The sequence below is a fragment of the Priestia sp. MDV22-iso46 genome, assembly GCF_058629175.1.
Genome location: NZ_JBZVWT010000005.1, coordinates 58298 through 115968, shown reverse-complemented (window position 1 = coordinate 115968; position 57671 = coordinate 58298). Strand labels below are relative to the sequence as shown.

52 protein-coding genes, 2 pseudogenes and 1 other annotated feature (2 of these 55 running past the window's edge) are annotated in these 57671 nt (G+C 32.0%); of the genes and pseudogenes, 21 read left to right on the top strand and 33 right to left on the bottom strand.

The features are described from left to right. Both AC4NPH_RS23250 and AC4NPH_RS23245 read left to right on the top strand, forming a co-directional pair. Positions 1–95 carry the end of an ABC transporter permease gene (locus tag AC4NPH_RS23250; RefSeq protein ID WP_491938997.1) on the top strand. The gene continues 2521 nt to the left of window position 1, outside the view, so 95 of the gene's 2616 nt are visible here — the last part of the coding sequence; its start codon lies off the left edge, out of view; its stop codon occupies positions 93–95. 500 nt (positions 96–595) lie between these two features. Further along, positions 596–757 carry a hypothetical protein gene (locus tag AC4NPH_RS23245; protein WP_171843214.1) on the top strand — a complete coding sequence of 54 codons (162 nt, stop codon included), beginning with the start codon at positions 596–598 and terminating at the stop codon, positions 755–757. A gap of 70 nt (positions 758–827) precedes the next feature. Here AC4NPH_RS23245 and AC4NPH_RS23240 read toward each other — a convergent pair whose 3' ends face one another. After that, complete coding sequence (locus AC4NPH_RS23240) at positions 828–1139, bottom strand: hypothetical protein (RefSeq protein ID WP_491938996.1); 312 nt, start codon at positions 1137–1139, stop codon at positions 828–830. 191 nt (positions 1140–1330) lie between these two features. Between AC4NPH_RS23240 and AC4NPH_RS23235 the strand changes: the two genes are divergently transcribed. Together AC4NPH_RS23235 and AC4NPH_RS23230 are read left to right on the top strand one after the other, a co-directional pair. After that, positions 1331–1996, top strand: a complete 666-nt coding sequence (locus AC4NPH_RS23235) for a DUF2711 family protein (RefSeq protein ID WP_279773959.1) — start codon at positions 1331–1333, stop codon at positions 1994–1996. Positions 1997–2106: 110 nt separating this feature from the next. After that, positions 2107–3240, top strand: coding sequence for an aminotransferase class V-fold PLP-dependent enzyme (locus AC4NPH_RS23230; protein ID WP_197227354.1), 1134 nt, complete (start codon positions 2107–2109; stop codon positions 3238–3240). Between the two features lie 125 nt (positions 3241–3365). Here AC4NPH_RS23230 and AC4NPH_RS23225 read toward each other — a convergent pair whose 3' ends face one another. Continuing rightward, entirely contained in the window at positions 3366–4367 is a 1002-nt protein-coding gene (locus AC4NPH_RS23225) for a tryptophan--tRNA ligase (protein WP_491938995.1), read from the bottom strand. Between the two features lie 50 nt (positions 4368–4417). Then, positions 4418–4657, bottom strand: a binding site (T-box leader). Positions 4658–4911: 254 nt separating this feature from the next. On the opposite strand from AC4NPH_RS23225, the gene AC4NPH_RS23220 reads away from it, so the two are divergent. From AC4NPH_RS23220 to AC4NPH_RS23205, 4 genes are all read left to right on the top strand, one after another. After that, positions 4912–5379, top strand: a complete 468-nt coding sequence (locus AC4NPH_RS23220) for a hypothetical protein (protein WP_289524805.1) — start codon at positions 4912–4914, stop codon at positions 5377–5379. A 192-nt stretch (positions 5380–5571) separates the two neighbouring features. Further along, a complete protein-coding gene (locus AC4NPH_RS23215) occupies positions 5572–6009 on the top strand; it encodes a GNAT family N-acetyltransferase (RefSeq protein ID WP_098548171.1) in 438 nt (145 codons plus the stop codon). 356 nt (positions 6010–6365) lie between these two features. After that, on the top strand, positions 6366–6851 hold the full coding sequence (locus AC4NPH_RS23210; protein ID WP_491938994.1) for a YrvL family regulatory protein: 486 nt from the start codon (positions 6366–6368) through the stop codon (positions 6849–6851). Positions 6852–7002: 151 nt separating this feature from the next. Then, positions 7003–7179: a hypothetical protein gene (locus AC4NPH_RS23205; RefSeq protein ID WP_491938993.1), complete on the top strand. Its 177-nt coding sequence runs from the start codon at positions 7003–7005 to the stop codon at positions 7177–7179. Between the two features lie 93 nt (positions 7180–7272). Here the strand turns inward: AC4NPH_RS23205 and AC4NPH_RS23200 are convergent, their stop codons facing one another. Beyond that, positions 7273–7545, bottom strand: coding sequence for a hypothetical protein (locus AC4NPH_RS23200; RefSeq protein WP_116327358.1), 273 nt, complete (start codon positions 7543–7545; stop codon positions 7273–7275). Positions 7546–7871: 326 nt separating this feature from the next. On the opposite strand from AC4NPH_RS23200, the gene AC4NPH_RS23195 reads away from it, so the two are divergent. Continuing rightward, positions 7872–8390: a hypothetical protein gene (locus AC4NPH_RS23195; protein WP_098449914.1), complete on the top strand. Its 519-nt coding sequence runs from the start codon at positions 7872–7874 to the stop codon at positions 8388–8390. A gap of 213 nt (positions 8391–8603) precedes the next feature. Here AC4NPH_RS23195 and AC4NPH_RS23190 read toward each other — a convergent pair whose 3' ends face one another. The 4 genes from AC4NPH_RS23190 to AC4NPH_RS23175 form a co-directional block, all read right to left on the bottom strand. Beyond that, positions 8604–8828 carry a non-oxidative hydroxyarylic acid decarboxylases subunit D gene (locus tag AC4NPH_RS23190; RefSeq protein ID WP_060745084.1) on the bottom strand — a complete coding sequence of 75 codons (225 nt, stop codon included), beginning with the start codon at positions 8826–8828 and terminating at the stop codon, positions 8604–8606. Continuing rightward, positions 8828–10255 (bottom strand): non-oxidative hydroxyarylic acid decarboxylases subunit C, encoded by a 1428-nt coding sequence (locus tag AC4NPH_RS23185; RefSeq protein WP_098812507.1) that lies wholly within the window; start codon positions 10253–10255, stop codon positions 8828–8830. The genes AC4NPH_RS23190 and AC4NPH_RS23185 overlap by 1 nt, the downstream gene beginning before the upstream one ends. 277 nt (positions 10256–10532) lie before the next feature. After that, positions 10533–10889 (bottom strand): hypothetical protein, encoded by a 357-nt coding sequence (locus AC4NPH_RS23180; protein ID WP_257205784.1) that lies wholly within the window; start codon positions 10887–10889, stop codon positions 10533–10535. Between the two features lie 172 nt (positions 10890–11061). Beyond that, on the bottom strand, positions 11062–11643 hold the full coding sequence (locus AC4NPH_RS23175) for a non-oxidative hydroxyarylic acid decarboxylases subunit B (protein ID WP_057274898.1): 582 nt from the start codon (positions 11641–11643) through the stop codon (positions 11062–11064). A gap of 140 nt (positions 11644–11783) precedes the next feature. Between AC4NPH_RS23175 and AC4NPH_RS23170 the strand changes: the two genes are divergently transcribed. The 3 genes and pseudogenes from AC4NPH_RS23170 to AC4NPH_RS23160 form a co-directional block, all read left to right on the top strand. Next, on the top strand, positions 11784–12659 hold the full coding sequence (locus tag AC4NPH_RS23170) for a LysR family transcriptional regulator (RefSeq protein WP_098597833.1): 876 nt from the start codon (positions 11784–11786) through the stop codon (positions 12657–12659). A gap of 326 nt (positions 12660–12985) precedes the next feature. Beyond that, positions 12986–14449, top strand: coding sequence for an aldehyde dehydrogenase family protein (locus AC4NPH_RS23165; RefSeq protein ID WP_491938992.1), 1464 nt, complete (start codon positions 12986–12988; stop codon positions 14447–14449). Positions 14450–14518: 69 nt separating this feature from the next. Then, positions 14519–14764, top strand: a pseudogene (locus AC4NPH_RS23160) (alcohol dehydrogenase catalytic domain-containing protein); the annotation flags it as partial. A 136-nt stretch (positions 14765–14900) separates the two neighbouring features. Here the strand turns inward: AC4NPH_RS23160 and AC4NPH_RS23155 are convergent. From AC4NPH_RS23155 to tkt, 8 genes and pseudogenes are all read right to left on the bottom strand, one after another. Next, positions 14901–16388, bottom strand: a complete 1488-nt coding sequence (locus tag AC4NPH_RS23155) for a glycoside hydrolase family 1 protein (protein WP_098597835.1) — start codon at positions 16386–16388, stop codon at positions 14901–14903. 3 nt (positions 16389–16391) lie between these two features. Continuing rightward, positions 16392–17249 (bottom strand): BglG family transcription antiterminator LicT, encoded by an 858-nt coding sequence (gene licT, locus AC4NPH_RS23150; protein WP_098597836.1) that lies wholly within the window; start codon positions 17247–17249, stop codon positions 16392–16394. A 38-nt stretch (positions 17250–17287) separates the two neighbouring features. Beyond that, positions 17288–19171 carry a beta-glucoside-specific PTS transporter subunit IIABC gene (locus AC4NPH_RS23145; RefSeq protein ID WP_491938991.1) on the bottom strand — a complete coding sequence of 628 codons (1884 nt, stop codon included), beginning with the start codon at positions 19169–19171 and terminating at the stop codon, positions 17288–17290. A gap of 793 nt (positions 19172–19964) precedes the next feature. Further along, on the bottom strand, positions 19965–20633 hold the full coding sequence (fsa, locus tag AC4NPH_RS23140; RefSeq protein ID WP_491938990.1) for a fructose-6-phosphate aldolase: 669 nt from the start codon (positions 20631–20633) through the stop codon (positions 19965–19967). A gap of 283 nt (positions 20634–20916) precedes the next feature. Further along, positions 20917–22098, bottom strand: a complete 1182-nt coding sequence (deoB, locus tag AC4NPH_RS23135) for a phosphopentomutase (protein ID WP_491938989.1) — start codon at positions 22096–22098, stop codon at positions 20917–20919. Between the two features lie 91 nt (positions 22099–22189). Next, positions 22190–22651, bottom strand: coding sequence for a ribose 5-phosphate isomerase B (gene rpiB / locus AC4NPH_RS23130; protein ID WP_491938988.1), 462 nt, complete (start codon positions 22649–22651; stop codon positions 22190–22192). A gap of 11 nt (positions 22652–22662) precedes the next feature. Further along, positions 22663–24093: pseudogene (pyk, locus tag AC4NPH_RS23125) on the bottom strand (pyruvate kinase); the annotation flags it as partial. A gap of 285 nt (positions 24094–24378) precedes the next feature. Further along, the gene (gene tkt, locus AC4NPH_RS23120) at positions 24379–26382 is read right to left on the bottom strand and encodes a transketolase (RefSeq protein ID WP_491938987.1); all 2004 of its coding nucleotides are present in this window, start codon (positions 26380–26382) and stop codon (positions 24379–24381) included. A gap of 502 nt (positions 26383–26884) precedes the next feature. On the opposite strand from tkt, the gene AC4NPH_RS23115 reads away from it, so the two are divergent. Then, positions 26885–27613 carry a GntR family transcriptional regulator gene (locus AC4NPH_RS23115; RefSeq protein ID WP_491938986.1) on the top strand — a complete coding sequence of 243 codons (729 nt, stop codon included), beginning with the start codon at positions 26885–26887 and terminating at the stop codon, positions 27611–27613. Between the two features lie 288 nt (positions 27614–27901). Here the strand turns inward: AC4NPH_RS23115 and AC4NPH_RS23110 are convergent, their stop codons facing one another. Beyond that, entirely contained in the window at positions 27902–28660 is a 759-nt protein-coding gene (locus AC4NPH_RS23110) for a TrmB family transcriptional regulator (protein ID WP_491938985.1), read from the bottom strand. Positions 28661–29163: 503 nt separating this feature from the next. Between AC4NPH_RS23110 and AC4NPH_RS23105 the strand changes: the two genes are divergently transcribed. From AC4NPH_RS23105 to AC4NPH_RS23095, 3 genes are all read left to right on the top strand, one after another. Then, the gene (locus AC4NPH_RS23105) at positions 29164–30474 is read left to right on the top strand and encodes an amidohydrolase family protein (RefSeq protein ID WP_491938984.1); all 1311 of its coding nucleotides are present in this window, start codon (positions 29164–29166) and stop codon (positions 30472–30474) included. A gap of 160 nt (positions 30475–30634) precedes the next feature. Next, positions 30635–31453: a purine-nucleoside phosphorylase gene (locus tag AC4NPH_RS23100; RefSeq protein ID WP_491938983.1), complete on the top strand. Its 819-nt coding sequence runs from the start codon at positions 30635–30637 to the stop codon at positions 31451–31453. 165 nt (positions 31454–31618) lie between these two features. After that, positions 31619–32905, top strand: coding sequence for an NCS2 family permease (locus AC4NPH_RS23095; protein ID WP_491938982.1), 1287 nt, complete (start codon positions 31619–31621; stop codon positions 32903–32905). A 581-nt stretch (positions 32906–33486) separates the two neighbouring features. On the opposite strand, the gene AC4NPH_RS23090 is transcribed toward AC4NPH_RS23095, so the two are convergent. The 5 genes from AC4NPH_RS23090 to AC4NPH_RS23070 form a co-directional block, all read right to left on the bottom strand. Beyond that, complete coding sequence (locus tag AC4NPH_RS23090) at positions 33487–34566, bottom strand: Ger(x)C family spore germination protein (protein WP_491938981.1); 1080 nt, start codon at positions 34564–34566, stop codon at positions 33487–33489. Next, positions 34563–35657, bottom strand: coding sequence for a GerAB/ArcD/ProY family transporter (locus AC4NPH_RS23085; RefSeq protein ID WP_491938980.1), 1095 nt, complete (start codon positions 35655–35657; stop codon positions 34563–34565). Before AC4NPH_RS23085 ends, AC4NPH_RS23090 begins: the two co-directional genes overlap by 4 nt. Positions 35658–35678: 21 nt before the next feature. Next, entirely contained in the window at positions 35679–37184 is a 1506-nt protein-coding gene (locus tag AC4NPH_RS23080) for a spore germination protein (RefSeq protein ID WP_491938979.1), read from the bottom strand. Positions 37185–37456: 272 nt separating this feature from the next. Beyond that, positions 37457–38287 carry a 5'-nucleotidase, lipoprotein e(P4) family gene (locus tag AC4NPH_RS23075; RefSeq protein ID WP_491938978.1) on the bottom strand — a complete coding sequence of 277 codons (831 nt, stop codon included), beginning with the start codon at positions 38285–38287 and terminating at the stop codon, positions 37457–37459. A 334-nt stretch (positions 38288–38621) separates the two neighbouring features. Further along, positions 38622–38777 (bottom strand): hypothetical protein, encoded by a 156-nt coding sequence (locus tag AC4NPH_RS23070; protein ID WP_491938977.1) that lies wholly within the window; start codon positions 38775–38777, stop codon positions 38622–38624. Positions 38778–39205: 428 nt separating this feature from the next. On the opposite strand from AC4NPH_RS23070, the gene AC4NPH_RS23065 reads away from it, so the two are divergent. Both AC4NPH_RS23065 and AC4NPH_RS23060 read left to right on the top strand, forming a co-directional pair. Further along, positions 39206–40678: a DUF2252 family protein gene (locus AC4NPH_RS23065; protein WP_491938976.1), complete on the top strand. Its 1473-nt coding sequence runs from the start codon at positions 39206–39208 to the stop codon at positions 40676–40678. Between the two features lie 418 nt (positions 40679–41096). After that, on the top strand, positions 41097–42278 hold the full coding sequence (locus tag AC4NPH_RS23060; protein ID WP_491938975.1) for a NupC/NupG family nucleoside CNT transporter: 1182 nt from the start codon (positions 41097–41099) through the stop codon (positions 42276–42278). A gap of 198 nt (positions 42279–42476) precedes the next feature. On the opposite strand, the gene AC4NPH_RS23055 is transcribed toward AC4NPH_RS23060, so the two are convergent. Further along, the gene (locus tag AC4NPH_RS23055; RefSeq protein ID WP_491938974.1) at positions 42477–42674 is read right to left on the bottom strand and encodes an IDEAL domain-containing protein; all 198 of its coding nucleotides are present in this window, start codon (positions 42672–42674) and stop codon (positions 42477–42479) included. Positions 42675–43538: 864 nt separating this feature from the next. Here AC4NPH_RS23055 and AC4NPH_RS23050 point away from each other — a divergent pair. Then, positions 43539–43757, top strand: a complete 219-nt coding sequence (locus AC4NPH_RS23050) for a hypothetical protein (RefSeq protein ID WP_491938973.1) — start codon at positions 43539–43541, stop codon at positions 43755–43757. A 186-nt stretch (positions 43758–43943) separates the two neighbouring features. Here the strand turns inward: AC4NPH_RS23050 and AC4NPH_RS23045 are convergent, their stop codons facing one another. Both AC4NPH_RS23045 and AC4NPH_RS23040 read right to left on the bottom strand, forming a co-directional pair. Then, complete coding sequence (locus AC4NPH_RS23045) at positions 43944–44402, bottom strand: hypothetical protein (protein WP_180896536.1); 459 nt, start codon at positions 44400–44402, stop codon at positions 43944–43946. Positions 44403–44479: 77 nt separating this feature from the next. Continuing rightward, on the bottom strand, positions 44480–45256 hold the full coding sequence (locus tag AC4NPH_RS23040; protein WP_180896537.1) for a DUF6602 domain-containing protein: 777 nt from the start codon (positions 45254–45256) through the stop codon (positions 44480–44482). 337 nt (positions 45257–45593) lie between these two features. On the opposite strand from AC4NPH_RS23040, the gene AC4NPH_RS23035 reads away from it, so the two are divergent. Further along, entirely contained in the window at positions 45594–45773 is a 180-nt protein-coding gene (locus AC4NPH_RS23035) for a hypothetical protein (protein WP_491938972.1), read from the top strand. Positions 45774–46008: 235 nt separating this feature from the next. Then, on the top strand, positions 46009–46155 hold the full coding sequence (locus tag AC4NPH_RS23030) for a hypothetical protein (protein ID WP_180896538.1): 147 nt from the start codon (positions 46009–46011) through the stop codon (positions 46153–46155). A gap of 280 nt (positions 46156–46435) precedes the next feature. Here AC4NPH_RS23030 and AC4NPH_RS23025 read toward each other — a convergent pair whose 3' ends face one another. The 9 genes from AC4NPH_RS23025 to dndB form a co-directional block, all read right to left on the bottom strand. Beyond that, positions 46436–46891 (bottom strand): hypothetical protein, encoded by a 456-nt coding sequence (locus AC4NPH_RS23025; RefSeq protein WP_491938971.1) that lies wholly within the window; start codon positions 46889–46891, stop codon positions 46436–46438. A gap of 12 nt (positions 46892–46903) precedes the next feature. After that, the gene (locus AC4NPH_RS23020) at positions 46904–48835 is read right to left on the bottom strand and encodes a hypothetical protein (protein WP_491938970.1); all 1932 of its coding nucleotides are present in this window, start codon (positions 48833–48835) and stop codon (positions 46904–46906) included. Positions 48836–48839: 4 nt separating this feature from the next. Beyond that, positions 48840–49010: a hypothetical protein gene (locus AC4NPH_RS23015; RefSeq protein ID WP_180896541.1), complete on the bottom strand. Its 171-nt coding sequence runs from the start codon at positions 49008–49010 to the stop codon at positions 48840–48842. Between the two features lie 5 nt (positions 49011–49015). Next, positions 49016–50890, bottom strand: a complete 1875-nt coding sequence (locus AC4NPH_RS23010; protein ID WP_491938969.1) for a DEAD/DEAH box helicase family protein — start codon at positions 50888–50890, stop codon at positions 49016–49018. A gap of 1074 nt (positions 50891–51964) precedes the next feature. Continuing rightward, complete coding sequence (locus AC4NPH_RS23005; RefSeq protein ID WP_491939022.1) at positions 51965–53083, bottom strand: cysteine desulfurase family protein; 1119 nt, start codon at positions 53081–53083, stop codon at positions 51965–51967. 9 nt (positions 53084–53092) lie between these two features. After that, positions 53093–53464 (bottom strand): DNA sulfur modification protein DndE, encoded by a 372-nt coding sequence (dndE, locus tag AC4NPH_RS23000; RefSeq protein WP_491938968.1) that lies wholly within the window; start codon positions 53462–53464, stop codon positions 53093–53095. Continuing rightward, entirely contained in the window at positions 53461–55446 is a 1986-nt protein-coding gene (dndD, locus tag AC4NPH_RS22995) for a DNA sulfur modification protein DndD (protein ID WP_491938967.1), read from the bottom strand. The genes dndE and dndD overlap by 4 nt, the downstream gene beginning before the upstream one ends. Positions 55447–55468: 22 nt before the next feature. After that, positions 55469–57061, bottom strand: coding sequence for a DNA phosphorothioation system sulfurtransferase DndC (gene dndC / locus AC4NPH_RS22990; protein ID WP_491938966.1), 1593 nt, complete (start codon positions 57059–57061; stop codon positions 55469–55471). A gap of 2 nt (positions 57062–57063) precedes the next feature. Then, positions 57064–57671 carry the 3' portion of a DNA sulfur modification protein DndB gene (gene dndB, locus AC4NPH_RS22985; RefSeq protein ID WP_491938965.1) on the bottom strand. 490 nt of this gene lie beyond the right edge of the window, so the window shows 608 of its 1098 coding nt (coding positions 491–1098); the start codon falls outside the window, past its right edge; its stop codon occupies positions 57064–57066.

Genomic DNA, 57671 nt, shown 5'->3' with positions numbered 1-57671 from the left:
GTTTGATTACTACTCCTATACCAGGATTAGTTGCAACCTTAATTCCAGCAATGTACTTATCGAAAAGAGATATCCTTAAGGAATTATCTGATTAATAATATAAACCAGTTATAATTAGCTGGTTTGTGTCTTATTAGATTTAATAATAGATGTGGGCTTTATATGATTTCACTACTTGCCTTTGAAGTCATCGAAAGGATGCTGTGAAAAATAAAAGTAAAAAGCTATCTCATGGAATGAGATAGTTTTTTCAGTAAGTGGTGATTAACTTACTAATCGACTTGTAAATTATAAATAATTTGGATAATAAAGTAAAGTATTTTTATTCTATTGCATATGTATAAAACGTGCACTTTTTATACATCAAATCCTTATCCACTTATCCAGGGAAACCCCGTTATATCAACGATGTATAAAAAGCTGCATAAAGGAGAAACAAGGCTCCATCGAGAACCCTTTTCCCAATAGGGGTTCTCTTTTTGATGTGTACCGGAAAGAGTGTTTATGTAAACTAGCAATGAATATTGTATTCATTCACTTTTCTATCTTTCTAATGTGATAAAATGTAATTATAAGGAAAAAAGGAGATGAGGAAATGGAATTTATTATGACTTTATTCGTTTTTCTTTTTCTGCTTGCGATTAGTTCAACCTTAAATATACTTTTGAAAATGACAGATAAAAAAGACTGGATCATCTCTTTGCTATTGAGCACTGTTTTATCAATTACAATAGTTGCAGTTTTAGGGGCAACATAAAGATAAGAAGCCTTGGGAACTACTTGTTCCCAAGGCTTCTTATCTTTATGTTTATATATATTTATTAGATTTAACTAACTTCTACTTCCATGTAACGTATGCCAAAAAAGGTGTAATATGTAACGCGATAATTTTCAATTGATTTTTCCTCTACTGTGTTCCACTGATGTCCATTCGATTTAGCTTGGTAGCTCTGCACCATAAATTTGTCCAGTGGTCTAAGTGACCATTTTCGGAAATCTCCTTCAAGTTGTTCTACCTTTTTTTCTTCTTTTAGCGAACTCAAACCCTCTGCTTCATTACTTATTATTCGTGGTATACCAATAGCCAAAATAGTAGTAATTCCAATGATAATGCTCCAATTTAACAAGCGTTTTTTCATCTTGGATATTTCTCCCTTTTTATTTCATTATATTATATCTGTTGATATACCACTAATACATTATTCTAATTAAACTCGTAATCGTTCGTTGTTAGATTTCTTCCTATAAAATTGATTATGTTGACTAGAAATTACTGTTCTCTGTATATAAAATGTACGTAACTAAGTATATTCAAAGGAGATGTCTCGTTTTGTTGGATTATATATGGATCGATGGAGATTTACCTATTTTGTCCCAATTACCTAACGACTTTAATTCTGCTGCTATTCTATTCCACCCTTTTATTCAAATGCCCTTTGGTTGGGATAAATCAAAGAGAGAAAATCCTTATCAGCATATATATCCTAGTGATGAGGAAATGCTTAAACTTGGAGAACCAATATCATGGAAAGAAGTAATGGCCAAATGTAATTTAAAATCCTACAAGGAACTATTCAAAGCGTTGCAACACCTTACTGGTGTGTCTAGTGATGAATATAAAAAATTAGCTCCTTATGTTAATTCTAATCCAGATTTTTATTACCCCGAAGAAGATCGTACATCGTTGTTTATACTAAATAGTTTAGTAGAGATCCTCTGTTCAAAAGGGGCAAATACTTTATATTTTTCTGAACCTATTCACGACACAAACGGTTCATTTAAAGTCAATGATATGTCATCTTTAGAAATAGCTAACTTATCTCCTAACGAGTCAATTATCACAGATGAAAATATGGATTTTGCATTTATGGGGATCTATGATTCGTTTATAACATTGCTTTTAGCTAAAGATACAAATATTGAGGATACAATTAAGTCTCTAAACCTTGAAGCTTTAATATGTGATAAAGAAACACACCTTAATTCGTTTATTTAATAGGTACCGATAAGGGGTTTTGTGTTAACTAACTTTGTATATGGTATTCATTCACTTTTTTATCTTTCTAATATGTTAAAATGTAATTTTAAGGAAAAAGGAGGAGAGAGATGAACAACTCTTTTAGTTCGTATCGTTCGTTGTTTCCCGTTTTATCAGAGTATGTACATGTAGCTAGTTGCTCTCAAGGCGCCATTGCTCAGCCTGTTTCACAAGCAATTGAAGACTATCACAATGAGTTATTATCATTAGGTACTAACTGGAAACAAGCTACATTGAAACTGGAAGCGACCAGAGAAAAATTCGCTGAACTTATAAACGCTGAACCCGATGAAATTGCCATCTTACCTTCTGTTTCTGATGCTCTTTCGGCCGTAGCGACTAGTCTATCCTACCATCCTAGTAAAAATGAAATTATCGTAACGGATATGGATTTCCCTACTGTCGGCCATGTCTGGTATGCGCAAGAAAAGTATGGAGCTACTGTATCGCTCATGCGCTCATTGGATGGGGGTATCCCTTTAAAACAATATGAAAAAGACGTCACAGAGCGTACATTACTTACGTGTATGAGCCATGCTTCTTACGAGAACGGAATTGTGCAAAACCTTAAAGGCATTGCCGATATTGTTCATAAGAAAGGATCTCTTCTATTTGTGGATGCGTCTCAATCAGCAGGTCATATCCCAATTGATGTGAAAGAGATGAATATCGACATGCTCGCTACTGTCACACGCAAATACATGTTGGGGATACCAGGTGTAGCGTTTCTTTATATGAAGAAAGAGCTCGCTGAACAAGTAAAGCCTAGACATACAGGTTGGTTTGGCCAAGAAAGTGAGACAAAATTTGATATCTTTCACTCTACCTATGCTGCTGGCTCTCGTCGTTTTGAAACAGGCACACCTTCTTTTATTAGTGTGTATGCTGCACACGCGGCACTTAAGTTGTTGCTTGATGTTGGAGTCTCTCCTATTCATTTCTATTTGAAAGAGCTATCTAGGTTTGCAAAAGAGTTTGGAGTGCAGAATGGCTTACAGATTAACCTCCCATTCGATACGGAAATCACTTCAGGTATTACTTCTTTTCACATGGCTAATGCTTCTGAAATTGAGCAGAGGTTAAAAGAAAAAAACATTCTCGTTTCTGCCAGAAACAATGTCATACGAATAGCTCCTCATTTTTACAACACAAAAGAAGAAGTAGCCTACGCCATCACGGAATTAAGTAAGTTTGCAAAATAAGTAAAGTATCTAAGCAGATAGTTTTCATTTCCGATAACTTACATTATGTGAACTAAGATTGTATGTAGTATACAGAAATTCTCACTGTATTAAATCATATAATTAATACAGTGAGAGTTTTTTGTTTAGAATGTAAGACCAATACGCTGCTTAATAATCTGTAAATTTTCTTGAGCCTTCTTTCTCGCTCTCTCTCCTCCCACATCTAAAATTTCCTGTAAAAGTTTTGGTTGATTTATATAATTATGATATTCTGCACGAGGACCTTCTAATTCTCTATTTAGAGTATTAAATACTTGTTGTTTGACTTCTCCCCATCCTATTCCTTCCTCATATCGTCGTTTTAAATATAAGATTTCACTTTCTTCAGCAAATTCTTTATATAAAATAAATAAAGATGATTGTTTTGAATCTTTTGGTTCAGTTGGGAGAGAAGAATCTGTTTTCATTTTAAAGATTAATTTTTTTAACTTCTCAGGGCTTTCGAATAAAGGAATAACATTTCCATAACTTTTACTCATCTTCCTCCCATCTAGTCCAGGTATAGTAGCTGTTTCTTCTGTTACTACATATTGAGGAAGTGTGAAAGTTTCTGAATATGTATGATTAAAGCTAGATGCCATATCACGTGCAATTTCTACATGTTGTATTTGATCTTTTCCGACTGGAACAAAATCTGACTGAAACATCAGAATATCAGCAGCCATTAAAATAGGATATGTATATAATCCCATGTTCACACCGGCATCTATATCTAATCCTTCTTCTGTGTTTTTGTCTATTTTTGCTTTGTATGCATGAGCCCTATTCATTAGACCTTTAGGAGTTATGGAAGATAAAATCCAATTGAGCTCTGTAATTTCTGGAACGTCTGATTGGCGATAAAATATAACTTTCTCAGGATTTAAACCAAGAGCTAACCATGTAGCTGCTATCTCATAAGTATATGACCTTAATTGTTTAGCATTTTGAACTGTATTTAAAGCATGATAATCAGCAATAAAGTACATGCTCTGATAATTGGGGTTTTTCGCCATTTCTAAAGCCGGTTTAATAGCACCAATGTAGTTCCCAAGATGGGGATGACCTGTAGGTTTAATTCCGGTTAATACAATAGGCTTATTCATATAATCTCCTCCAAATTTATACTAGAAATAAAAAAGGGGTTTCTCATCCATAAAAGGACGAGAAACCCCGTGGTACCACCTTATTTAGTTACATCTGTAACTCACTTATACACATTCAAGCTAAAATGAATATGCTTCCTTGATAACAGAAGGAAATCTGTCGAATCCTAATCTTTATGTTTCAGTTCGAAGCTCCAAAGTCCATTCCATATCCTCACATACTAATTTTCACCAACCATTAGCTCTCTATAATGCTCTAGATATGTACTCCTCTTTTTCATTGCCTTTTTATATTACTATTATTTTACCTCAATTTGGTAAAAAAGCAATTATTTTAGATAAGACAGAAGTGAGAATCTTGATCTTAGAGACTTAAAAATAGAATTACATGGTATGTTTTTAACTTAAATATTGAATATCTTCCTATAATAACGATTATGGAAACTTGTTTTGTATATGATATTCATGCTGTAAAAGGACATTTATGGTATTTATGTTAAAATGACAATTGGTTTGTAAGAAAATATAAGTTAAGAGGGAGTATATGAATAAATTTAAATTATTATCTATTTGTCTTGTTTTAATAGGCATTAGTTCCTTGTCTTATTATATATTTGGTCAAGAACATAGATACGCTAAACGATATGCATATCATTTTTTCGATTATCCGTTACCCCAAAAAACAAAGGTAATTGAAAAAGATTTTAATCATGGAGTTTTATACGGTGGAGGACCTTGGGGAAGTGGGGGGCGTCCAACTGTTGCTGCATACATGAAGCTATCATCTGAACTAAGCCAAAAAGAAATATTCAATTATTATCATAAGAATCGATTTGAGCTATACTTTGACGGCGATGAGACAATTGAAAAGAGCAGTAAAGGGAAGATATGGTATGAAGGTGAAAACGCAACAGGAGAAAACCTGAGTAACAAAAGAAATAAAGAAACTCCCATTCAATTCATTGTTCAAAGTAGAAAAGAATTTAGCTATCCATTTTTTATAAGCTTTTAATCAAAGAATTAGATCTATATCAAGATCTAAAGAGTTAAAAGGAAAAACGATTGCCGATAATTTTGATTATGGTAACTAGAAAGTGACAGTATAAATTATATTAAATCTGACCCTACCCTAGGTATCAGCAATACTTTAAGCTATATATATGTACTTAAAAAATTATAGTTTAGGTAATGAGGGGGATAACCTATGATAGCTTCAACAGAAAAAATTATAGAGTTAATTGACCATGATCAATATTTAGAAGCATTCCCGATATTAAAGCAATTACGTACAGATTTAACAGAAGAAGGTTATTTAGAACTTCTAAAACAGATGAAACAAAATGGATACAAGCTTTTTGCTCTATATAATGAAAACAGAATTGTGGCATTAACGGGAGTGGGCTTACAAGTAAACTTTTATAATAAAAAATATGTCTTTGTATATGATCTAGTAACAGGTGAAGAACACCGTTCCAAAGGTTATGGTTATAAACTATTAAGCCATATAGAAAAATGGGCTAAGGCAAATGGAGCTGAATTTGTTGCCCTAGAGTCAGGAATTCAACGAACCAATGCACACAGATTTTATGAGGAAAAACTTGATTATAATAAATGGTGCTATTCTTTCCGTAAACCGATATGAGACACATTCTTATAAATAGCTACCTGGATAAATAAAGAATTGGTTACAGATAGGCCATATTTCTATATGGCTTATTTGTTTTTCAATATTATTGAGTACCGATAATTGGTTTTATGGTAACTAAGGGTGTATGTACATATTAATTATATCGTTTAAAGAGATTCATTTACTAAAAACCATTTTTGTATATAATTGGATAAAAGGAGGTTTTTTATGACTTATAATAATAATAAATTAAAACTAGTAGGGGCTACTTTATTTGGAGCTGGAATTGGAGCCATCTTAGGAATCCTAGCCTATACGCACAATTGGCTAGGATAAATACATTAAAGAAAAATTAACAGCAAGGGGTGTGAATGTTTACCTTGAAAGCAAAGAAAACTGGACCCTCTCACAATATATCTAATTTTTTTGCTAAATCATTTACTGTTATTTTTATAACTTTAATTATTATTATTGCTATTTCATTAATGCTAGGAGCATTTGTGTTTGGATTCATTGGTTTATTTAAAATATTTGGGGTACAATACGATTCATTTCTATCTCTATTAATATTCCTCTTACTATTTTTTATTATTGGATTTATAGTTGATTTATTATCAATATTTCTTATTAATACATTTTCTCAACAAATTAGAAATTCTAAAAGAAAATTCCTGGTGAGACTGGTCATTGATTGTAGCTTTTCTTGGTTTGCTATACATACTGCTGATGAATTAATTAGAAGCATTAATATTCCATCTATAACTGAGCTTATAGCTGTGTTTCTCCTCTTTTTGTTAGAAGTAGTAATGGATATAAATAGCAAAGAAGAACGTAATAAGAGCTCACTGGCTCCTTGAAGTCTTTGAGGTTCTGGTGCAAAGACTACTTCAACCTAAAAAAACACCTTTCATAAATATAGTTATAAGGAAAAAAGGTAATGTATAGTATGTTTTATATTTCATAACACTGGCTCCAATTGTTTGTTCCATATTCAAGGGAGGAATGTTAATGAAAAATATATCGAAACATCATGATGTCCAACGAAAATACAGAGAAAAGATACAAAACAAACAAGAATTAAACGCATATTCCAGAGGTTGGTTCTTGTTCATTTTATTTGCTGTACTTCTCATTGTATGGAGTTATTTTTTTGGCGGAACGTTTATGCCTTATCGAACGATGTAGGAAAATGAACGTTAATATTTTTATAGCATTATAAATTAAATTTATAAAAAGCAGAACATCACATTTGATGTTCTGCTTTTTATGCCTTAGTAATCATATCTTCAACTTTTTATTTAAGAGCAGTAAGAACTTTGCTTGTGCTTTCTCATTACGGATTATTCTTTTAACACGAAAATTACTTTGTAAGTAAGCTCTGACTTCTCTATTTCCAATAAGTAGTAAATAGTATTGGTTATTCTCGTAAATCTTTTTAAACCATTCTTGCTGTCTTAGTAACGTAATATTACTGTCAATTTTCCTTGTATCTAAAACATCCGTGCTGAATCCTAATCCACCTGAAAGGAGATCAGATATAAAGTCCATCATCAATACATCTCACCTTATTTTATACTTATAATCTATTATAACTTTATTTAGCTATTATTTATATTTTATCAGGATTCCTATAACGCTGATTATGTTAACTAATTTTGTATACGATATGTATTCTAAAACAGAGAAAATCACCAAGAATCATGCTTTTTCTACAACTACTCTTCTTCAAATCAAAATCATAAAAGTAATAGAATGAATTATTGGTAGAATACTTTACAAACAGTACCTGCAATTGCAAAAATAGAAAATAAAAGGCTTATTTGCTAAGAATAACGGCTAATAAAAGAGGGTTTTAATGGAGAAGGGAAAGATAAAGTATGAAATATAAAATGAAATCTGGAGATACAACTTTTATCGGTATCGCCAATGCAGATACATATATGTCATTTGTAGATGAGGATTGGTCGCTTAACCAACTACTAAAACATTTTGGAGAAGAAACAAAGAATGCGAATATTATGGTATTTCAAATGTCTGTAAATGGAATAGAACATTCTTGGAAAGTTAAGGTTACTGTAAACCAAGAGAACAAAGTAAAGGGTAGTTATCGACAAGCACAAGGCTATATACGTGTAACCAATAAAGAATTGTATTTAGTGGATTATGACTGTTTAACAATGGCTGCTCAATTTAATCATAGAAAGGTTCCTGACCAAAATTGTTCAAATTATCGTATTTCGATTCAAAATGGAATATACCAAGTAAACGTTTATCAATTTTACAATGTTGATAGTAACTCACGTACTGGGAGTAGGTTGAAAGATATGTTAATTGAATTTCATGAGGTAAAGGATATCTCATCATCAATGGATACTGTATATTGGTGTAATTTCTAACAGAGTGTAATTAGTATGTAAAGTCCTTTTTTAGGACTTTTTATCATGCTTCTACCGAGAACGTGTTTTATGTAAACTTAACTATAATAAATTAGGATTAATAAAAATAAAAAATCTTAAAAGGCATATCCATTAATACGCATGCCTTTTAGACTCTCCGATAGACTGAAAAAGATCCCTATTTAATTTGTGAATAGGGATCTTTTTCAATGATTATTTTTTTAACTCAGGAATTGGAGGAATTTGATCCAATTCTTTGAATTCAGCAGGATTTAGCTTAAAACGTTTATCATATTTTTCTGGGTCAGTTATATTAGGACCTTCTGTATTTCTCCATGACAAGGTGCAAGTCTCACAAATATATACTTCCCAAGCGTCATCCACTGGAGCTTTTGTTAAGAGATTTACTTTTTCAGATTCACATCTAGGACATTTCATTATTTATTTCCTCCTTCTTTAACTAAATCGCGAAGAATTTTTGACCATTCCTCTGCTTTTTCTGGAACAGCTAGTAATTCGGTATCTCGAGCAAAGTCAGGTGCAACTGGAGTTGTAGCATCAATAATTAATTTTGTATGCATACCAGCAGGCTCAGAAGACGGATCTAGTGGCATACCAGGTGCATATGGAACTTTGAAAACATCTTTATCTGGACGAACTCGTGTTGTTAAAGCCCACATAACTTGTTCTAAGTTAAATGGATCAACAAATTCGTCTACGATGATTACAATCTTTGTATAAGGCATTCCATGAGGAGTAGATAATAATCTCATAGCAACTCCCTTTCCATATCCACCAAAACGAGATTTCGTCGAAACAATGGTTCCAATACCATGTGTATACATTGCATTTACAGCTTCAACTTCTGGGAAATCACGTTTTAATTGTTTGTATAATGGTAGGCTTGTATTTAATGCCATTAAGTAGTCAATTTCAGTCCATGGCATTCCTAAGTATAAATTTTCAAAGATAGGATTTTGACGATGAGTAATTTTAGTGATTTTAACAATGGGTTGTAAGCGAGCACCTGAATAACTACCTGGAAACTCACCAAACGGTCCTTCAATTTCTCTTTCACGAGGCATGATGTAACCTTCTAATACGATTTCACTGCGTGATGGGATATCTAAATTACCGTTTTCACTCTTTGTTAATTCAATCGGCTCACCTTTTAGAGCTCCAGCAAAATCATATTCAGATTGAGCATATTCAATTGGCGTACTAGCCATAAAACTTAATACAGGATCGTTACCTAAGCAAATAGCAATTGGTAGTGGTTCATTTTTTTCTTCAGCATGTTTCAGATGAACTGCAATATCGTGGAATGGAAGTGGTTGAATACCTACTTTATCTTTACCTTTAACTTGAATACGATACGTACCAGCATTTTGTTCTTCATAACTCTCTGGTTTATTTGGATCTTTACTTACAATTAAAGCTTTTGAGAGATAGAATCCAGCGTCAAATTCATTAATGCGGAATAATGGTAGAACATCAAATAAATTGATATCGTCTTCGATTACAACTTCCTTAACCGGCGCATCTTTTTTATCAACCCAAACAGGTTTAATAGGATATCTATCCCAAATTTTTTCTAACTCGAAAAATTGGTCTTTAACTGGTGTGTCCTTTGGCATATTAAGCATTAAAGCATGATTCTGCCATGACCCATGAACATTTAAAACAACTGGTGTTTTATACCCTTTTATTTTTTCCACAAGAACTGCGGGTGCATTCTCCATGTCTGGAGCAGATCTTCCAATCGCACTTAAATCTGGTTCAGGCATAACCTCTTTTTTAATACGGACTAATTGATTCTCTGATTCAAGTAAATCTAAAAATTCTCTTAAATCTCTGTAAGCCATTAAGTATTCCTCCTACGTTGCATTATCTAATTTAATTTGCTTGTTTGCCTTACAACTACGAGTATACTCTCCTATTTTTAATATTGGAAATATCTATTATGTATTTATTATATACCTTAAAGGTATAATATTAGATGCTACAGTTTAATGAGAAATACACTTTCTTGTTTTATAAAGGTAATTGAAGAAAGAAAACAGTATAAAATTGTTAGAGTCTTTTTTATACTTCTCTTATTAGGAATTTAATAAAAAAGGCAACTTATAAAAGCTGCCTTCTTTAATCATTATGATTTCTTTTCCTTAAATTCTCCTGATACTCTTGTTTGTCAAAAAACTCTTCAAGCTTTTTGACAAGGCCTCCATGTCCAAATCGAAGAGAATGATGCTGATTTCGATTCATTTTACAGCTAGCGATAAAGGTCAAAAATTCAACAATACAACGCCTTCTAGATAATATATCTCGTTTATTAGATTCATAAAACCATAAGTCAATAGTGTTATAAATTCCTTTGTTAATGCCATAAAGGGATTGACACCATTTAAAGAATTCAGAATCCGGCAAATGAATTTTATTAGAATTTATCGTAATAACATACTTAGCTTCATCCCATTTTTGAGAATCTGACTCTAGCATATCTTTTATCCTCCCAAATTTGTTTGTCTCTTATTTTAAAAAAAGCTTACATTCTAGTATATGAGCATATAAATTATCCTTCTCTTTAGTTAATTATTTAATGGACATATTTATATACAGATAAAAAAGGTTAGTCTCTTTGTTCAACGACTAACCTTTCCCATATAATAATTTAAGATTTTTTTATTTTTCCCTTTTTTATGCCCTCCCATCTTTTTGCTTCTGGTAGATGAATGTCGAACTGATCTAGTGCTCTGTATATAATGTGGTTAATTAAATCATCAATATTTTCAGGATGATTATAAAAAGCAGGCATCGGAGGGAAAATCATTGTTCCCATACGTGATAACGCCAACATATTTTCAAGGTGAATATCATTAAGAGGTGTCTCCCGTGTCAACAATAACAGCTTTTTCCGTTCTTTTAAAATTACATCAGCTGCACGTGTCACAAGGTTATCTGCTAATCCCATACGAATAGAAGCTAATGTTTTCATACTACAAGGAGCGACAATCATGCCATCCACTTGGAAAGATCCACTAGAAATTTTGGCTCCTAAATCTTTATAAGAATATGTGTAGTCGGCTAATTCTTCTACTTCCTTCGCTGTATAAGGGGTTTCTACTTGAATTGTTGCAGCTGCCCATGAGGACATCACTAAATGAGTTTCTATTTCCGTCTCTTTAAGAAGTTCTAAAAGGCGAATACCAAAAATAGCCCCCGTTGCTCCCGACATTCCTATGATTATTTTCATTTGTATTTCTCCTTTTTTCTATTATCGTTAGTCTAATGTTACCTCTAGAAATGATTATACTCTTCAGTGTATTATATTGATAATATCTATATTGTTTATATATAATACCTTAAAGGTATAATTATTTCTGGAGGATAACCATGGACATTAAGCAGTTACGCTATTTTATAGCTATTGCAGAACAAGGAACTATTTCTAAAGCAGCAGAACATCTACATATGGCACAACCACCACTTAGTCGACAATTAAAAATGATGGAAGATGAATTAGGTGTTGTCTTATTTGATAGAAATAAAAAGAAAAAAGTAACCCTAACTGCTCAAGGAGAATTGTTTCTGAAAAAAGCAAAAAAATTATTACATGGAATGGAAGAAGCAATACTAGAAGTTAAAGAATTCAGTGAGGAAATAAGTGGAACACTCTCAGTGGGATCCACGATTTATTGTGCTCCTATTTTACTTTCTAATTTGAAGGAATTTCGGCGGAAATACTCACATATCAAATTTAACATTTGGGAAGGCGACTCTACTCATTTGATGAACTTATTGAAGAATCGTCAGATTGATATTGCTATTACAGGCGGACCTCTTTCTCAAAAAGATATCGAGATGAAAAAGTTGGAGGTTGACCCATGTGTATTAGTTGTACCTAATGATTACAAAATAAATGAAGAAATTATAAGTATCCATAAGATTTCTGAGATTCCTCTGTTACTATTACGTCCTACAGAAGGAGCTGGGTTATTTGATCAAATTATTAACGCGTTCCAGGAGTTGAATTTAACTCCAAATATCCTATGCGAGTGTCATGATTCTGCTATGTTGTTAAATCTGGTAGAAATGGGATTCGGAGCAACGATATTACCATTATCTATGGTAAACCAAAAATTAACCAAAGAGTTTAAAATCCTTTCAATTCAAGATAGTCCATGGATATCAGAACCTGCCTTAGTGTGGAGGGCGAATAGCTACTTATCAGCTTCTACAAGAGAATTTTTACAATTTTTTAACCGTTAGTTTTCAATCTGATTTTTTATCAAACATATCATTCACATCTTAAAATGTTTTTAAATTATAAAACCTTAGCATAAAAGGCAAAGTATATATATACTTTGCCTTTTATAAACTACACCTATCATAAAACCCTCTTATAAGAGTAGCCACGAGAAATAAAACCCTACATTTCACAATACACTCCAAGGTTTGCTGGATCATATGTTGTTTTAATATTATACCTATTAAGTATTAAATTTATATAAAACAAGTATTAGCTTGTATAAAAAATGAGAAATAAAATAGTAATGTCATGCTTTTTTATTCTAAAAGAAAATGGGGTATATCACATGAACAACATATTAATTAAACCAGTTAATCAATTTATTGGAGGTAGTTGGGAAGTTGGTTCGTCTAAAAAGAAAGGTACCATTCATAATCCCTTTAATAATGAGGTACTAGCTGAAGTAACATTAGCAAATGAAGTAGATGTAAATGAAGCGTACGAAATTGCGAAAGAAGCTCAAAAATCATGGTTAAAAGTTCCTTCAACTGAGAAAGTGACTATTTTAAAGAAAGCAGCTACTTATTTAGAAAGAAATAAAGAAGAAATTATTAATATCTTGGTTAAAGAAGCAGGCAGCTCTTTTATTAAAGCAACTATTGAGTTTGAAGCTGCTTTAAATATATTGAAAGAGTCATTCAATTATCCAAGCAAAATGGAGGAAACTATAGAGTTGCCTTCCCAAACCAAACATAAAGAAAATTTGGTTTATAGAGACCCTGTTGGTGTAGTAGGGGTAATTAGTTCATTTAATTTCCCACTTCATTTATCGATGCGCTCTATTGTACCTGCTATAGCGATGGGCAATACGGTTGTACATAAACCCGATTTACAAACAGCTATTTCTGGTGGCACAATTATTGCCAAAATGTTTGAAGAAGCAGGATTGCCAGCTGGTGTATTCAATTTAATTGTTACAGATATTAAGGAAATTGGAGATTCTTTTATTGAACATCCAATTCCAAAAATAATCTCTTTTACAGGTTCTACTGGAGTAGGAAAACACATTGGGTCGATTGCCGGTCAAAATTTAAAGAAAGTCGCTTTAGAATTGGGTGGTAATAATCCTTTTATTGTCTTGGAAGACGCTAATATTGAAGAAGCAGTAAATGCAGCTGTATTTGGAAAGTTCCTTCACCAAGGACAAGTTTGCATGATTATTAATCGAATGTTAGTTCATCGTAGCCTTTACAAAGAATTTGTTGAGAGATTTGTAGAAAGAGTGTCTAAATTACCTTTTGGAAATCCTGAAGATCCTTCTGTTATTATTGGTCCACTCATTAATGAAAAGCAAGTTCACAAGGTAGGGGATTTGGTTCAAATAGCTAAACAAGAAGGAGCTACTCCAGTTCTAGAAGGAACTATAGAGGGAAATGTAGTTACTCCATTTGTCTTTGCCGATGTATCAAATGATATGAAGATTGCTCAAAGTGAGATATTCGGTCCAATCGCTACTATTATTCCTTTTGATAATGAAGAAGAAGTGATTAAATTTGCAAATGATACAGCTTATGGTCTAAGCGCTGGAATTTTCACAAAAGACATTGAGAAAGGTCGTAAAATAGCAAGGCAGATTGAAAGTGGCATGGCTCATGTAAATGATCAAAGTGTAAATGATGAAAGCATGGTACCTTTTGGAGGAATAAAATCTTCTGGTTTAGGACGATATGGAGGACGTTGGGCGCTTGAGGAGTTTACAAATACCAAATGGATATCTATACAGAACAATCCAAGAAATTATCCGTTTTAAATATAATAAAAGAATCAAGAATCTTTGTCTTTCACTTTAAATATTTTGAATAAGGAGTATAGTTTTTCTATGAAAATCAAGGCAGCTGTAACACATAAGCAAGGAGAGAATTTTAAGATTGAACATGTGAATCTAGCTACTCCAAAAGAAAATGAGGTATTAGTGAAGATTGTGGCTACAGGTGTATGCCATACAGATGCAGTTGCTCGTGATGCAGCCCTTGCACCCCTTCCAGCTGTACTAGGTCACGAAGGATCAGGAATTATTGAAAGTGTGGGTCAAAGTGTTACAACTTTGAAAAAAGGTGATCATGTTTATAAAAATAAATCTTTTATCATTTACTCTCACTGAAAACAAATATGAACTTTTTCACTACTTTTGCTAAAAGGTTTTGCAAAGATAAATGAGAAAAACATAAAGAGGAAGTGGAGATTCTCCACTTCCTCTTTACTTAGCGAACTAACTGTTCTTTTTCTTTATATATTATTCCATTTTTCTTAATCACATCTTTGTACCAATAAAAACTTTTCTTTGGGATTCTATTTAGTGTTCCATTTCCATCGTTATCTTGGTCTACGTAAATAAAACCATATCTTTTTTCCATCTCAGATGATGAATAGCTAATTAAATCAATGATTCCCCAGCTTGTGTAACCCATTAACTCCACTCCATCTTCAATGGCTTCTAGCATTTGTTCTAAGTGTTGCTCATGATAATTTATACGGTAATCATCTTGAATATCACCATTTTCGTCAATCTTATCATAAGCTCCGAGCCCATTTTCAACAATAAATAGTGGTATCTGATATCGATCATATAAATCATTTAAAGCAATACGCAACCCAATTGGGTCAATCTGCCAACCCCATTCACTGACTTCTAGATAAGGGTTTTTTACACCTCCTATTGTATTTCCACTAACTGTTTCCATTCCTTCACTGTTTTCAGTAGCTACAAGTGAGTTGTAATAACTAAAAGAGATAAAATCCACAGTGTGTACCTTTAGTAATTCATCGTCGCCCTCTTGCTTATCGATCTTAACTTTCTTCTCTTTGAATAAACGACTGATAAAACGTGGATATTCACCACGTACTTGAACATCTGTAAAGAAATGATTGTACTGATTGTTTTTAGAAGCTTTAAGGACGTCTTTAGGATTACAAGAATATGGATACGTCATTAGCTTGGTCAACATACAACCTATTTGTGAGCCTGGAATGATTTCGTGACAATATTTTACGGCTAAAGCACTAGCAATAAATTGATGATGTAACGCTTGATATACCGTCTGTTCTACATTCTCAAAGCGTTCGGATACAATTCCACCACTTGTAAATGGATGACGGACAATACTATCAATCTCATTAAAAGTAAGCCAATATTGCACCTTTTCTTTATATCTAGTAAAAACAACTTTACTAAATTTCACAAAGTAATCAGCTACAATTCGATTCGACCAGCCCCCATATTTATTAACTAAGTATAGTGGCATTTCATAATGAGATAAGGTAACTAATGGCTCTATACCATTTTTATGCATTTCATCGAATAAACGGTCGTAAAATTCTAAGCCCGCCTCGTTGGGTTGTTCTTCATCACCATTAGGAAAAATACGAGTCCAAGCAATGGATACACGTAATGTTTTTAATCCCATTTCTTTAAAAAGTTCCATGTCTTCACGATAACGATTATAAAAGTCAATTCCTCTGCGCTTTGGGTATTCCTCAGTGCTCTTTGAACTCATCGCGTTTTGTATTTGTTCTTCATCTACTTTATTATGCTTTTTGTAATCTGATTTACTGACTCCTTTTTTGAAAACAGCAACATCAGCAGTTGATAAACCCTTTCCATCAACATTCCATGCTCCTTCTGCTTGGTTTGCTGCTATTGCTCCTCCCCATAAGAAACCTTCTGGAAACTTTCTAATATTGTTAGACATGCTTTATCCCCCTATTGGTTTTTCGTTAGTTCTCGATACAACTCTATTAATGTGAATAATTAAATACATTTTTTCGTCGTTAGAAATCGTGTAGTCAAAATTGGTACGAATATATTTTTGAATTTTTTCAACACACTTGACTTCCTGTGGGTACTTTCGGTTAATTTGGTCAAGTAAATCATTATCACCTGTGCTTAACATCTTATTATCAAGTAAACGTTCTACAAAAAATTGCAGGTGTGTAAGAAACCTAGAAAAATTGATAGTATCCGTAGGAATATCAACCTTATAGTGAAATTTAATAATGTTTAGAATGTCCTTAACCGTATTTGTCATTAGTAATATGTGGTTTGAATTATCTTCATTTTGCTGTGCATTTACTAGATGGAAAGCAATATTCGCTGCTTCTTCTTCAGGTAATTGAAGTCCGATTTGCCTTTCTATTAAATCTAGCGCATGCAAACCAATACTAAATTCTTCTGGATAAAATTTTTTCACTTCCCAAAGGAGCCGATTTTGTATAGTCAAATTCTCTTTGAAGCGCTTTGTAGCCATAAAAAGGTGATCTGTTAAAGAAATATAAAGATGCTCATTTAAGTGCTTAGATAACCGAACTTTTGCGTATGAGATAATTTCATCCGTTAAGATCAAGTATTCTTTTGGGGTTTCTTTCATTATCTCTACTAAATCATTCGATGTACTTTTATTTTCCGGCACGTATATTTTTTCTGCTTCTGCCTCATTAATAATATGTCCAGGCCTATTTTTAAAGCCAATACCTTTTCCCATAACAATGACTTCTTTTTCATCATCTCTTTTTGCCAGAACCACACTGGTATTCAGCACTTTAACAATTTTCATTACAGTCTCACCTTCCTGATTACATTAAAAATCTATCTTCATAAAATAGTTAATAGTGGCTGCTGTTTACCAGAAACACGCTCTACCTTTTCTTCCTGTGAAAGAATTTCCAGATAGTCAGCTGAATTTGTAATCACAACCGGAGTTGTTGTATCATAACCAGCTTTTTGAATGTTTTTCAAATCAAAATCAATCAATAGTTGGCCTTGTTTTATATGGTCCCCACCTTGTACGTGAGAAGTAAAATATTGACCATTTAAGTTCACCGTATCAATTCCAATATGAATGAGAACTTCTACACCAAGGGCAGATTTTAGACCAATTGCATGTTTTGTATGGAAAACCATTTCAACCGTTCCATCAAATGGAGCTACTACTTTACCTTCAATAGGTTTGATAGCCATTCCCTTTCCCATTACCTCTTCTGAAAACACCTTGTCTTGTACATGTTTTAAAGGGATTACGTCTCCTTTGATTGGTGAGTAAATCACTTTTCTATTCACTGTACTTTGTATTTTTCCCTCGTCTAAATTCATATCTTTTTGTTTATCGTCTTTTACATTTACATCATCAAAACCAATTAGGTACACCATTGCAAACGTGATCACTATAGAAATTATTGCCCCAATAACAGCATACGTAAAGTTTGATGTTCCTTTTTCGATAAAAATAGGCATTGTTGCAATTCCTGGTGAAACCATAACAAAAGCTTTTAATTTTACAATCCCCACGATAATACCTGATATTCCTGCCCCAATCATACAAGCGAATAAAGTTTTCTTAAGCTTTAAATGAACTCCATATAAAGCAGGCTCAGTTATACCAAATAGTGCTGAAATTCCACCAGATAATGCAATTTGTTTTAATTTAGGGTCTTTTGTTTTAAATGATACTGCCAATGATCCTGCACCTTGTGCCATATTTGATACAAGCATAGCTACACCAATAAGGGAATCGTATCCTGGTGAAGCCAAGGAAGCAATGACAACTGGATAGAAGACCTTTTGCATCCCAAACATAATAATAAATGGTAAGAATACTGCTAGAAGAGCGACAGCTGCCCAACCTGCTGTTTGGTGGATCCATAACACTCCTGCTGCTAATCCTGCCCCAAGGTACATTCCAAGAGGTCCTAATACTATTAATGCAATTGGAGCAACAATAACTATGGTGATTAATGGTGCTAAAAATATTTTCACTGGTCCCGGCGATACCTTATCAGCGAGTTTTTCTACATAAGACATAAGCCAAACGACAAGAATGATAGGAATAACGGAAGCTCCGTATGAAACAGCTTTTACTGGTATTCCAGCGAATAATACAGATTCTCCACTATTAAATAGTGTCGTTAGATTTGGGTGCAATAGCACTCCTGCTAAGGTAATTGAAACCATTGGATTTGTACTAAATTTTTGAGAACTCGTATAAGCCAATAACATTGGCAAAAAGAAAAAAGCAGCGTCCGAAATGATTTTTAATAACAGATATGTTTGACTATCTTCTTTCATAAGGTTGAGCATTGGTAGTAGAACTAAGAGAGCCTTCAACATCCCTGCCCCCGCAATAGCAGGAATAATTGGAGCAAATATACCAGTAATTAAGTTTGCGAACCGATTAAAATACCCTTTTAAACTATTATCTTTCATTGTTTCAACATTTGAATCTGATTTTAGTACGATGTCAATAAGCTTAGCAAACTCTTTGTAGACATATCCAACATTACTTCCAATTATAATTTGATACTGTCCTGATGTACTTGCTACTTTGATAACCCCTTCAAGATCACTAATTTCTTCAGAATTTGCTAAAGAAGGATTTTTCAGTGTTAATCTTAATCTTGTCATACAATGAATAGCATCTTGGACGTTGTCCTTTCCGCCAACATGTTTGAGTATTGACTGAGCTAAAGTTTTATAATTCATTTCTACCTCCACCTTCTTCCAGTAATAGACAACAAAAAAAGACCTGGATTAAGTGAAATTCACGTACTAATGAATTCCACCTAATCTAGGTCTTGCCTGCCGAACAGTAACACGCCTTGATAGATAGATTTAATTATTTTATTAATCGATTTAATGAAAACGCTTTAACTAGTTAATAAGATTATAATAAATTATTGTTTTAGAAAAATCAATCTTTTTTTTGAAAGTGTTAATCTAAATTCAATTTATGTAGGTAAAGTATTAACTTTAAAAGTATAAATTAATACTCTACTATTACTTTATTCTAAATAAGATTTAAAATTACCCATAAAAATGATTAGTTTAACTGTTTACTTTTAGTGCTGACAAATATGAGATTTTATTTCTTTTAATATATTAATTTATTTTCCACTTACATTTTAAGAAATTGGCGAACTGATAATAATTAAATAGAATATTTATCAACATTTATATATATTTATTAACATAATATTTATTGAAAATACAAAGATGGAATATTTAGTATAGTAAAGTAAATGAATAAACTATTTTATAGAAATAAATTTTTTATTATTTACTCTACCTGACGACAAATATGAACTTTTACTACAATATACGTATTCTCTAAAACTTTTTTTATAAGACCTTTAATAATTATTGGTTTATTGTAGGGAAACCCAAGAAATAAAGAATAAAAAAGGATGCCTCTAGGCATCCATATGATAAGCGTGAGATATCTCTATAGCGTTGTGTAAAATCAGCTTTCTCACTCAATGTTAAAATTCAAATTATATTAGTTTTTAGCAGCTTTTTCCCAATCAGCTGCAAATTTTTCAATTCCCTGCTCAGTTAAAGGGTGTTTTACTAATTGCTCGATAACCGAATATGGAATCGTAGCAATATGAGCACCTGCAAGGGCTACACGAGTTACATGATCTGGATGTCTTACAGATGCAGCAATGATTTGAGAATCGATATTTTGAATACGGAATAGTTCTGCAATTCTGGATACTAAGTGTACTCCATCCTCTGAAATATCATCTAATCGCCCTAAAAAAGGAGAAACATAGGTTGCACCAGCACGAGCAGCTAAGAGAGCTTGGTTCACTGTAAAAATAAGTGTTACGTTTGTTTTTACACCTTTTTGAGAAAGATAACGTGTCGCTTCTAATCCAGCTAACGTCATAGGAAGTTTAATCGTAATATTTTTATCTCCATCATTAATTTTAATTAATTCTTCAGCCTGGGCGATCATTTCTTCAGCTGTAACGGCATCGGGTGTTACCTCTGCTGATACAGATTCAACTTCTGGCACCATTTGAAGGATTTCTTCAATACGATCTTCAAATTTTATGTCCTCTTTTGCTACTAAAGATGGGTTGGTTGTGACGCCAGATAAAACACCCACTTTGTATGCTTTCTTAATGTCTTCAAGGTTTGCAGTATCAATAAAAAATTTCATGATTTCTTTCCTCCAATAGTTTAAAAATCAAAATGTAATTTTTTCTTTACAGTAGTGTTATATAAATGGATTCTATAATTTCCCGAGCTGCAGGTTCATTTCCAATCATATAATAAGCTCTCTGACAAACACCTTTTATTCTACCTGAAATTACCTTATCTATAAAGTCAAACGCTCTCTATTGAAATACTAATGAAATAGATTATATAATTTAACCCTAGTGTAAAGACTTTAGTGATAAGGTTCAATTTTCCTTACATTTACACCAAAAGCTTATTTCTTATTAATCCAATTCTTGTATAAAACTTGCTCCATAACCCGGCTTCTCAACGCCGAAGTTATCTGCTAAAGTAGCCCCAATGTCTGCAAATGTTGTACGGATGGATATTTCCTTTCCGCCATTTTGCATACTTGGGCTGTAAAGTAATAAAGGAACATACTCACGTGTATGATCTGTGCCATGATGAATAGGATCATTTCCATGGTCAGCCGTAATAATTAATAAATCATCTTCTTTCATCCTTTGAAATATTTCTAGAAGACGTACATCGAATTCCTCTAGTGCTTTCCCGTATCCTTGAGGATCACGTCTATGACCGTAAATGGCATCGAAATCAACAAGGTTAACAAAACTTAGTCCTGTAAAATTCATATTTAGTGTCTCAATCAGCTTATCCATACCATCCATATTAGATTTGGTACGTAGTGTATTTGTTACTCCTTCATTATCATAAATATCCGAAATTTTGCCGATAGCAAAAACATCATATCCTTCATCTTTTAATTCATTCATAACGGTACGATTAAACGGCTTTAGGGCATAATCATGACGGTTGGCTGTACGTTGAAAATTTCCTGGTTCCCCTAAAAATGGACGTGCGATAACACGGCCAACCATATGTTTTTCCTCTAATGTCAATTCCCGAGCGATCTCACAAATATCATAAAGCTCTTTTAAAGGTATAATTTCTTCATGAGCAGCAATTTGCAATACACTATCAGCAGATGTATATACAATAATCGCTCCATTTTCCATATGCTCTTTTCCAAGCTCTTCAAGGATTTCTGTACCTGAAGCAGGCTTATTCCCAATTACTTTACGACCAGATTTTCTTTCTAACTCTTTAATTAATTCTTTCGGAAAACCCTCGGGGAATACTTGAAAAGGTTTATCGATGAAAAGTCCCATAAGCTCCCAATGACCGGTCATTGTATCTTTACCTGCAGACTTTTCTTGCATTTTTGTATAATAAGCTAACGGTTTTTTCATCTTTTTGATACCCTTTAATTCATGAATATTTCCAAGACCTAACTTTTCCATATTAGGCATATATAGGCCGTTCATATGCTCGGCTATATGCCCAAGCGTATTTGCACCTTCATCTCCATACTTTTTTGCATCAGGAGCTTCGCCGATACCTACAGAGTCCATAACAATAAGAAAAACACGTTTATATTTACTCATGACTTTACCTCCTATATTTATATGAAAATACCCATTAAGGGTTGGAACAAAAAGTCAGACGTCATAATATAGTCATTTGAAAAATATTTAATTAAGTTTTATCTTTTGAATTGTTGAATTGCTCATATGTTTTAATTTTATTAAGACGATTTTCGTGTCTACCGCCTTCAAAAGGAGTTTCTAACCATATCTTAGCTATATCACGAGCTAGCCCTGCACCAATAATACGTTCTCCCATAGCTAATATATTAGTATCATTATGCTCTCTCGTTGCTTTGGAACTAAACGTATCATGTACAAGTGCACAGCGAATTCCCTTTACTTTGTTTGCTGCAATACTCATTCCAATACCTGTTCCACAAATCAAAATTCCTCGTAATACTTCCCCTTTTATCACCTTTTCAGCTACTGGAATTGCAAAATCTGGGTAATCAACCGAAGTACTACATTCACAACCCAAATCAATGTAACTAATATTCATTTCTTCCAGTAAAGAAATAATTTCTTTCCGAATTGTCATACCCCCATGATCAGATGCGATGGCTACTTTCACTCTACTTCCTCCCGTGCTTTTATAATTGTATCGCCGACAATATGAACCTTCATCATATTGGTTGTTCCAGTTTCATGTACAGGTAGACCAGCAGTAATTAAAGTTAGGTCTCCCTCCTTAATAACTTTTTTCCTTAGTGCAGTTTGGATAGCATTTTTCATCATTCCATCTGTATTGTCAGTGTTTTCAAATAAAATTGGATGCACACCCCATACTAACTGAAGACGCTTAAGCACTCTCTCATGAGGAGTAAGCGCAATAATTGGACAGGATGGTCGATATTTTGATACGGTATTCGCTGTATAACCACTTTCAGTAGGTGTTAAAATAGCTTTTGCATTTAAATCCTGAGCCGTTACGGTTACAGCTTTTCCCATTGCATCAGTAATGGACACTTTACCTCGGGATGTATAATTCATCTTATCTTTATAGACTGAAGAATTTTCTACTTTCACCGCAATTCTATTCATCATTTCGACAGATTCAACAGGATATGCACCTGCAGCTGTTTCACCAGAAAGCATAATAGCGTCGGTGCCATCAAAAATAGCATTTGCCACATCACTGGCTTCTGCTCTAGTTGGTCTTGGATTATGCTGCATAGAATCAAGCATTTGGGTTGCCGTAATAACCGGTTTACCCATTAATTTACAATTTGCTATCAACTTTTTCTGAACAAGTGGAACTTCCTCAATGGGGATTTCCACTCCCAAGTCTCCACGGGCTACCATTAAACCATCTGCTGCTTCCAAAATTTCATTAGTATTTTTAACACCTTCTTCATTTTCAATCTTGGCAATAATTGATGTAGTTGTTCCATACTCTTCAACTATTTTTCTAATTTCAAGAATATCCGAAGCTTTACGAACAAATGAAGCCGCAATAAAATCAACATTCATTTGGAGGCCGAAAGTAATATCACTAATATCCTTTTCTGTAATTCCAGGAAGTTGTAAAGATACTTTTGGTAAATTTACGCCTTTTCGATTTTTGAGAATACCACCATCCACTACTCGACAATGAATTTCGCTCCCATTGATTGATTCAACCTGTAGTTCAATAAGGCCATCATCTATTAAGATTGTAGCGCCAACATTAATTTCTTCAGCAAGCTTTTCATAGGTGATACTTACCTGCTCTTCATTTCCTATTATTTGTTCTGTAGTCAAGATAAAACGATTCCCTTTTTTTAAGGTGATTTTTCCATTCTCTAAGATACCTGTACGGATTTCTGGACCCTTGGTATCTAACATAATAGCTATATCTCGTCCTATCTCTTTAGCACAAGATCTTATCGACTTGATTTGAGCAGCATGTTCCTCATGAGTTCCATGAGAAAAATTTAGTCTTGCAACGTTCATTCCTGCTAACATTAATTTCTTTAGTATCTCTGGTTCTTCACTCGCTGGTCCAATTGTACAAATGATTTTGGTATTTCTCATTTGATTTTTCACTCCTGTATAATCCAGTATCTTCTTATAAAAATAAGTTCATATATAAAAAATAAGATGACCTATCATGCTTTTTCTAGAGAAATTTAAGCCATTTTCCATCTTTTTATTTACTTTAATGAAATGAATGATTCCATATTTTATATGAGAATTAGTCTTCTTTTAAAAAAGTAGAATCTATAAATCTACATGTTTTAAAGAATCCTTTGTATACCGTTGATTGCCAAATAATTCAATAAAAACTCAACTTGATCTTCATTAAAAGTTATCAAATTATTAGAGAATTTTTTTGAATTTTGAAATAACATTTTCGACTATGAATCCATATTCTTCAATTAATTTTTCTCCTGGTGCCGAAGCTCCAAATTCGTCAATTGCTATCAAATCACCTTTATCTCCAATATATTTGTGCCACCCTAAAGAAGCACCCATTTCAATGCCAAGACGTACTTTTATATTTTTGGGAAGTACACTTTCTTTATACTCTTCCGACTGTTTTTCAAAACGATCCCAGCTAGGCATACTAACAACTGAAACAAAAATATCTTCCTTTTCAAGTGCTTTTTGAGCAACAACAGCAAGCGCAACTTCAGAGCCGGATGCTAATAATAAACCATTAACATTACCATTTGCCTCAGAAATAATATAAGCACCTTTTTTAACACCTTCATAAGCTTTTTCTAACGTTACAAGTGTGGGTAAATCTTGACGTGTAAGCACAAGAGCTGTCGGTTCATCTTTGCTCTCAAGTGCTAATTTCCAACCAGCTGCAGTTTCATTAGCCTCTGCGGGTCGAATAGTTGAGATACCAGGCATTGCGCGTAGAGCTGCTAATTGTTCAACTGGTTCATGTGTTGGTCCATCTTCACCAACAGCAATACTGTCATGCGTGAACACATAAGTAACAGGTAATTTCATTAAGGCAGCTAGACGAATGGCCGGTCTCAAATAGTCAGAAAAAACGAAAAAAGTAGCCCCGAAAACTTTCACACCCCCGTGAAGAGCCATTCCGTTAAGGGCAGCACCCATTGCAAATTCACGCACACCAAACCAAATATTCCGTCCACTGTAATCTTTGGGACTGAAGTTACCTTCCCCCTTCATAAGCGTTTTATTAGAGGATGCTAAATCTGCAGAACCACCAAATAGTTGTGGAACATTTTTTGCTAGACCATTTAATACTTCACCACTTGAAGCTCGAGTAGCAAGTTTACTTTCTCCGACACGATAAACAGGAACACTTTCATCCCAACCTACTGGAAGCTCTCCTTTCATTACTTGTATTAACTCTTCCGCAAGCATTGGATATATTCTCGTATATTCATCTAATAGTTCATTCCAAGTGTGTTCTTTTTGTTTTGCTAATTCCTTTAATCTAGAAAAATGTTCTTTTACTTCTTTTGGAATGCAAAATTCCTCTTCATAATTCCAATCGTACTGTTCTTTTACAAGCTTTATTTCTTTTGCTCCAAGTGGTGAACCATGTGAATCAGATTTACCACCTTTATTGGGTGAACCATAACCAATGGTGGTTTTCACTTCAATTAACGTTGGCTGTTCTGTGTTTGTTTTTGCTTTATTTAGTGCTTCCGTAAGTGCATTAATATCATTGCCATCCTCTACTTGAAGAACTTGCCAACCATATGCTTTAAAACGTTTCTGCACACTTTCACTAAATGATAAATGAAGCTCTCCATCGAGAGTAATATCATTTGAATCATATATTACAACTAAGCGACCAAGCTTAAGGTGTCCTGCAAGTGAAGCTGCTTCTGCAGATACCCCTTCCATCAGGTCTCCATCACCGCAAATACTATATGTATAATGATCGATAACATTAAAATTATCACGATTATATGTAGCTGCTAAGTGCCTTTCAGCCATAGCCATCCCTACCGCCATAGCGATTCCTTGACCTAATGGACCTGTAGTAGCATCAACTCCAGGTGTATGACCAAATTCGGGATGGCCTGGAGTTTTACTTCCCCATTGACGGAAATTTTTCAGCTCATTTAATGAGAGATTATAACCACTTAAGTGCAGTAAGCTGTATAAAAGCATCGATCCATGACCTGCTGATAATACAAATCTATCGCGATTAAACCAAGTTGGGTTACTTGGATTATAATTCATAAATTTCGTCCAAAGTGTATAGGCCATGGGTGCAGCCCCCATTGGTAACCCCGGGTGACCTGATCCCGCCTTCTCTATTGCTTCAATTGATAGCATCCTAATAGTGTCGATAGCTAACTTATCAATATTTAATTTTTGTTCATTCACAACTTTTCCTCCTCATAATTCCTTAATCTGTTTAATCTTACTTTTTTATTGTTGGACGTCCGACAACTAAAAAGTTACTAGATAGATTTTTTGATTTTAATACTATTTATTTTTAGACAATATAAACCTTGAATGACTAAGGATAGTTAAAAAAGTAAATAGTATTTCTTTGTTATATTTTGTATATACCTCATTCAGAAAATGTTTTATGTACAAAAAATGAAATAATATAGAACTATGTGTCATCAGACGTCCGACAACTAAAGTTGATTCTAGCATTCTATTATTTCTTATTCAATATTTTTAGACAAAAAATTTAAATTTATATAAAAATTCTAAATTTATTTGTACAAACAAAAATGTATAAGAGTTAGTTACATTTCTATACCAGTTATTATATGTATTACATGCTAGATAGATTTTTCCCAGGAATACTTATAGCAACATTCCTTAGATTTTGATAACATAATGTAGGTAATGTTTTTTATGGAGGCAACGTTGAATGTATATAGAAGATTATCAAAAATCAAGGTATCTGGTTATTATGGATAAACTTAAAGAAGAAATAGAAAAAGGGAATTTAACTGCTGGTGAGAGACTACCTTCAGAAACTGAGTTAGCTAAAAATTTCAAGGTAAGTCGCTCTACAGTAAGGGAAGCTTTAAGGGTACTAGAGCAAGAAAATATAGTTACTAAAAAACATGGTATAGGTACTTTTATAAATCAAAAGCCTCTATATTCAAATGGAATAGAAGAATTATTTAGTGTGACGGATCTGATTCAAAGAAAAGGCTATACACCTGGCACAAAGTTAATATTTTCAGACTATATAACACCAAATAAACATGAAAAACAAAAATTAGGTCTTAAAGATAATGAGAAGATGTTATTAGTTAAAAGAATAAGAACGTCAAATGGAGACCCATTGGTATATTGTATAGATAAAGTTCCTCAGTATTTGTTGCCTAATGAATGTAAATTAGATAGGGAATCAATTTTTGACTTTCTAGAAGCAAAAGTTAACATTAAAATTGACTATGCTACTACAAGTATAGGAACGACTAGTTACTTACCAGAAATATCAGACGCTTTAAAATGTGATATGGAAACTCCTTTATTAGTTTTAAAACAATCACATTATGACGAAAATGACCGGCTTGTATTATATTCAATAAACTATTTTCGTTCTGATAATTTTAATTTCCATGTTTTTCGCAAGCGTTTAAAATAAAAATACCTATTTAAATTATGCTTTAGCGTCCTATAACCACCAGAATAGCCAGGTCCCTTTATGAGGTACATGGCTATTTTAATAAAGAAAGTGCTCATATTAAAGAATATAAGAAAAGTTTGTTCGAATTCACTAAGGTACATTGATATATTATCTCCTTGTTTATAAAAGTTAAATTCAAACAAAAATTTCTTTTTTTATGTATTTTTTGAGACATAATAAAATTCAAAAATTTGTTTAGCTATCTTGACTCCTTGATAATTAAATTTTATATCATGAAGAAATTTATTAATAACGTAGCTTCATCAGAATAGTTCTAATTTCTTCATCATTCATTAATAAATCATAGTGCTTCTCATTAATTTTGGTTAAGGCAATATCATGATAAAAGAATTCAGTGAAAATTTTAACAAAAGGTTTAGACATGGTATTTATAGCCTGCCATGAATCCTCTTCTACACATGCAAAAATAACTTTTTGATCATCAACAATAATTAATTGAAAACGCTCTAATACGTCATGCTCTTTTGCTGGAATAAGGGTATACAAATTCTTTAAGTTTATATTTAAAGCACCTACCCCAAGAACTTCCACATTCACTCCATTTTTTTCTTTATCCTCAAGTAATGGTAAGTATTTTATTAAATCATCTTTCCAACCAGAAATTCGGATAGACTTTCTTGCTTCTTCAATTAACTGTTTACTTTGTACCCGAATAGATGTGTCTTTTTTTAAACTCCAAACACGATCATCTAATAACTTTTTTTTGTTTTTGTTTTTCTTTAATTGCTTAATGTTACCTTGAAATTCAGTGGTTAATTTTTCAATAGCAAGATTTAATGGAAGAGCAGCATATAGCTTCTTCTTTTCTGATATAGAATCCATTACCATTCCTTTCTCAATCATTCGCGCTAACACTTCATAGATTTTCGCTTTAGGTACGCCAGAATATTTAACAATAGTGGTTGCATCTAATGCTTCCTCCAGAGAAACAAGGGTTTCATATACTTTGCTTTCATATTGTGAAAATCCAAACTTTTGTAACATATGTATTCCTCTTCCTAAATTTATTTTAAACCACAAATTCCAATATATTCAAAATGAATTATTCATTCATTACAAAGTTATCTATAAATAATAATAGAGCAAAATTAGATCTAATACCACCTTGCAAGCTCCATTTGACAATACATCTTCTACCTTTCAGACTTTTTTGGATAATGAATTAATAAATTCCTTAACTATCCAGTATTGTCGCTAATTCCACTATAATAATATCTAATATTTTAATTTTTGATTGACAAATATTATTAACCCCATGTAATCTATAGAAAGTTACTTACGTAGTAGTAACCAATAATATTTCGTTAGGCTCATGTTTCGAAATAATCTTAAATATATTGCAATATTAATTGAAAGCGATGTCAACAAGAGAGATAGAGTCAAAAGGTAAAAAAACTTTTTTAAAACGGTATACAATTGTATCTAAATTATTAATTAGAAATAACCCTTCTAAACATATAAAAATTAACACTCTTGGAGGAATTGTAATGAAGAAAGTGTATATTAATGCTACCTTTTTCACCATGGATAGAGAAAATAATATCTTTGAAAATGGCATGATGGTTGTACAAGATAAATGTATCTCCTATATTGGTCAGTATTCTGAAGATAAGTTAACTGATGTGGATCAAGTGGTGGATCTTCATGGGAAATGGGTCCTTCCTGGCCTTGTAAATGCCCATTCTCATATTTTAATGACTCTTTTACGGGGCATTGGAGATGATATGTTACTTAAACCTTGGCTTGAAACTAAAATATGGCCTCTTGAAAATCAATTTAATACAGAGATTGCCTCTGTAAGCGCTCAACTTGGAATTTTAGAGATGGTAAAGACGGGAACTACTACATTCTCAGATATGTTTAATCCTAATGGTATAGACTCAGATGAAGTGATGCAGACAATTGGTAAAACAGGAATTCGTGGAGCATTCTCTCATACCATTTTTAGTTTAGGCACAGAAGAAGATCAAAAACTAAATATTATGCAAGCTGAGCGTTTTGCTCGAAATTATAAAACGTTTGCTGATGACCGTCTCACAACAATGGTGGCGCCTCATAGTCCATATGCATGCACACCCGAAGCTCTTCTCGAAAGTTTACGGATCTCTAAAGAGAATAATTTAATGATACACATTCATGTTTCTGAAACCGATTACGAAGTTTCGAATATTGAAAAACATTATGGAGTCCGTCCTATCGAACACCTTCGTCGCTTAGGTATCTTTGATCAACAGACAGTGATAGCACATGGCGTTGTTCTCAATGACGAAGAAAGAGAAATTTTAAAACAACATGATGTGCGAGTTGCTCACAACCCAATTAGTAATCTAAAACTAGGCTCAGGGATTGCAGATATTGTTAGCCTATTAAAAGCTGGAATTAAAGTAGGAATCGCAACAGATAGTGTAGCCTCAAACAACAATCTCGATATGTTTGAAGAAATGAGAACTGCTGCATTACTGCAAAAAGGCATTTATAAGGATGCTACTAAGCTGCCTGCACATGCCACATTAGCCTTGGCTACTCGAGTTGGAGCTCAAGCTATCGGCATGGCACATACAGGTTCTCTTGAAATAAATAAAAAGGCAGATTTCATTACCATTTACCCTTATAATAAGGAGCATTTACAACCAATTAGTGAGGCATATTCACATTTACTTTATGCTGCCCGTGGAAATGATGTGTGTGATGTATTTATTGATGGCAAAACAATTGTAAAAGATGGAACATGTTTAACAATTGATGAAGAGAAAGTAATTGCGGAAGCAAATCGCCTCCAGAAAACACTTTCTAGGTAAACTTACAATGATGGATTAAAACATTTATAGATTTTTCTTTCTTAAATATAAACCTTTAATAAGTTTTAATTTCTATATGAATTTTGAAATAAAACATCCTCATTTTAGAGGGAGTTTTAAATTATATTTTATTTTTGCCATTTGAAAGGAGAAAGAAACAATGAAATTTAATGAAAAGGTCCAAGAAACAAAAGATTATTTATTATCTCAGATTGATCAATGCCCATCCATCGGATTAGTTCTAGGTTCTGGTCTTGGCATATTAGCAGATGAAATCGAAAATCCAGTTTATATTCCTTATAATAAAATTCCTCATTTTCCTGCTTCAACTGTGACTGGGCATGCAGGTCGAATGGTTATTGGAGATTTAAAGGGAAAACGTGTTATAGCTATGCAAGGACGCTTCCATTATTATGAAGGACATTCTCTGGAAGCCGTAACCTATCCAATTCGTATAATGAAAGCTATTGGCGTTCAGCAAATTATTGTAACAAATGCTGCCGGAGGTATTAACCCTACCTTTAAGCCTGGGGATTTGATGATCATTCAGGATCATATCAACTTGACTTCTCAAAACCCTTTGATTGGTCCAAATGAAGAGGCGTTTGGTGAAAGATTTCCTGATATGTCGGAAGCTTATTCAAAGAGGTTAATTGCTCTAACAAAAGACGTAGCAAACAAGAATAATATAAACTTGGTAGAAGGTATTTATGCTGGTATGCTTGGACCAAGTTATGAAACACCGGCTGAGATAAATTTCTTAAGTATAATTGGAGCAAGTGCTGTCGGTATGTCCACTGTTCCGGAAGTAATCGTTGCTAGACATTCAAGCATAGAAGTATTAGGGATTTCTTGTATCAGTAATATGGCTGCTGGAATCTCCGAGCACTCTTTAACGCATGATGAAGTAATGGAAACAACTGAAAATATTAAAGCTCAATTTTTAAAGTTAGTTAAAGAAATTATTGTTGCTATGTAGAGAATATATTATTTAAAAAACCTGTGCCAACAGCATAAATTAAAAATGCTGTTGGTATAAACTTCAAAAATTAGTTACTTTAATTAAAAAAAGAATTGCAAGTAATATTGTTATGCTTAACGGTATAACGGGTGGGTGCGGGATTCAAAGTGGAGGAATAGAATTATGATTCATTTTTTAAGTCAACACTTTCAAATAGAAGCACATAAAACAACATGGAAAAGAGAACTCATGGCAGGTTTAACATCTTTTTTCACAAGTGCTTATATAATATTAGTTAACCCTCTGATTTTAAAGGATGCTGGAATTCCATTAAGTGCTGGCATTATAGCAACTATCGTTGCTTCAATTATTGGATGTTTATTGATGGCTCTATGGGTAAATGCCCCTATTATTGTAATACCAGGTATGGGAGTTAATGCTTTTTTTAGCTATACAATGATTCAATCTATAGGACTTACTCCAAACCAAGGACTTGCAGTAATAATAACTTCAGGACTACTCTTTTTTATCGTAACTATATCTTCTTTTGGCAACCGAATATTAGCTTCTGTCCCTGATTCACTAAAACATGGTATCACCGTAGGAATTGGTCTCTTTCTTACGTTTATAGGTTTACAAAAGGGTGGTCTTATTCAATCTAGTGACACAACGATCGTTACTCTTGGTAAATTTGCAGACCCTATTACATTATCCACAGTAATAGGCTTAACAGTTACACTAGTGTTATTTGTTCGCAATATTAAAGGGAGTTTATTAATTGGTTTGCTGTTTACTAGCGTATTGACGCTAGTAGTTACAGATAAGCAAGAAACAGCAACAAAAGGTATTGATTTTCATTCATATAGCCATGTACTTGCATCTGGTGATTTTAGTATATTACAGATACCTTTCTGGATTGCTGTGTTTTCTATGACAATGATTGTTCTCTTTGAAAACATGGGGTTGTTAAGTGGAATGTTACCAGATATCGAAAAATTTCCTCGAGCATATAAAGTGGTGGCAATTTCTACAATAACTTCAGGAATTCTCGGCACAAGCCCTACTATAGCATCTGCTGAAAGTGCATCAGGAATTTCAGAGGGTGGAAAAACAGGAATACCAGCTCTAGTGACAGCGATTTTATTTGCTCTTTCTGCGATAGTATTACCAGTTATTCAACTAATACCAGGAAATGCTGTAGCTCCTGTATTAATTATCATTGGAGCTCTCATGACGAAAAGTGTAGTCGACATTCCCTTTTCAGATTTCTCAGAGAGCTTCCCTGCTTTTTTAATTATTGTTTGTATACCATTGACTTCTAGCATTGCCGATGGTTTAGCTTTCGGTTTTATTGCATATCCATTGGCTAAAATTGCAATTGGAAAATGGAAACATGTATCTCCCTTGGTATATGTAATTGCATTACTTTTCCTGTTAAATATAGTAGCTTCTTCTGTTCTTGTGCATTGAGAGAATTTACGTTTTAGGAACGAATACTCCTTAAGGTAAATACACTAGGAATGTATGATATAAAAAGCTTTAAGGAGTCTTTTTTAATACCCTTGCTTCTAAACTTTGCAAGTAAGAATATGCAAAGTTTATTTTTTATGTACAGCAATGCGTCTTATTCAAATATTTTATAAGGGGAAGGAACCATAAAAATTCTTATCTTTATTATTGGACTAAGAGCTACTTCTCGCTTATCTTGTAAGTATTAATAAATTTCCCGTTTTGGATTAAAACTTCTATACGGAGCAACTTTAATAAGATTATTATCAGAAATAATCGATGATTTAATGCTGTAATTTTTCACAAATTAAAAGAAAATCAATTATTATATAAAGACTTAGATTCATTTAGTGTAAAAAACAAATCAATTTCTTTAATACCTTAAGTATATAAGTAGTTAGTATTCCTACAATTTTTAAAATATTGTTTACTGCTTAGTTTCTTACCTTTCAATTGATTGTAGTTTAATTAATAAAGGCACAAATTTTTCTAAATATATAGCAAAATTTGTACCTAATAGTAAACATCTTCAGGAAATATATTTATTCTACACTCATGGTTTGTGTAATTTGCACATCAACATTAAGTTCAATCGGTATCTCGGAATATTGGTCTTCCCAGCTTCTAAAATCAAATTTCCTGGTTTGACTTTTTACTCTATCTCCGATTCCTAATGGATCAATTTTAAGCTTTTGAAATTTGCTGACCATTTTTTGACCTCTTTTTTTTATATTATATCTCACTTCTTTTTCAATAGATTGAATTTCATCTTTGTTGCCTAATGGTATTCTTGTCCCCTCAACCACCCTTCCTTTTAACTTTAAGTAAATAGAGAATTTTGGGTTCATATTTGATTTTCTCACTTTATAATCGACTGAGGAAGAAATATTTTCAATACTTACATACAAATCATTATCTAATTTTATGTTAAAAAATCCTTTTTTACTATCTTCATAAAGCATTTTAAATAAGAATGCTTCTTTAAATCCAATATAATCTATATACTTATCACCTTTGAATAAGGCAATTCCCTTTACTTGTATTTTATCCCCTTTTCTTCTTAGAAGAGGCATAAAGGGATCCATTCCTTTTCCAAAATATTGATACATAAAAGTATGAACATCTACCTTCGGAAGGTACTGCTCTGCATTTTGTTCAATTAATCCTATCAAGTATTTAGAAGTGGTGTCGCTAATTGGATATCTATAGTTAAGCATTTCATAAGCCTTACCTTCTACTACAGCTAAATAGACTTTTTTACTTATTCGAGGGTCACGATAAATAGAATCTAACATCTCAAAAATTCCTTTTTTGTTAGCTAATTCTTTCCCATATAACGCCACCCCTAATCTTCCTGTTTCAATTGGTTTTTGAGATTGGCCTTGTATAATTCTCCCAAAATCTTTACTAGTATGAGCTACAGCTGTAAAAATTTCACTTTTTGTTTGACTATTCATTCCTGATTGAATAACAGGTACAGAAACACTGCCTTTGATAGAGCTTTTATCAACGTAGTCATAACCAATTGATTGAACAAATTGAAGATCCTCAAGGATAGGGGGAGAGGGAGAACAGCCTGTTATTACCGACACACTTAGACAAGTGATTAACCATTTTTTCATTTTTTATTTTTCCTCACTTTATAAACAATTGCTTGTATAAAAAAGAGTAAAGGTATGTAAAGAAATATTATATAAGCACCTATATTTCTAATTAATTTGGTATACATATTGATTTGTTGACGGTCTGTAATTAAATTACTGACAATAAAAACTATACATATTAAAATCAAAAGAGCTATATGTTGATTTACATGGAAGATTTTTTTAAGTGAACGACTAGAAGCCCATAGACCTAAGCAAATACCTGGTAGTACGAGGAATAACCAAAGAGAAATACCTACATATTCAAACCGTTCAATAAAAGGTAGTTTAATCTCTTGCCACAATGTTAAGGTAGCCCAAACAGTATGATACAACTGATCTAAATTATAATAAGCTAACGAGACTATGATAAAAGCTATATAAATAAGCATAGTGAACGATACACCTAAATGAGACCATTTCTGCGATTTCTTTGGCTGTCTCAAAAATGGATAGAATATTAGTATAAATTCAAAACCTAAATAACTATAAACCATTTCTTTCATTGCATTAAATTGATTATCAATAGAGTGATCAAATATAGGCAATAAATTATGAAAATGTGCTTCTTTTATAGGGAAATATAAAGTAAAAAGAATAATGGTAATTATAATTCCTGAAAAAAAAGTCAAACCTGTTACAACCCTAAAACCACCTGAAACGTAATAATAAGCTAAAATAAGAATCAATCCTACTATCCACCCTTGATTAATAAAAGGGGTCATCCATACTTGAATAGCTTCTACATAAGTTCTCGTCCAAATTATTACTAATACAAGAAAATATAAAATTATAATAAAATTAAGAAGACCTCCAATCCATTTTCCAAAAAGATCATAATGAATGCTTATAATATCATTTCCACCCTTATTTAAGATTTGATAACATATCCAAATTAAGAGATGAACTGCTAGACCTACTAGTAAGACTGTAAGCCATGCATCCTGACCAACATCTTTAGCAATATACCTTTGAAAGCCAAAAAGCCCTACGTTAATTTGGGCAGAAGAAACCAAAAAAAAGGCAAAATAAGGAGAGACTTTATTTTTTTCTGTTGGCCTTGTTATCATCTCTTTATCCCCTTATCATGTTCATTCATCAATATCACTCTTTCTTTTTATACAATTTGTAATCATTCGTAGAGACGATTTTGTTCGCAAAAAAATGGGTCGAGTTTTCTGCCGTTGAAACGGTAACCGATACAAACTATCTTTCATGTCTTGACTACGAAAAGGGTAAACAGGCTCTAGATAAGGACATCCAAGGGAGCTTAATTGTAAAAGATGACCAAGCAAGAATGCCATACAGATAGAAATGCCTAACAGTCCTAAGATTTGAGCAGAAGCTAGAAATGGAAGTCTTATCAACCTAACGGTATTACTCATTTGAAACGCAGGCGTAGTAAAAGATGCTAATGCAGCAAGTGCAACAATAATAAGTAAAACATTACTTGTAATTGCTGCTTCCACTGCCGCAGTTCCAATTACAATACCGCCTACAATCCCCATTGTTTGACCAATTTTAGTTGGAAGCCTTTTTGCCGATTCTCTAAGTAATTCGATAGCAAATTCTAAAATAAGTACTTCAATAATCGGAGGAAAGGGAACATTATTTCTAGAAGCTACTAGTAAGGTTAACAATTCTTCAGGTATCATTTCATAATGATACGTTAGGACGGCAATATAAATTGGTGTAGCTAATATTGATAATAAAGCTGCTACTAATCGCATTAAACGAAAGATTGAGGCTGTGGGCCAATTAAAAAAATAATCCTCAGATGAAGAAAAAAATTCAAAAATATTAATTGGTACAATTAAGGCTTGAGGAGATCCATCAACTAAAACTACAATCTTTCCTTCCGATAAAAAATTCGCTACGCGATCAGGCCTTTCAGTATCGAGTATTTGTGGAAACAATGAGTTTTGGTTATCCGTAATCATTTGCGAGATATAAGAACTATCTATAATTTGATCAAATTTAATATCATTGATTCTTTGTAGAGTGGTTTCTAAATACTTATCGTTTGCAATTCCTGATATGTATAAGACAGCAACCTTGGTTTTTGATATATCACCAACCTTTAGTTCCTTTACTTTTAGTTCTATAAGGGGTATTCTCTTACGTATCATATTAAGATTAGTATCTAAGGATTCAATAAAAGCTTCTTTTGGTCCCACAATAACAGATTCTACTTCTGGTATTGTTACTTGCCGACTTTCGATAGGGGCTGAAGGTATAATAAGAACGCTATCTTGATTTTTTCCCTTGGTATAAATAATAAGAAACCCACTTAATAGCTTATCTTGAATTTCTTTCAAATTATTAGTTATCAACATATTTTCTATAGGTAGATGTCTTTTTATATCTTCTAATTTGTCTAGATTTTTAGTCACCAAAAATGGGAGAATATCTCGATGTATAAAATCTTGATTTACTAATGTTGTATAATACGCTAAATAAAAAGGACAAGAATCTAAGCATTCAACGGATACAAAGTCAGCAGATGCCTCTAAATTATTCATTAATGCGGAAAGAGATTGAATATATTGTTCTGTTATTGGAAAAGTTACCTTTTCTTTACCTTTTCTAAAAAACATCTTTATGCACCTCATCTACTCTCTTTTCACTTAAATAATAAGAAGACTGTAATAGTATTATCTGTAATTTTTATTAATTTATTAAGGCGTACGTCAACAATTTCAATTTTCCAGATTATAAAAAAACTCATCAAAGATAGTCTTTTATCTTATTGATTAAAGACCATTTTTGACGAGTTTCTTCCATATAAAATAAATGTAGTTTTGAAAACCATTATTCAATTCCTCTAGTAGCTATAAAAACACGCTTTATATAGTTGATATATTTAATTTTATTTATAATCAAAATATTCCAAATTTTCTTTTCGTAAATCTGCTTTTTGTTGATTTTGCTTATTTTCAAAATTGTATAAGGCGTTTTCCCAATCCCCATACATTGGATTTGGTAAAATAACGAAGTTATCGCCAAAGCTGTTTTTCTCATCCTGGACCGTTTTATTTCTCTCCTTCAATGATTTTCCTTTATGTCCAGGAAAGTCAGATAAGTTGTCACCAATGAATAATACAATATCATGTTTTTGCTTAACTTTATTAACTCGAGCTTGTTTACCTTTTTCCCCAGTTTTTATTAATAATACATGATCTTTATTTGCCTGTGGAGCTTCAATTCTATTTAAATTCTTAATCGTTGCATCTAATTCAGAAGTTGTTCGATCAGAAATATAGTAAATATCTAATCCTTTTTGATTGGCGTATTTTAGAAAGTCAACCGATCCGGGAAGTGCTTTCGCTTCTGCCTTATTTACCCATTCATCCCATTTGTAAGGATATCCTCTACCTGTTTTAACCTGTAATGCATCCCACGGGCTATTGTCCAACACTGTTTCATCTAAATCAAGTATAACAGCAGGTTTTTTACTTGAACCTCTTTCTAAAGCTATATCTATTTTATTCCTTGCAATATTGTATCCTTGGTAATAGAGAGCTTCAGCTTCACCTGAAGTTTGATACCAAGCAGTGGACATAACTGATTCTTCCCCATATGTCTTCGAGTTTGTTGCATGTGCATTTGTTTCAGTTTTGGTAGTAGTACTACATGCAGCTAATGATAAAGATAAAAGAACTACTGTACTAATATTTAAAAATACCCCTTTGATTCCCATATTTATCTCCCATTCAAATATTTATTTTTTAATAATAATTTACTTGAAAATAGAATAATTTTTTTATTGTCCTAAAATTAGTTCCAAGGGATATGTCCTATAATTTTTTCTATGTACTTAAAAAGAATTCAAAAACACTTTTCCCTCAAAACAGCTCGAGTGTTAATGTAAATAATAATTATAAAGACGCTTCTACATCGATTTTTTGAAATAACGCTTAAAATTGCTATTAATAAAACAGATAAACACTATAATAACTTTACTTTTTTCTTCAAATTTGATACTGCCCAGATGATATTATAGGTCAGAATATTTATTAAAAATTCTTCTTAAATTATAAAAAAATTCCTTCCACTGCCGGTTTTACATGCATTTCATCGTGCTCCCTCCTTCTACTAATAAAATTTTTCATCCTAATCCCTTTTAGAGGTTCTATTACTGACATCGCTTTCAATAATATTTTAGATGAAATATTAAAATATCCAACCATTTACTTATCATCACCTAAACGAGTTACCACTATGTGGGTAACTTTTTTTTAAATTTACAATAATTTGTTGCTATTTGTCAATCTAAAAAATAATAATCAAAAAAATTTAAAGTGAAGGAACAATAAATATAACGCTATTAGGCAATAAATCTTTAAATATTATTGATTTCTAAATAAGAAAAGCTATAGACAACTAGCAGAAAAGAAATTTAAATATAATTTATATAATTTTCTGTTTTTTATTTACTTTCAAAATTTTATTTGTTAATATAAATTCCATGTTAGAGGTCAGACGACGGACGACTTTAATTTCGTTTAAATCAAACTTACATAACCTACAATGAAAGCGTTTAAGTCATCTACTCTCTCTAGAACTACTTGAATGGTACTTTAAATTCTTAAAGATATTAATGAAAGGTGTGGATTAAGTGACAAAAAAAGGGGAATTATTTTTTACGCTAACTTTAGCAATGGTATTAATCGCCGGTTGTGGTAAGAATGAGGTAATACAAGTTGAAAGTGAAAAAAAAGCATCTAGTAATACAGACCATATGTCTCCTACCCATTCGATGAGTTATTATCAAAAAAAACGTAAAAAGTATCTTGAAAACCAAATTAAAAATGCTAATTCATTTATTCAAGAAAATAGTGTTCGTCAAGAAAAGTACAATAAGATGGTGGAATCTCCATTTAACTTTTATCGTGGAACTAGTAATCTTTTTTATACTGATCTAGGCACTAGTGTTATTAATATTCCTGATACATGGAAGAAAACCAAAAATATTAGCACTTGGATAGAAGGCGACGCTCATACTCAAAACATAGGAATCTTTAACAATAGTAAAGGTCAAATGGTATTAGGTTTAAATGACTTTGATGAAACATATGTAGCTCCATTTTATTGGGATTTATTACGCTTTTCAACGAGCGTCTTTTTATTGACAGATGAAGTCTCGAGATTTAATTTATCTTCTCAAGATAAATTAAATCTCATAAAAACCTTTCTGAATTCCTATCAAGAGGGTTTAAAACAAGTAGAGGGAAATAATGATGAATTAGCTATTGAATTGAAGCAAGAAAACATTCCTAATGGTTTTATTAAACATCAAATGATTGAAACAAAAAATTCAAACAATCAGGTTAAATTTTTAAATGAATGGACCACAGTCGACAAGGGTGTACGTAAGTTTGATTTCAATAATAGTTCATTAACACCTGTTAGTTTAACAGGTAGAAATTCTTTCAAGAAGGATTGGAAAAATTACGTATATAGTAAAAGAGCGTTTATTAAGGCCAATTCTATTAACTATTTTTCTATTAAAGATATAGCAAATAGAATTCATTCCGGTATAGGAAGTTCAGGCGTTAATACATTTTATGTGTTAGTAGAGGGAGAAACTTCATCTTCAAATGATGATATTATCTTAGAAGTAAAAGAACAACAAAAACCTGCAGTTTTCTTTGAAAAAAGCCTATCTGCCTCACAATATAATAATTGGTTTCAGCAACAAGCAGAACGTTCATTTACAGGAACTTTAGCAATGGGAGTAAACGCAGATAAGCATTTAGGGATTTTACAATATAATAGTTTATCTTACTTTGTAAAACAAATATCACCTTGGTATTATAGCTTTGATGCTAATTCTTTTCATAATAAATCAGACTTAGAACAGTTTTTAACATATTCCGGTAAATCATTTGCTTATGCACATGCAAAAGCTGATGAAGATTATGATAAGAGTTATGTACCTTATAATTTTGAAAAAAATGCTTTAGCTGCAATCTCTTCTTGGCCAAATTTTAACGATAAAATTATACAGCTAAGTGAAAAGTATTATGATCAAGTTAAAGGAGATTATGTGTTGTTCAAAGACCTTTTAAAATATAATAAATTAAATTAGTAATACTCGCTTGGTACATCTTCATAAAACTTTACACGTACAGAATAAATAATATTATTTCTGTTTTATTAATAAATAATCTATTTTTCATAAAAAAACATTGTGTATCAGATTATTCAGTGCTAGAATCATTCTAAACGGTTTTTAGATGTCGGACGTCTGACGATATATTTTTTTGTAAACACTTTCATATTGGTAGTGTACATATCCATTTTGAAAGAATCACACAACAGCATTTATATTTTTCGATACTGTTATATTATTTTTGGCGGATACAAGGGAAAATAATAATTTTAAATCGCATCCAACAAATATGGTGTGCTTAACGATTTAATCTATTTATTCTTATACTAACCTTGTTTAAATTTTTATTTTTTTACTATCAATATAATAAATATATTATAAGGGGAAAGACACCATGAAAATTCTTATTTTTATACTTGGTCTAACAGTTACATTTTTTCTTGCTTTTCTTGTAAGTAGTAATCGAAAAGAAATTAAATATAAACCAATTTTGATCCTACTTGTTATTCAATTAATATTGTCCTATTTCTTATTAAATACATCAATTGGATTCATCTTAGTTAAAGGTATTGCTGACGCATTTGGAGTTCTTTTAAAATACTCAGAATCTGGTATTAATTTTGTATTTGGTGGACTAGCAAATAAAGGGGAAGCTCCATTTTTCCTTTCCGCCCTCCTTCCAATTATTTTTATTGCTGTATTGATTGGAATCCTACAGCACTTTAGAATTTTGCCTTTTATTATTAAAGGGATTGGTTTTTTATTAAGTAAAGTAAATGGATTAGGAAAGTTAGAGTCTTATAATGCAGTTGCAGCTGCAATTGTCGGACAGGGAGAAGTATTCATTACGGTAAAAGATCAATTAAGCCAGTTGTCTAGAAAGCGCTTATACACACTTTGTGCGTCTTCTATGTCAACTGTTTCAATGTCAATTGTAGGCTCTTATATGAAAATGGTTGAACCCAAATATGTCGTAACAGCACTTGTTCTAAACTTGTTTAGTGGTTTTATCATTGTTCACATTGTAAACCCTTACACCGTAAGTAAAGAAGAAGATATTTTAGAATTACAAGAATACAAGAAACAAACTTTTTTTGAGATGTTGGGAGAGTATATTATACTAGGTTTTACTGTTGCTGTAACCGTAGCAGCAATGTTAATAGGATTTGTAGCTTTAATAGCAGCAATAAATGGCTTATTTAACACTATTTTTGGTATAACATTCCAAAGTATATTAGGGTATATTTTTTCACCATTGGCTTTTATAATGGGGATTCCTGCATCGGAGATAGTACAGGCCGGTAACATTATGGCAACCAAACTAGTAACCAATGAATTTGTTGCAATGCTCGACCTGAAAAATGTAGCTGGAGATTTATCACCACGGACAGTTGGTATATTATCAATTTTTCTTGTATCATTTGCGAATTTTTCTTCTATTGGAATTATCGCTGGGGCAACGAAAAGTATTGATCCGAAACAGGCTAATGTGGTTTCCCAATTTGGATTAAAACTCTTATATGGGGCTACCTTAGTAAGTTTACTATCAGGAACTATCGTCGGTGTGATGCTATAATAAAGCAATTAGTTAGCAGAAAAATAATTATATTTTCAAAAATATAAAACAAATGCATTGATTAAAAAAATTTTTATTGATTGAGATTTTAAATTCTATTATTCTTAAAAGAATTTAAAAATATTTTATTTAAGAAGCCTTTTTATAACAAAAAAGGCTTCTTTTTTAACGAGTTTCTTCTATTATATACTGCTCTTCTTAAGTTACAGATTTAAGTTCCTCCGTTAAACGTAAAAAGGCTTTTATATCTTTATTCTTTAAAGACTGGTCAATTTTCTCAAGAATCTTACTTTTTTTGAAGTCATTCATCATTTGATCCAAAAACAATTCAGCCAACATTTCATCGCGTATATTTGGATCAACTCGATTCATTTCATTAAATACACTATTTTCCATTAAACATCAACCCCTTTAACATTTCTCTTTTTCGAACAGTATTATCCTTTTTGACAACTTTTATACGAGGTTGATAGATAAAGTGAGATATCGAATAGTGAGATATCGAATAATGTTTAACCTATGCATTTACAACCCTCTTGTTATTCTAATCTTTATTTTATACTTACAAATACAGATTGAAATACACACTCATTTTATTTGTAGAAGTAACACTAAAAACTAACTTCTAAAAATATAGTTCTAACAGTTATACTTAATGATAAAAAATGACAATTTTCACTTCTTGTTATATATTATTCTATCTTCTATTTCTATTTTAAGAAATTATTTTATTCACTTTGCTTCAACATAAAATTTATATACATTTATTATCAATGTGTTTTTAATAAGGTAAATTTATTTGTAAATATAAAATTAATTTCTCTTATATAAAAAAGTAAATGAATAAACCTACTTATAAAAATTATGGTTTTATACTTTACTCTAACTGACGACAAATAGCGTCTTTTTCTATAAAGTGTGTAAATGATACAACTATTTTTAATAAAATACGTTAACTACTACTCTTATATATGAGATAAAAATAACTATTATTTAAAATATAAAATTAATTTTATAATACTTTTCCGAATATATATATTTCTTATTTATTTAGTATTTACTGTTTTTGTCTCAACGTTTGTTTATATAAAAAGATATATCTTAGATACCTAAATAAAAATTTATCTTTTACTCTTTAACTTCAGATTGAATGATTTTTTGAATTTTATGTTAAAAAAGTTGAAAAAAGGTTAAATTATCCACTCAACTCTTATATACTAAAAATAGAAAGCTACTCAACGTATATAGGGGAGTGATCTAATGTCAAGTGTAAAAGAAGCTGTATATATTCATTGTGGAACGAAAATGGGTGTTTTTAAACCCGAAGAAATCACAAAGTTCAGCTACATGCATTCCAGAGGATTTTTTGCTTGCCCAGGTTGTGGTGTGAAAGTCTTTCATAAAGATCAAAGGGGACACTCAACATTTGTTGTCTCATCTACTAATAATCATGCATATAACTGTCTGTATAAAGATTGATAAAAATGAGTCGCTCTAAAAGGATGGATCTTTTTAGAGCGACTCATTTTACTTCCACAAAATTCTTTTCAAAATGACATATTTTACAGAAGAGACCCGTCAAAAAAGTAGCTTTTGCTTCATTAGCATGAGGCTTTTTTATGAAAATATTTAATCACTATGATTAATTTTAGTAAATAGATAAAATTATTTTTTGTATTTAATGACCAGTTTAGCGCCTCTATTTTTTACATTCTTAATACGATAACCTTTAGCATTATCATTTAATATAGGCCTGAATTTTTCTCTTAAGTCTTTCGCAGCAGCTTTTTCGCGTGCCTTTTTTATATTCTTTGATTCATGGAATTCAATAGTGAAACTATTTTCATTGCATTTAATTAAGAGTGAATCAATATCTGTAACTATCCTTCTACTAGGCGCTTTACTTAAATCATAAACAGTTATGCGTGATAAACACGCTAGTATATAACCATCAAATACTCTACACGCAGCATTTTCAAGTTGTTCTATTTCGTGGACTCTATCTATATCGGAACTATCCTTTTGTTTAGCTATGATAAAGTTACGTCGAAGCATACTTATCTCTGCTTCAGGTAATTTTAGAGCAAAGTCAGGATATCCCTTTGTATTTATATTGATATCCACGTAAAAATTATCAGCTATAAAATAGTTTAAGATGCACCATAAAAATTCTTTAAATAACAGAAACTTTTAAACTGAAACTATAATTTCATTTCGAAATTCTGTAATCTTCTAGACTCCTTTCCCTCTTCAATGGGATATAAAAAATTTTCAAATTCTTCACTTATAACAGAACCTCTACTATTAAGATGTATAAATTCGATTAAATTTGAAATAAAATATCCAAATGAAAGATTACTTAACTTATAAAAGGAAAAACATTCTTTATTGTCATTATCTTGCGGATTACCTCCTTTCCAATATTTCATAAAAATATCTGATCCAAAGCATACATGATTAAGGTACCCACTGTTATTTACAAGGATCTGATGAATACTTGGAGCTAACATATCACCTGAAAAGGAAATTTGATTTTCAAATCCAAATATTCCATTAAAGATCTTTTTTTGAATTTTTTCACCATTTAGGTGAGCTTTATTAACAGCTCTTATGAATTCTTCATTTGCCCGAATCTTAGATTTCACTTCTATAATTCCATAAACACTCTCAGGTAAAACAATTACAAAATCTCCCTCTAAGAATAAGGTTGGAATGCTATTATCATATATAATTAAATCAATTTGGCTTGTGATTTTTTCACCATTTCTAACAAATCCTGTTCCAACTGAAACATTCGATGGTAAGACTTTCTTTAAATGATTTATTAATAATATTTCTTTAAATCTTCCATCTTCTCCCCAATGGCTATCCCCTATGAAATATCTAACTCTATCTTTGGTAGCTTTAAGTTCAGCATTGATTGATTGGTGATAAGATAAATAATCGGGATTTCTTCTAATATCATTTGTATAAGACATTTTTGCTCCCCTTTTCTATATTTTCTTTTAAGTAATCTTCACATTATTAATTATATAATAGTAATGTAGTTTAACATGGATTTTATATCGGACAATTCCATTTAATAGAAAATAATTACCTTAATCTCCTGATTTAACTAATTTGGATAAAATGTTGTTTGAAAAGCTATTTCTTAAGTTAATATCTACTGTTAATAAATTATTTACATTAAGTTGAAACATTCTTTGTGACGATTTCATATTATTCTATTTATATGTGGAAATTATGGTAAAGTGTATAATATTCATAGGTGTATAGAATTATGAGAAAACAATTATAAATTAGGAGGGTTTTATAGTGCAAAGATTATTAAACACCGGGGGCTCCACGTGGAAGAAATGGGATTTACATGTTCATTCTCCTGCGTCTAAACTGCACAATGAATTTGGGGATTGGGATGAATATCTTCAAGCCTTAGAAAGCTTATCTGACATAAGTGTATTAGGTATTACCGATCACCTCCATGCTAATATATAATACCATAAATGCATAAGGCATAAAAAACAGATGAAAGATGAATCAATGATTCCATTTAAACAACTTATTAAAAAGATAATAATCAAATATAAAGTTCACAACACCTAATCTTAATAATATATAGATAAAGTAATTCCAAACTTAATTAATCATAGATTTATTAGAAAAAATATTTACCAAATAAGAAGGACTATATACTTATGCAGCGAACTATTTATAGGGGAGGTGATGTACAGTGTCAACAGAGATATATCGAGTTGAATATTATGATGAAGAAGGAAACCTTATAACAAAACATTTTCATACTCTCGAAGAAGCCGAGGCGGAAAAGCAAAGATTACAAAGCAGAGGTATTGAAAACGTAGAGATTTACAAAGGATAAAAAAGGCAGTACATAATAAAAGAGCAGATTTCTCTGCTCTTTTTTGTGCAAAACTAACCATTAATAAAGTAATAAAGAAAAACAGGATACAAACTTATAAATCAAATATATCATTTGTATATGTCAATACATTATCGACTGATTCCGTTCTTTTTTATCTTAAAATGTTAAAGATATGTATTAGCACTTTATCTATTACAGCACTTTGCAATAAAATATAATTTTGATATGAATTATAATTACCACAGGAAAACGTATCTATTTTTATTCAGCAAAAAAATTAAGACGTTGGGTTAATTAACCTATGATAATGTACTAAGAATGTTTCTAGTTCACTAGTCTTTGGTATACCTTCCCTAATAGTATTCATACCACCAGCTGCATATCTATTTAATAATTCCATTCCCTTTTCACTAAGTTTGGTACTCGAGTCATTATCAATTAACTGAAGGATTAAACCCTCAACACTGATACGATCCTCCGAATTTATACCTTGTCTATCCATTTCAGCATTGATTAATAACCCCGTAATTAGTGGGGACTTATCTGCATATGATTGGGGATATCCTTCTAGGAAATCAGCACTTTCATATTCATCTTGTTTACCTAATTCTTCATTACAAAGTCCAACCATTAAACAAAGGTAGTACTTATCAAATATAATTTTAAATTTATTATCTTTTTGGTCCATTAGCTTAAAGTAATTTCTCGCTTCTTTAGGTAATTTAAATCCCACTAGACAATCCTCCTAACTTTTTATAGCAGCTTCTTCTTCATCTTGGAAAGAAGCAAACGTTTTTTTGCCTTCAATACAGCGGGTATTTTCATTTTCTTTACTTATAGTTAAAAATTGTACATCTTCTTCAATTCTATAAAAGTAATCTGTAAAGCCCTCTCTCTCACCTGAGGTAATAAAAATAATAAGCTGGTCAAATAAATTAGGTATCGTTTTAGATACTTGTCTTCTTACTGATAGATCCAGCGAACCTGCTGGGGAGTCAACTATAAAGGGTAAATCATGAGATGATGTTTCAAACATAGAACCTAAAAATGAATATGCTATAGCTAAAGATTGCCCTTCACTTGCTCCTGATTTACCAGCTAGTTTTAGGTAACCTTTTATTTCTTCCACTTCAATGTGTTCTGCTTTTATTATTTTCTCGAGCTTTTCATTTGTCTCATCCTTGATTCTTTCTTTTAATTTGTTAATAGTAGAATCCTCAATTTTAGTAAGTATTTTTTTGAGTTTTTGGGAATTATTTACAAGTGTTACTGTGTCAGTTGCTTCGGCAATCTTTTCGTCTAATTCTCCAATTTTTTCTTTGCAAAGTGTTATATTTTCTTGGAAATTCAACTGCTCTTTTTCAAATTTATCTTTTGTTGTAAGGACTCTTAACCTTTCAGTCAATCCTTCAACTAGTACCTCCAATTTATCCTTTTCTAATTCAAGATTTTGAAGTTCAATATCACCTGCATCTGTTCTCCTATTCTGAAGTCGGTCCCAGTCGCTTTTTACTTGATTCCTTTTAATAATCAATGAGTTTAGCATATCCACTTCTTCATTAAGCTCTTCATTAAAAGTTCTTCCTCTTATAGAAGATTTAATAGCATTTATTACTCCAATTTGATCTTCAGCAAGAAAATCTTCAGATTTCTCTAGAATATAAGTCTTCTCACTTAAACCTATTGATCTGCCACAAACACAGTTATCATGCTCAGATAGTTCCTCAAAAAACTGTCTTGACATAGTTCTCGGTAGCTTTAAAGTTTGCATTCTAGAAGAAAGTGCAGTAAGTTTATTAGCAATTACATTTGATAATAGGAATGGATTTCTTAAATCATGTAGTATACTTTGAGACTTCTCGACAATTCCATTTTCTACGTTAATTCTCTCTTGTTCTAACTTTTCAGCTTGCTCTCTCAATGTATGGTCTGATTTAATATGTTCTGATATTTCTTTAACCACATTGTTTAGCCTTGCTTGCTTTATCTCTTTTTCACTTTCAAGTTGTTTTTTTTCATTTTTCAAGCTTACTAATGTTTTTAATATACTTTCTTTTTCAGATTTTAATCTTGTTAGCCCGACTTCAGTCTTAGCATTGGTCTTCTCCATACTCTTTTGTTTCTCTTTAACAATCGTCGTAATTCTTTCTCTCATATCACCTAAACGATTCAGTTGATAAAGATACCTAATTGTTCTCTCGGCTTCAAGGCTTTGACTACCAATTATCTCCTTTGCTAACTCGCCATCAAATACAAAACGTTTTACAAATTCGGGTGTAAATGCACTTTTTAAAACAGTTGGTAACTTATGACCATTTTCAAGCCCACCTTGATCTCCAACTCTTGACGTTTGATAGTATGCTTTTCCATCTAAATAATTAAACTTTAATTTAACTACATATATAGAGTTGTCAATTAAAAGAGTTATTTTAAACTCTCCTAATAAATCATCCGAGTTTGGTGGTTTAAAACCTATTACTTTATCATAATCCCAGCCAACTGCTGATCCATCAAATATAGCCCGTAATAAAGTTTGTGTAGTTGTCTTACCATAACCATTTGGCATCATAATAAGGTTTATTTTATGAGGTATATTTAATTCCTTTTCAACAGAAATATTGAGATTATTTACGCCCCTAATATTTGTATAGCTCCAATTAAGTATTTTAAGGTTCATATCCTTATACCTCCTTTTTCATAAGCTCCATAACAGCTAAAACATCATCATCTAAATACGAATCTTTCATTGCATTATCAATAAGACGCTTTAGTCTTCTCTTAAACTCATCATTTTCATCCATATCATGAAACAACTCTTCAATCGCTTCATTTAATTCATTATTTCTATCCACAAGAATTACTCCTCTCTTTTTATCTTGGAAATTTCATCTAACCATGTTTTTCTCTCTTGGTCAGAGTTCCCATTTTCACTAACCTGAATAAAATCAACTACAGCTGCTCGTTTATCTGGATTGTTAGAATCAAGCCTTAAGCTTCTACCTATTCTTTGTATTGTTTGAATCTTTGCTTTATCAGCAGAGAATAAAATAATGTTATTTACAGAACTTATATCAATTCCTTCAGAAATTCTTTTACTTGTTATTAAACAGTTAAGTTCTCCATTACTAAAACGAAGTAAATTTTGTCTATCATCCTCTCCATAATAGGTATGATAGTTCGGCTCAAATCTAATTAGTATCTTCTGAACCTCTTCTCCAAACTCTTTTGTTTCCACAAAAATAATCGATCTATCCAAAATATTTCTATTTGAGTTTAAAAGCGAATAAAAAGTGGGTAGTTTCGCTTTAGATACTTTTTTAACTCTAGCTATATCTCTAAATAGAGTCTCATCGGCCACATATTCTCCCGATTGTTTTTTAGCATTATGAGTAGCAATTAGTGTTTTAACTTTTTTTCGATCCTCTTGAGTTAATTGAAATTCTAACGGGATATAATCAAACTCACATAATATCCCACGTTTTATTGCATCTTCTAATCCGAATTCAAATATTTTTTCTCCTATTTCTCCCTCTATGAAATTATTACCATTTTCATCATATGCCCTTTCAGGCGTTGCACTTAGCCCTAACCTGTATTTAAAGGGACGTATCTTAGTAGAAAGGTTTTTTACTAACATGGGGGAACCCAAACCGTGTACTTCATCGCAGATGATTATTGAGTTATTTAATAATTGTTTGGTGAAGTTGTGGATATACTTAACAAGAAATTCTCTTGAGATTATTAAAACAGCATTTTCCGGATTAAGTAAAAAACCTGCTATCTCTTTATACCTAGAGAATTGTTTATAAATAGTTAAATTTGTCCAAATTCCCACTTCTTTGGACCACTGTTCTAAAAGGTCTGATCCATCTACGGTAATAATGGCGCTTTTTATTGATTTATTGTTATGAAGAATGTTTACAATGTTTAATGAGGTTCTAGTTTTACCTGTCCCTGTTGCCATTTCAAGTATTCCATTACCAACATCCAAAAAACTTTTAATTGCCTCATCCTGATGTCTCCACTTATTTTCTGATTTTTTCTCTTCTGAAAGTTGGTAAGGTCTTTCTAATGTACGTAATGAGAAGATGTCCTTCCTAATAGCGCTAGGCAAGTCAAAAATTTTTAAATTTTCATCTTTGTTGTTCCAAATTCTTTCGAAACGTTTAATATCATCATCTACAAAATCCCCTAGCCCTTTCCATGTTGGAAATACTTTAATACTTTCATAGTTTCGTCCCCCTTTTTTACTATCATTTACAGAACCATTAAAAGATAACTTTTCTTCATCACCATAAAATATTCCAAACTTGTCATGGAAATCGCCACCTTCCAGACTATTAGTAGGGATTGCAAACCTGAACTCTAAAATTCCATCATATACAAGCCAACCGATTGCATTACGTGTTTCTTCTTCTAGATACGATTGAAGCAATTTTACTTCTTTTTTTAATGAAGCAACAAGATCAACATCCTCTGGTCCCATTAGCCCTTTTGAGAGAGCTTCCATATCTTCTCCCTCTAATATTGGGCTTGTTAGCCAACGAGCCGTACCGCCATTAGTAGCGAAGTGACTTAAGCCGTGTGCATTTAATCTAATCCAATTTGAAGTAAAATAGCCTACACCCCTATCATATTTCTTTGCCCACTTCAAACACGGATCATAGAATTCAAGGGTAAGATCGTTTTCTGAAGTGTTTAATGTAAGTGGCACATTTGGCAAACTAGTCAAAGTAATTACACCTCTTTAAATTTGTTATTTTAAAACTTATTTAATATAAATTGTCTATTTTTTATAAGTATTATAACAAATAATCAGAGAAATAGTTATAATGAATTAGTATATTATAACTACGCGAATCCATCTAATTGATCTTTAGAAGTAAAATAAATCCTCTGAAAGCTAAAGTTATGTAAATAAGTTATCATGTATAATATTAGCCAATAGGATTGATATTAAGTATCAATACACTTCAAAAAATACTATGCTTCTTATCTAAGTAGCTCAAAATCTTTTTATTTAGCTACATTCATTCTTTTGGGGCTTAGAGATACGCATATAGTTAAAAGAAGCACTTATTTTATGAAACAAATTTATACGAAATCAAGTAAAATTCGTCCATCAACAATTTGTAATTATTACTTAAGACCATATGTAATATAAGGGTTTCAATAAATATAGTGTGTTAGAAGAAAAACCTCTGAATTTAACAATTCAGAGGTTTTTCGTTTGGGATATAACTATATTTTTATAATATATTTTATGGAAATCTAATTAATGCAGCAAATATAATCTTCATATATTTGTTACTTAAATTTATTGAATCAGTTAAAATTAAATTGACAGAGAAATTTTCTTCGACTGGAGAGAAAGCAAATCACTGAAAATTTCTCTGTTATAGAAAATCTTTTTATTTATTATGTAATGCTATTTCCTCAATATTAGAAAAATACTATGTAATCCAGTTCCAAATAAAGTGGCCCTAAGGTTTAGAGAAGATATTAAGCGGCCTGAAGCCATTGATCTATGGAATACTGTAGTTAAGATTGCTACAAAATTTAGTAGACCTTTCATGACAGTACAAATGGAAAGGGTTTAATAATCAAGATAATATAAACGAAGGATTTAATAAATTTAAAGCGATAACTGTCTACATTTTTAGATATCACCCGTGAGGGCGAAGTACCATTTTTAGATTCAGTTCTTGAAAATAGTACAATTAGTTAGTAATATACTATTCTTTTTTGCGTACATTTATTATAATCTTTTTTTATAAAATTAGAATAAAGTAGGGGATGATCTCCCCTACAATTCTTTAAATATTTCTAGGTCCTCTTTTTCAATAAAGCTAGACATAGAGAACCTAATAGTTGATCTAACTTGATCAATTGACAGCCCAATAGCAGCAAGTACATGTGAAGGCTTGCTAGAGCTACATGCTGAACCTGTAGAAACAGCCATCACGGGAGCTAAATTTTTTACAAGTAATTCGTTATTTGCTCCTTTAAATTGGACACTTAAAACGCCTGGTATCTTACGTTTAGTATCATGATTAAACTCGATTTGATCACTGAATTTATCTTTTAAAATTAGTGAAACATAAGATTCCATGTCTTCTAATTTCTTAATGTTCTTCTTTAAATTCTTCTTAGCTATTTCTGCTGCTTTTCCCAAGCCTACGATATTATGAACAGCTAATGTACCACTTCTAATACCTTGTTCTTGTCCACCTCCATGTAAAAGGGGGGTAATTTTAGTTAAAAGATCATATCGATCTTTACGAATAAAGGTGGCACCAATTCCTTTAGGTCCGTGAAATTTATGGCCTGAACATGACAGGAAAGTGATACCAGGATAATCTGATAAATTAATTTCAACTTTACCAACTACTTGAGTAGCATCAGTATGTAAAAAGATGTTTTTTTCATAACACAAGTCTGCGATAGCTTCCATGTCATTTAAGGAAGCTAACTCATTATTACCCCAAATTAGAGTGATTAGTATTGTGTTATCTTGTAACTGACCTCTAAGGTCCTCTAAGCTAATTCTTCCATACTTATCTACATCAAGGTAAGTAACTTCAAACCCTTTTTCCTCTAAGTACTTACATGTTTCTAACACTGATGGATGTTCTACTTTACTAGTAATAATATGTTTACCTTGATTAGAATAATAATCTGCGACACCTTTAATAACCATATTATTACTTTCAGTTGAACCACTTGTAAATATAATTTCAGAATCTTGAGCTCCAATTAAAGAAGCAAGAGAATGCCTTGCTTCTTTAACAGCATTTTTAGCATTCTCAGCAACAGAATAGTACTTACTTGAAGGGTTACCGAACTCCTCCATCAAGTACGGAAGCATAGCTTCTTTAACTTCAGGATGAATTTGTGTTGTTGCGCTATTATCTAAATAAAGCATCATTATCACCTATACTTCCATTTTTAATAAGTTGAGGAGAAGCTTGTCATAGTTTCTAGCATGTTTGTATTCATTTTCAAGTAATACAATGCCTCTTTCTAAATGTGCATTAAAAAGGTCTGGGAAGTACTCTTCATCAGATACATTTCTTTGAGCATGTTGTCTAATTAAAGCTTTGTAAATATAATCGTTCTCTCCAGTCATTGCATTTCGGTTAATATCAACACCAAATTTATTTTCTACTAAATCAGGCATTGACGGATCTCTTAAGGAAAGTGCAAGGGCAATTCTAGATAAAATATTCCAAGTTAATCCTGTAGTACTTTGAAGAGAGACTAATCTCTCTCCAGTTTCTTTTGAAGTTTTTAATCGGAAATTCATAGGTTTACCCCCGTTTGTCTAAAAGGAAAATACTGATTTAAAATCTGAGTTTCTTTTCTTGCTACATCAAATTCAAGCATATACTCCTTGGCCACATGATCCTCAAGAATCTTATAGTTATTTTCATCAATCTCTGCATCGGTTGAAAGAATAATCGCTTGTCTACCGCAATTAGGGATAAACTCTGTTAATACTGATGCTTTATGAGTTTTATCTAATCTACCTAGTAAAGTATCAAAGATGAAAGGTACTTTTCTGCCTGAACATTTAAAGATTGCCCAAATGATAGAAATAAGTAAGATTTCTTTTTCTCCTGCTGAAAGTGTTGATTTTTCAATATATTCCTTTTGTGAATCAAGCAAGAGAACATCATATGTTTGATGATCAATAACAATAGATGAAATATAATTATGTTTTCTTAAGATTCTCTTCAGCATAACAGAAGCCTCGATTTGAACCTGTTGTAGCTTTTTCTTTAATTGAATTTCTCGGAATCTTCGACTCAATGTAATAATTTTTTGTGATTCAATAAATGAACTCTTTGTTTTTTCACTGTCTTTTAGAGTTCCTTGAATCTTATCTATAGCAGATGTAATTCCGTCTAATTCAGTCTTCCATTCTTCTAGCTGAGATTCACGTTGACTCAATTCATCTTCTAGTTTTAAAATAGCTTGTTGAGTCTCTTCCATTCGTTGAATCATATCACTAAATTCATTGGTTGTATCATTAATCTTCAACTTTTCTCTTAACTGCTGAAGTTCGTTTAACTTCTCTTTATTATCATTAATAATATCTAGACATTCTTGCTGAGCATTGCTCGAAACACTTAGAAACATATTCTCAATTAGGCTACTTTCAGAAAAAGAAGCACCATGAATTTGGCTAATTTCTTTCTCCGGCTTCATTAAATTTAATAGTTGATTTTTCAATTCGTAACCAGCATTCTCTTCGAAAGAACCATTAATAGAGTGGAGAACATTATTTATTTTCTCATCTGTGAGTTTTGTATCTAACTGTTTAAATAATTGTAATGATTCCTCATCCTGAATTTGTTGTCTAACGTCTGAAAGAAGTCCTTTAGTTAAATAGAAAGGAAGAAGGTTAGCAACAAAACCTTTAATCTTTTCAAAGTTTTGTTTTCTAACGTTTTCAATGTTGTTCATTTCCTTAACAATCTGGTCTCTTTCAGATTTTATAAGTCCACCATATTTCTCAAATGCATCTTTAAGTTGCTGATATTCATCACTAAGTTCATCTCTCTTAAGATTAAGTTCTTTTAACTCAGAGATAGCCAAAATAATCTTCTTCCTCAACTCTTTTTCACGAAGGTTTGAATCATAAAGAACTTGTTCAGACTCTTCCATTTTTCTAACATCTACAGATTGATTAGAATAGCTCTCAAGATCATTTTCAAGTGTCTCAAATAAATCAAGGTTAAACACTACTTTAGATAGATTCTGTAAGTATTCAGATAGCAAATCTTTGCTAATAATTCTTGCTATTTCCTCCCCATCAAATAGACATAGATCTAACAGTTGAGGTGGCATTATTTCTTTTAATTTTGATTGAAAAATTTCTTTTTCGTATTCTGATAAATGTATTCCATTCGCAGATAAATCAAACGTTTCTTTTAAGGCATCATTAGAGAATCTCCAATGGCGATATAAGATGTAATCCGTTTTTTCAAAATTATCCACTAGAGAAAAATCTAATTTAATTCTAAAGTTATTTTCATTATTCCTTTTCGCATTATGATTTAGGATACTTTGAACTTTCTTAAAGTATTCAGCATTATCTGTTTTAAATCCATAACCATAAGAGCCGAACAAACCCAGTTTTATTGCATTTAAGAGAGTTGTTTTACCAGCGCCATTCTCTCCGCCAATTAAAATAACATTTTTACCGTTCTCTGGTCGAAGGTTAAAAGAGTTTGTCTCTTTATAAGCACCTATATTCGTTAATTGAATCTCATTTATAATCATGTTTAAACCTCATTTTCTACTATTACAGATGTAAATAATCTTGTTTTAATGCTTTTCCTATTTCATCCATTAAACCTCTTCTAACTTTGTATCCAGAGAAATCCTTTTCAATAGATATTAATTGCTTAATTACTTTTATATCAACTTTAAATTGATCACAAAGTAGTTCTAAGTCTGATACTTGTTCTTTATCAAATAATGGACGGTCATCAATTTCCCAATCTAGAGAATAGCCCATAATCTCTTCAAAGATTCTTGGAACCTGATCTTCCCAATCTCCATGTTTAAACCAGATTTTACGAATCGCTTTTAGCTCTTCAGTACTTATAAGTTCATAATGAGGATCATCTGGATGTTTTAAATCTTTTTGAACTTCCAAGAGCTTTGTAAGGATTTCTTGTCGCGTTTCCAATGTGAAAGGCCCTAAACCAAGTTGCGCATATTTAGTTACTATTTCACCATCCAATGTTTCTTCTTCATAGGTAACTAAAATTTTGTAATCTTCGGGAGCACTCAAATCAATATTGTTTTTTGAAAGATAATTTTTCAATGCTTCCTTCTCAACGATTGCATACTGATCAAGTGGTATATGTTGCTTTGGTCTTCCAGATTTTTTTGGAATTAATACATGTGGCACGTCATCAATATCTACAATTCTTACTTCTTTAAAGTAGGTATGACCGTTCATTCTATATTTCATTCTTCGAGTTCGATCATCTCTAATGGCAGATAGCCAATTTCTAAAATCAAGTAAAGGTTTCATCCAATCATGACCACTTTGAATAAAGCCACTTAAAGCTTTATCTTCATTAACTACTGTACATACCCAGCAACCAAATCGACTGTTACCACATGACCCCGCACTTTCCTTAATTGATTTATCAATTACAAGAGGGCACTCGCCACTGTTAGAATCTTGATAAAGTCGATGAAGCTCATGATTATCATCACCCCAAGGAGAAGGATGGTTAAGTAAATAATTCCAAACGTCATCAAGTGTAAAACTTCGGATAGGAGCATACACATAAGCATTTGATAAAGTGGAATGTCTCATGAAAGTCTTTCCTTCCACACTATGAGAGCGAATTACATTTCCACGAGTAGCACTTTCATCTTCGCGAACTCCTAATACCATGATAACTTCTCCAAATGAAGATACCTTATCCATGATGAATTGATTAGCCGGATCAATTTTCAATCTATCCGTACACCATCTAAATTTTTGGTTTGGAGAAGGATATCCTTTACCTATAATGTTAACCCAGAATGACTGTTCGGCAACTGGCTTCACTTTATGGGTTTCTATTGGTAGATCTCTGCTTAACGCTTCATCTTGAATTCTTCTAAGTGTTTGATTAATTGAATTTATAATTAAAGGTGTCTCTACTAATGTATCTGAAGAAATAACATATACTTTTTTATGCAATTCTTCTTTAGGCATTTCACATAATGCTTCAAATACTAGTTGAACTACAACTGTAGAATCCTTTCCCCCACTATATCCTACTACCCATGGGCGATCGTCTTCCTTATATGCTTTTTTTATTCTCTCTTTTGCGTCATCAACAAAAGGTACTTGTTTTGATAAAAGATTACTAATGATGCCATTGTTCATAGTTAAACTACTCCTTGAAAAAATTTGTCTTCTAATGTTTGTTCAGCATCACTTAAAGGTAGACCAATTAATTGCTTAATTTTATTAGAAGTTAATTGAATGGTGGAAGAAGTCTTTTGAATACGACCATTCTGATTAAATGCACGACCTAACCAATCCTTAGTGTTACTTCTATTCCAATCTATGTTCGACAACCTTTGAATATAATTCTCCCAATCCTTAGGGTGATGTTTTTTTAAGTATTGTCCTACTAAGCCAACAGCTTCAATAAACACACCATGTCCCACAATAAAGTTTGCTCTTAATTCGCGAGGCGTCAATTGTTTTTGAAAAACCATGTTCCATTCTACAATAGAATCACATAAAACTAACCAAAAACGCTTTAAAAACTCTTCTTCTTCCTGCGTAATTTCATCACCTTTAGACTTACCTACTAGCTTTAAATTCGTGTTAAATATATGATTTAGAGCTAATATCTTAGGTGAGTTTTTTGATAATGATACTTTTTCTTTGTCTGTGTATCTACTCAATAAAGGTGTAGAGGTTACAACATCTTTTGTTATAAGTGATAAGCGATCTCGATAATCATAAAGGATCCCTATAGAAGAAG

Coding starts and splice junctions, on each gene's coding strand:
- AC4NPH_RS23245 (WP_171843214.1), top strand. CDS start 596: ATGGAATTTATTATGACTTTATTCGTTTTTCTTTTTCTGCTTGCGATT.
- AC4NPH_RS23240 (WP_491938996.1), bottom strand. CDS start 1,139: ATGAAAAAACGCTTGTTAAATTGGAGCATTATCATTGGAATTACTACT.
- AC4NPH_RS23230 (WP_197227354.1), top strand. CDS start 2,107: ATGAACAACTCTTTTAGTTCGTATCGTTCGTTGTTTCCCGTTTTATCA.
- AC4NPH_RS23225 (WP_491938995.1), bottom strand. CDS start 4,367: ATGAATAAGCCTATTGTATTAACCGGAATTAAACCTACAGGTCATCCC.
- AC4NPH_RS23220 (WP_289524805.1), top strand. CDS start 4,912: ATGAATAAATTTAAATTATTATCTATTTGTCTTGTTTTAATAGGCATT.
- AC4NPH_RS23215 (WP_098548171.1), top strand. CDS start 5,572: ATGATAGCTTCAACAGAAAAAATTATAGAGTTAATTGACCATGATCAA.
- AC4NPH_RS23210 (WP_491938994.1), top strand. CDS start 6,366: ATGTTTACCTTGAAAGCAAAGAAAACTGGACCCTCTCACAATATATCT.
- AC4NPH_RS23205 (WP_491938993.1), top strand. CDS start 7,003: ATGAAAAATATATCGAAACATCATGATGTCCAACGAAAATACAGAGAA.
- AC4NPH_RS23200 (WP_116327358.1), bottom strand. CDS start 7,545: ATGATGGACTTTATATCTGATCTCCTTTCAGGTGGATTAGGATTCAGC.
- AC4NPH_RS23195 (WP_098449914.1), top strand. CDS start 7,872: ATGAAATATAAAATGAAATCTGGAGATACAACTTTTATCGGTATCGCC.
- AC4NPH_RS23190 (WP_060745084.1), bottom strand. CDS start 8,828: ATGAAATGTCCTAGATGTGAATCTGAAAAAGTAAATCTCTTAACAAAA.
- AC4NPH_RS23185 (WP_098812507.1), bottom strand. CDS start 10,255: ATGGCTTACAGAGATTTAAGAGAATTTTTAGATTTACTTGAATCAGAG.
- AC4NPH_RS23180 (WP_257205784.1), bottom strand. CDS start 10,889: ATGCTAGAGTCAGATTCTCAAAAATGGGATGAAGCTAAGTATGTTATT.
- AC4NPH_RS23175 (WP_057274898.1), bottom strand. CDS start 11,643: ATGAAAATAATCATAGGAATGTCGGGAGCAACGGGGGCTATTTTTGGT.
- AC4NPH_RS23170 (WP_098597833.1), top strand. CDS start 11,784: ATGGACATTAAGCAGTTACGCTATTTTATAGCTATTGCAGAACAAGGA.
- AC4NPH_RS23165 (WP_491938992.1), top strand. CDS start 12,986: ATGAACAACATATTAATTAAACCAGTTAATCAATTTATTGGAGGTAGT.
- AC4NPH_RS23155 (WP_098597835.1), bottom strand. CDS start 16,388: ATGTCTAACAATATTAGAAAGTTTCCAGAAGGTTTCTTATGGGGAGGA.
- licT (WP_098597836.1), bottom strand. CDS start 17,249: ATGAAAATTGTTAAAGTGCTGAATACCAGTGTGGTTCTGGCAAAAAGA.
- AC4NPH_RS23145 (WP_491938991.1), bottom strand. CDS start 19,171: ATGAATTATAAAACTTTAGCTCAGTCAATACTCAAACATGTTGGCGGA.
- fsa (WP_491938990.1), bottom strand. CDS start 20,633: ATGAAATTTTTTATTGATACTGCAAACCTTGAAGACATTAAGAAAGCA.
- deoB (WP_491938989.1), bottom strand. CDS start 22,098: ATGAGTAAATATAAACGTGTTTTTCTTATTGTTATGGACTCTGTAGGT.
- AC4NPH_RS23115 (WP_491938986.1), top strand. CDS start 26,885: ATGTATATAGAAGATTATCAAAAATCAAGGTATCTGGTTATTATGGAT.
- AC4NPH_RS23110 (WP_491938985.1), bottom strand. CDS start 28,660: ATGTTACAAAAGTTTGGATTTTCACAATATGAAAGCAAAGTATATGAA.
- AC4NPH_RS23105 (WP_491938984.1), top strand. CDS start 29,164: ATGAAGAAAGTGTATATTAATGCTACCTTTTTCACCATGGATAGAGAA.
- AC4NPH_RS23100 (WP_491938983.1), top strand. CDS start 30,635: ATGAAATTTAATGAAAAGGTCCAAGAAACAAAAGATTATTTATTATCT.
- AC4NPH_RS23095 (WP_491938982.1), top strand. CDS start 31,619: ATGATTCATTTTTTAAGTCAACACTTTCAAATAGAAGCACATAAAACA.
- AC4NPH_RS23090 (WP_491938981.1), bottom strand. CDS start 34,566: ATGAAAAAATGGTTAATCACTTGTCTAAGTGTGTCGGTAATAACAGGC.
- AC4NPH_RS23085 (WP_491938980.1), bottom strand. CDS start 35,657: ATGATAACAAGGCCAACAGAAAAAAATAAAGTCTCTCCTTATTTTGCC.
- AC4NPH_RS23080 (WP_491938979.1), bottom strand. CDS start 37,184: ATGTTTTTTAGAAAAGGTAAAGAAAAGGTAACTTTTCCAATAACAGAA.
- AC4NPH_RS23075 (WP_491938978.1), bottom strand. CDS start 38,287: ATGGGAATCAAAGGGGTATTTTTAAATATTAGTACAGTAGTTCTTTTA.
- AC4NPH_RS23070 (WP_491938977.1), bottom strand. CDS start 38,777: ATGGTTGGATATTTTAATATTTCATCTAAAATATTATTGAAAGCGATG.
- AC4NPH_RS23060 (WP_491938975.1), top strand. CDS start 41,097: ATGAAAATTCTTATTTTTATACTTGGTCTAACAGTTACATTTTTTCTT.
- AC4NPH_RS23055 (WP_491938974.1), bottom strand. CDS start 42,674: ATGGAAAATAGTGTATTTAATGAAATGAATCGAGTTGATCCAAATATA.
- AC4NPH_RS23050 (WP_491938973.1), top strand. CDS start 43,539: ATGTCAAGTGTAAAAGAAGCTGTATATATTCATTGTGGAACGAAAATG.
- AC4NPH_RS23040 (WP_180896537.1), bottom strand. CDS start 45,256: ATGTCTTATACAAATGATATTAGAAGAAATCCCGATTATTTATCTTAT.
- AC4NPH_RS23020 (WP_491938970.1), bottom strand. CDS start 48,835: ATGAACCTTAAAATACTTAATTGGAGCTATACAAATATTAGGGGCGTA.
- AC4NPH_RS23005 (WP_491939022.1), bottom strand. CDS start 53,083: ATGCTTTATTTAGATAATAGCGCAACAACACAAATTCATCCTGAAGTT.
- dndE (WP_491938968.1), bottom strand. CDS start 53,464: ATGAATTTCCGATTAAAAACTTCAAAAGAAACTGGAGAGAGATTAGTC.
- dndD (WP_491938967.1), bottom strand. CDS start 55,446: ATGATTATAAATGAGATTCAATTAACGAATATAGGTGCTTATAAAGAG.
- dndC (WP_491938966.1), bottom strand. CDS start 57,061: ATGAACAATGGCATCATTAGTAATCTTTTATCAAAACAAGTACCTTTT.